Annotated in this window: 51 protein-coding genes (2 of these 51 running past the window's edge); 18 read left to right on the top strand and 33 right to left on the bottom strand. The window is 40.2% G+C overall.

What is annotated here, in order from left to right; all coding sequences use genetic code 11:
* The 3 genes in view from R3O62_RS14420 to R3O62_RS14410 are tightly spaced (at most 32 nt apart) and all read right to left on the bottom strand, a layout consistent with a single transcriptional unit that may run on beyond the window.
* On the bottom strand, positions 1 to 1999 hold the 5' portion of the coding sequence (locus R3O62_RS14420; protein WP_269109742.1) for an ABC transporter permease. It extends 311 nt beyond the left edge of the window; 1999 of the gene's 2310 nt are visible here — the first part of the coding sequence; the start codon lies at positions 1997 to 1999; the stop codon falls past the left edge of the window.
* A 13-nt stretch (positions 2000 to 2012) separates the two neighbouring features.
* The gene (locus tag R3O62_RS14415; RefSeq protein WP_032536050.1) at positions 2013 to 2687 is read right to left on the bottom strand and encodes an ABC transporter ATP-binding protein; all 675 of its coding nucleotides are present in this window, start codon (positions 2685 to 2687) and stop codon (positions 2013 to 2015) included.
* A gap of 32 nt (positions 2688 to 2719) precedes the next feature.
* Positions 2720 to 5014: an ABC transporter permease gene (locus tag R3O62_RS14410; RefSeq protein ID WP_032536049.1), complete on the bottom strand. Its 2295-nt coding sequence runs from the start codon at positions 5012 to 5014 to the stop codon at positions 2720 to 2722.
* A gap of 251 nt (positions 5015 to 5265) precedes the next feature.
* Between R3O62_RS14410 and R3O62_RS14405 the strand changes: the two genes are divergently transcribed.
* From R3O62_RS14405 to hcp, 6 genes are all read left to right on the top strand, one after another.
* Complete coding sequence (locus R3O62_RS14405) at positions 5266 to 6075, top strand: metallophosphoesterase family protein (protein WP_005805687.1); 810 nt, start codon at positions 5266 to 5268, stop codon at positions 6073 to 6075.
* Positions 6050 to 6760 (top strand): hypothetical protein, encoded by a 711-nt coding sequence (locus R3O62_RS14400; RefSeq protein WP_005805685.1) that lies wholly within the window; start codon positions 6050 to 6052, stop codon positions 6758 to 6760. Before R3O62_RS14405 ends, R3O62_RS14400 begins: the two co-directional genes overlap by 26 nt.
* Before the next feature lie 153 nt (positions 6761 to 6913).
* The gene (locus R3O62_RS14395; protein ID WP_005805683.1) at positions 6914 to 8245 is read left to right on the top strand and encodes a sigma-54-dependent transcriptional regulator; all 1332 of its coding nucleotides are present in this window, start codon (positions 6914 to 6916) and stop codon (positions 8243 to 8245) included.
* The gene (locus R3O62_RS14390; protein WP_317472569.1) at positions 8242 to 9555 is read left to right on the top strand and encodes a sensor histidine kinase; all 1314 of its coding nucleotides are present in this window, start codon (positions 8242 to 8244) and stop codon (positions 9553 to 9555) included. The genes R3O62_RS14395 and R3O62_RS14390 overlap by 4 nt, the downstream gene beginning before the upstream one ends.
* Positions 9556 to 9673: 118 nt before the next feature.
* Positions 9674 to 10339, top strand: coding sequence for a Crp/Fnr family transcriptional regulator (locus R3O62_RS14385; RefSeq protein ID WP_005805678.1), 666 nt, complete (start codon positions 9674 to 9676; stop codon positions 10337 to 10339).
* A 106-nt stretch (positions 10340 to 10445) separates the two neighbouring features.
* Positions 10446 to 12077, top strand: a complete 1632-nt coding sequence (hcp, locus tag R3O62_RS14380) for a hydroxylamine reductase (RefSeq protein ID WP_165014692.1) — start codon at positions 10446 to 10448, stop codon at positions 12075 to 12077.
* Between the two features lie 90 nt (positions 12078 to 12167).
* On the opposite strand, the gene R3O62_RS14375 is transcribed toward hcp, so the two are convergent.
* Positions 12168 to 13352: a uracil-xanthine permease family protein gene (locus R3O62_RS14375; protein ID WP_005777463.1), complete on the bottom strand. Its 1185-nt coding sequence runs from the start codon at positions 13350 to 13352 to the stop codon at positions 12168 to 12170.
* Between the two features lie 172 nt (positions 13353 to 13524).
* On the opposite strand from R3O62_RS14375, the gene R3O62_RS14370 reads away from it, so the two are divergent.
* Entirely contained in the window at positions 13525 to 14991 is a 1467-nt protein-coding gene (locus R3O62_RS14370; protein ID WP_005805674.1) for a potassium/proton antiporter, read from the top strand.
* 211 nt (positions 14992 to 15202) lie between these two features.
* Positions 15203 to 16867 (top strand): long-chain fatty acid--CoA ligase, encoded by a 1665-nt coding sequence (locus tag R3O62_RS14365; RefSeq protein ID WP_005777459.1) that lies wholly within the window; start codon positions 15203 to 15205, stop codon positions 16865 to 16867.
* 5 nt (positions 16868 to 16872) lie between these two features.
* Here the strand turns inward: R3O62_RS14365 and R3O62_RS14360 are convergent, their stop codons facing one another.
* Both R3O62_RS14360 and R3O62_RS14355 read right to left on the bottom strand, forming a co-directional pair.
* The gene (locus R3O62_RS14360; protein ID WP_005777457.1) at positions 16873 to 17256 is read right to left on the bottom strand and encodes a DUF3037 domain-containing protein; all 384 of its coding nucleotides are present in this window, start codon (positions 17254 to 17256) and stop codon (positions 16873 to 16875) included.
* On the bottom strand, positions 17234 to 18016 hold the full coding sequence (locus tag R3O62_RS14355; RefSeq protein ID WP_005777455.1) for a HipA family kinase: 783 nt from the start codon (positions 18014 to 18016) through the stop codon (positions 17234 to 17236). Before R3O62_RS14355 ends, R3O62_RS14360 begins: the two co-directional genes overlap by 23 nt.
* A gap of 185 nt (positions 18017 to 18201) precedes the next feature.
* On the opposite strand from R3O62_RS14355, the gene R3O62_RS14350 reads away from it, so the two are divergent.
* Both R3O62_RS14350 and R3O62_RS14345 read left to right on the top strand, forming a co-directional pair.
* Entirely contained in the window at positions 18202 to 19776 is a 1575-nt protein-coding gene (locus R3O62_RS14350; protein WP_269109739.1) for an AAA family ATPase, read from the top strand.
* Positions 19751 to 21121, top strand: coding sequence for a VWA domain-containing protein (locus R3O62_RS14345; RefSeq protein ID WP_217737822.1), 1371 nt, complete (start codon positions 19751 to 19753; stop codon positions 21119 to 21121). Before R3O62_RS14350 ends, R3O62_RS14345 begins: the two co-directional genes overlap by 26 nt.
* A gap of 303 nt (positions 21122 to 21424) precedes the next feature.
* Here the strand turns inward: R3O62_RS14345 and R3O62_RS14340 are convergent, their stop codons facing one another.
* The gene (locus R3O62_RS14340) at positions 21425 to 22276 is read right to left on the bottom strand and encodes a helix-turn-helix domain-containing protein (protein ID WP_217737823.1); all 852 of its coding nucleotides are present in this window, start codon (positions 22274 to 22276) and stop codon (positions 21425 to 21427) included.
* Between the two features lie 424 nt (positions 22277 to 22700).
* On the opposite strand from R3O62_RS14340, the gene R3O62_RS14335 reads away from it, so the two are divergent.
* A complete protein-coding gene (locus tag R3O62_RS14335; RefSeq protein ID WP_005777448.1) occupies positions 22701 to 23255 on the top strand; it encodes a hypothetical protein in 555 nt (184 codons plus the stop codon).
* Positions 23256 to 23277: 22 nt separating this feature from the next.
* Positions 23278 to 23823, top strand: coding sequence for a hypothetical protein (locus R3O62_RS14330; protein WP_317472570.1), 546 nt, complete (start codon positions 23278 to 23280; stop codon positions 23821 to 23823).
* Here the strand turns inward: R3O62_RS14330 and R3O62_RS14325 are convergent.
* The 3 genes from R3O62_RS14325 to R3O62_RS14315 are packed head-to-tail and all read right to left on the bottom strand — an operon-like array spanning position 23806 to position 25382.
* Positions 23806 to 24294: a hypothetical protein gene (locus R3O62_RS14325; RefSeq protein ID WP_269109736.1), complete on the bottom strand. Its 489-nt coding sequence runs from the start codon at positions 24292 to 24294 to the stop codon at positions 23806 to 23808. The two genes, R3O62_RS14330 and R3O62_RS14325, sit on opposite strands and share 18 nt — an antisense overlap.
* 6 nt (positions 24295 to 24300) lie before the next feature.
* Positions 24301 to 24834, bottom strand: coding sequence for a hypothetical protein (locus tag R3O62_RS14320; protein ID WP_269109735.1), 534 nt, complete (start codon positions 24832 to 24834; stop codon positions 24301 to 24303).
* Between the two features lie 35 nt (positions 24835 to 24869).
* Complete coding sequence (locus R3O62_RS14315) at positions 24870 to 25382, bottom strand: hypothetical protein (RefSeq protein ID WP_269109733.1); 513 nt, start codon at positions 25380 to 25382, stop codon at positions 24870 to 24872.
* Positions 25383 to 25559: 177 nt separating this feature from the next.
* Here R3O62_RS14315 and R3O62_RS14310 point away from each other — a divergent pair, with 177 nt between their 5' ends.
* On the top strand, positions 25560 to 25772 hold the full coding sequence (locus tag R3O62_RS14310; RefSeq protein ID WP_005777430.1) for a hypothetical protein: 213 nt from the start codon (positions 25560 to 25562) through the stop codon (positions 25770 to 25772).
* A 180-nt stretch (positions 25773 to 25952) separates the two neighbouring features.
* Here the strand turns inward: R3O62_RS14310 and R3O62_RS14305 are convergent, their stop codons facing one another.
* The 18 genes from R3O62_RS14305 to R3O62_RS14220 all read right to left on the bottom strand — a co-directional run bounded on the left by R3O62_RS14305 (position 25953) and on the right by R3O62_RS14220 (position 43361).
* A complete protein-coding gene (locus tag R3O62_RS14305) occupies positions 25953 to 26384 on the bottom strand; it encodes a hypothetical protein (protein WP_269109729.1) in 432 nt (143 codons plus the stop codon).
* 61 nt (positions 26385 to 26445) lie between these two features.
* Positions 26446 to 26847 (bottom strand): hypothetical protein, encoded by a 402-nt coding sequence (locus R3O62_RS14300; protein WP_269109727.1) that lies wholly within the window; start codon positions 26845 to 26847, stop codon positions 26446 to 26448.
* Between the two features lie 303 nt (positions 26848 to 27150).
* The gene (locus R3O62_RS14295; protein ID WP_269109726.1) at positions 27151 to 27591 is read right to left on the bottom strand and encodes a hypothetical protein; all 441 of its coding nucleotides are present in this window, start codon (positions 27589 to 27591) and stop codon (positions 27151 to 27153) included.
* A 77-nt stretch (positions 27592 to 27668) separates the two neighbouring features.
* Positions 27669 to 27956: a hypothetical protein gene (locus tag R3O62_RS14290; RefSeq protein ID WP_269109724.1), complete on the bottom strand. Its 288-nt coding sequence runs from the start codon at positions 27954 to 27956 to the stop codon at positions 27669 to 27671.
* A gap of 70 nt (positions 27957 to 28026) precedes the next feature.
* The gene (locus tag R3O62_RS14285) at positions 28027 to 28494 is read right to left on the bottom strand and encodes a macro domain-containing protein (RefSeq protein ID WP_269109723.1); all 468 of its coding nucleotides are present in this window, start codon (positions 28492 to 28494) and stop codon (positions 28027 to 28029) included.
* A 75-nt stretch (positions 28495 to 28569) separates the two neighbouring features.
* Complete coding sequence (locus tag R3O62_RS14280; protein WP_269109722.1) at positions 28570 to 29178, bottom strand: hypothetical protein; 609 nt, start codon at positions 29176 to 29178, stop codon at positions 28570 to 28572.
* Between the two features lie 39 nt (positions 29179 to 29217).
* The gene (locus R3O62_RS14275) at positions 29218 to 29646 is read right to left on the bottom strand and encodes a hypothetical protein (protein WP_269109721.1); all 429 of its coding nucleotides are present in this window, start codon (positions 29644 to 29646) and stop codon (positions 29218 to 29220) included.
* Positions 29647 to 29733: 87 nt separating this feature from the next.
* Positions 29734 to 30624: a hypothetical protein gene (locus tag R3O62_RS14270; protein ID WP_269109719.1), complete on the bottom strand. Its 891-nt coding sequence runs from the start codon at positions 30622 to 30624 to the stop codon at positions 29734 to 29736.
* A 103-nt stretch (positions 30625 to 30727) separates the two neighbouring features.
* Positions 30728 to 31318, bottom strand: a complete 591-nt coding sequence (locus tag R3O62_RS14265) for a hypothetical protein (RefSeq protein WP_250709857.1) — start codon at positions 31316 to 31318, stop codon at positions 30728 to 30730.
* A gap of 51 nt (positions 31319 to 31369) precedes the next feature.
* Positions 31370 to 32086, bottom strand: coding sequence for a hypothetical protein (locus R3O62_RS14260; RefSeq protein WP_269109717.1), 717 nt, complete (start codon positions 32084 to 32086; stop codon positions 31370 to 31372).
* 34 nt (positions 32087 to 32120) lie between these two features.
* Positions 32121 to 32714, bottom strand: a complete 594-nt coding sequence (locus R3O62_RS14255; protein ID WP_269109715.1) for a DUF4304 domain-containing protein — start codon at positions 32712 to 32714, stop codon at positions 32121 to 32123.
* Between the two features lie 58 nt (positions 32715 to 32772).
* Positions 32773 to 33108, bottom strand: coding sequence for a hypothetical protein (locus tag R3O62_RS14250; RefSeq protein ID WP_269109713.1), 336 nt, complete (start codon positions 33106 to 33108; stop codon positions 32773 to 32775).
* A gap of 75 nt (positions 33109 to 33183) precedes the next feature.
* Positions 33184 to 33744 (bottom strand): hypothetical protein, encoded by a 561-nt coding sequence (locus R3O62_RS14245; protein WP_317472572.1) that lies wholly within the window; start codon positions 33742 to 33744, stop codon positions 33184 to 33186.
* 78 nt (positions 33745 to 33822) lie between these two features.
* Positions 33823 to 34155, bottom strand: a complete 333-nt coding sequence (locus tag R3O62_RS14240; RefSeq protein WP_269109711.1) for a DUF7668 domain-containing protein — start codon at positions 34153 to 34155, stop codon at positions 33823 to 33825.
* 82 nt (positions 34156 to 34237) lie between these two features.
* Positions 34238 to 35308: a tyrosine-type recombinase/integrase gene (locus tag R3O62_RS14235; protein ID WP_269109710.1), complete on the bottom strand. Its 1071-nt coding sequence runs from the start codon at positions 35306 to 35308 to the stop codon at positions 34238 to 34240.
* Positions 35309 to 35932: 624 nt separating this feature from the next.
* Complete coding sequence (locus tag R3O62_RS14230) at positions 35933 to 37264, bottom strand: RagB/SusD family nutrient uptake outer membrane protein (protein WP_269109709.1); 1332 nt, start codon at positions 37262 to 37264, stop codon at positions 35933 to 35935.
* A gap of 21 nt (positions 37265 to 37285) precedes the next feature.
* The gene (locus R3O62_RS14225; RefSeq protein WP_269109708.1) at positions 37286 to 40591 is read right to left on the bottom strand and encodes a SusC/RagA family TonB-linked outer membrane protein; all 3306 of its coding nucleotides are present in this window, start codon (positions 40589 to 40591) and stop codon (positions 37286 to 37288) included.
* Positions 40592 to 40721: 130 nt separating this feature from the next.
* The gene (locus R3O62_RS14220; RefSeq protein WP_005805606.1) at positions 40722 to 43361 is read right to left on the bottom strand and encodes a zinc-dependent metalloprotease; all 2640 of its coding nucleotides are present in this window, start codon (positions 43359 to 43361) and stop codon (positions 40722 to 40724) included.
* Positions 43362 to 43618: 257 nt separating this feature from the next.
* Between R3O62_RS14220 and R3O62_RS14215 the strand changes: the two genes are divergently transcribed.
* Genes R3O62_RS14215 through R3O62_RS14205 form a run of 3 tightly spaced genes read left to right on the top strand, consistent with a single transcriptional unit; the run spans position 43619 to position 51263 of the window.
* Positions 43619 to 45196: a beta-N-acetylhexosaminidase gene (locus R3O62_RS14215; RefSeq protein ID WP_005805604.1), complete on the top strand. Its 1578-nt coding sequence runs from the start codon at positions 43619 to 43621 to the stop codon at positions 45194 to 45196.
* 23 nt (positions 45197 to 45219) lie between these two features.
* Positions 45220 to 48393 (top strand): UvrD-helicase domain-containing protein, encoded by a 3174-nt coding sequence (locus tag R3O62_RS14210; RefSeq protein ID WP_269109707.1) that lies wholly within the window; start codon positions 45220 to 45222, stop codon positions 48391 to 48393.
* Positions 48390 to 51263: a PD-(D/E)XK nuclease family protein gene (locus R3O62_RS14205; protein WP_269109706.1), complete on the top strand. Its 2874-nt coding sequence runs from the start codon at positions 48390 to 48392 to the stop codon at positions 51261 to 51263. The genes R3O62_RS14210 and R3O62_RS14205 overlap by 4 nt, the downstream gene beginning before the upstream one ends.
* Positions 51264 to 51403: 140 nt before the next feature.
* On the opposite strand, the gene R3O62_RS14200 is transcribed toward R3O62_RS14205, so the two are convergent.
* From R3O62_RS14200 to R3O62_RS14190, 3 genes are all read right to left on the bottom strand, one after another.
* Positions 51404 to 52531, bottom strand: a complete 1128-nt coding sequence (locus tag R3O62_RS14200) for a response regulator (RefSeq protein WP_005805597.1) — start codon at positions 52529 to 52531, stop codon at positions 51404 to 51406.
* A 34-nt stretch (positions 52532 to 52565) separates the two neighbouring features.
* Positions 52566 to 53504, bottom strand: a complete 939-nt coding sequence (locus R3O62_RS14195) for a UDP-glucuronic acid decarboxylase family protein (RefSeq protein WP_005777113.1) — start codon at positions 53502 to 53504, stop codon at positions 52566 to 52568.
* Positions 53505 to 53643: 139 nt separating this feature from the next.
* Entirely contained in the window at positions 53644 to 53961 is a 318-nt protein-coding gene (locus tag R3O62_RS14190; protein ID WP_005805595.1) for a hypothetical protein, read from the bottom strand.
* A 243-nt stretch (positions 53962 to 54204) separates the two neighbouring features.
* On the opposite strand from R3O62_RS14190, the gene R3O62_RS14185 reads away from it, so the two are divergent.
* Positions 54205 to 55164 carry a hypothetical protein gene (locus R3O62_RS14185; RefSeq protein WP_317472573.1) on the top strand — a complete coding sequence of 320 codons (960 nt, stop codon included), beginning with the start codon at positions 54205 to 54207 and terminating at the stop codon, positions 55162 to 55164.
* A 248-nt stretch (positions 55165 to 55412) separates the two neighbouring features.
* The gene (locus tag R3O62_RS14180; RefSeq protein WP_032530214.1) at positions 55413 to 56372 is read left to right on the top strand and encodes a hypothetical protein; all 960 of its coding nucleotides are present in this window, start codon (positions 55413 to 55415) and stop codon (positions 56370 to 56372) included.
* Between the two features lie 114 nt (positions 56373 to 56486).
* Here R3O62_RS14180 and R3O62_RS14175 read toward each other — a convergent pair whose 3' ends face one another.
* A complete protein-coding gene (locus R3O62_RS14175; protein WP_005777106.1) occupies positions 56487 to 57467 on the bottom strand; it encodes a FimB/Mfa2 family fimbrial subunit in 981 nt (326 codons plus the stop codon).
* Positions 57468 to 57500: 33 nt separating this feature from the next.
* On the bottom strand, positions 57501 to 57671 hold the final stretch of the coding sequence (locus tag R3O62_RS14170; protein ID WP_005805588.1) for an Mfa1 family fimbria major subunit. The gene runs 1389 nt beyond the window's last position; 171 of the gene's 1560 nt are visible here — the last part of the coding sequence; its start codon lies off the right edge, out of view; it ends in the stop codon at positions 57501 to 57503.

Here is a 57671-nt window from a genome sequence, read left to right as displayed (position 1 = left end):
CCACAAACCCCAATAACCCCATCAATACGATCACTAAAATCGCAACAGAAGCCACAACCACGGTATTACGAAAACGGCGCACTTCCTGATATTGATTATCGACCTCTTGACGGGCAGATCGGAATTGAATATCTTCCGTAGGAAATGTTTCCTTCATCAAAGCAGTGATTTTCGAAAGATTCTCTGTAAATGGTTCTTTCAAAATCAGATTCCGTTTATTAGCTTCCCATCTCCTTTCCAAATTGTTTACCAATGCCACAGGAACTTGTGGCTGATATGCGCTTTGCGCCACATAATTTTTAAGTACCCCAACCACAGTACCCCACTCATAGTTAGCTTCCATCAATTTCTGACCTATAGGCGAATCAACCCATCCAATTTGCCGTACCAATTCTTCATTTACCAATACTTCACCATCCTGACGGACATTACGTCCCTGCAAAATCTGTAATCCTAAATTCGGAACATAATGCTCGTCTATAAATTCGACACGCCCCATGAAACGTTTTCCATTAATATCAGTAAAAGATTGCCTCATATGCCCATCATAAATAAATGAAGCACTATTACAAGATGTCTCAATAAAAGGTAATCCTCGGAGAATGCCATCTATTTTATCCATCGAATCAAATGGTCCCCACCCTATAACTAAATTATCTACTCTATAGCCCATATTCCGACTCATAACCTGATTATACTGTAAAAGGATAATCATTAATAATCCCAATATGAAAGCAACTCCTGCAAATTGCACAAACAACAATGGGTATTTCCAAGAAACACGGTATCCAGTAAAACGATGAAAAACTTGTGTCACAGGAATTGAAGAGAAAAGTTTTCCCGGTAACAAACCAATCAGTAAAAACAATAAAATGATTACTAATGCAGGTACCCATAGAGTACGCCATGCAAATAGTGTCGCCAATGAAGCACCAAACAAGTCTTCTATTTCCAGTTTAAAACAAAGTAAAAGGACTATGACAAATAAAAGAGAAATTAAAATCAATAATGCCGATTCCCATAAAAACATACAATATATATGTCCAGTTGATGCTCCACTGCATTTATGTACTCCTACTGATTTGGCCCGCTGTGGCAAAGAAGAAATTGAAATAAGTACATTATTCATTCCAGCAATCAGCAAAATAATAAATCCGAGAATCGATAGGATATTCACAATCTTACGTGATTCTTTTTTTTGCAAATGAAATTGAGAAGGAGTTATAAACGAAAATTCTTCAGACCAGTCTTTAGTATACTGCATATATTTTTTCATCATTTCAGGCATACGTGCCGTCACCTTCTCTACATCTTCCGAATGGCGAAAACGAACCATACATATATAGCTGATATCACCCCGCCATCCACCACGTTCATCTCTAAATCTTTTTGCACGAGTCACAAATGAATAGACCCCATCAAAACGAAATTCAGCGTTCTCAGGAATATCTTCAAAAACGCCCCGAACTGTTAATGGATAATCAATGTTAATCATTACTGTCTTTCCAATGGGGTTAGCATCAGCAAAAAGACTTCGGGCAAGAGAACGAGACACAAACAATGCATCCACATTGTCCAACTCAGACACATTGCCGGAAAGTACTTTAATGCCCAAAGTGGAAAAGACATGGCTTCGAGAAGTAGCCAGTATTACATCTTTTTTTTTCTCGCCTTCATGATAAAGTGAACTACGACTAAACAAATCAATCAAAGTTGCATCTTCCACTTCATCAGGAAAATTTTCACGAATTGCCACCGGAAGTTTTCCGTAATTATCATAAACGGGCTCTTTCTTCTCACCCTGCGAAACAACTGTGCGTAAAGTCAGAAAAAGTTTTTCCGACTCTTGATAATAGCTATCGTAGTTTAACTCAAATGCTACGCGGGAAAAAAGCAATATTCCAACAAATAGTCCCAAAGTCAGTGAAACAATCTTGATGATATTGTTTCCCCGTCCTCGCAGTAATGTCTGAATGGTATAATATATATGTCTTAGCATATTGTGATCTTTATTAAGCCTTTACACTTGCCACCACGCTACCGTCAAACAGATGCACCGTGCGATGGGCAAACGAAGCATCATGTTGGGAGTGGGTCACCATAATAATTGTTGTTCCCTCTTTATTCAATTCGGTCAACAAATTCATTACCTCCGAACCATTCTTAGAATCGAGATTTCCCGTAGGTTCGTCAGCAAGGATCAATTTCGGATTAGTTACTACCGCACGGGCAATGGCTACACGCTGTTGCTGTCCTCCGGAAAGTTGCTGCGGGAAATGCTTGGCACGATGACTAATATTCATCCGGCGCAGCATATTCTCTACCATCTGACGCCGTTCAGAAGATTTTATACCCAAATAAGTGAGAGGAAGTTCCACATTTTCGTAAACATTCAGTTCATCTATCAAATTGAAACTCTGGAAAACAAAGCCCAGTTTACCCTTACGTACCCGTGTACGCTCCTTCTCCTGAAGACCGGCTACCTCCTGCCCCATCAGCTGATAAGAACCTTCTGTCGGGTTATCAAGTAATCCCAAAATATTGAGTAACGTAGACTTGCCGCAACCGGAAGGTCCCATAATGGCAACAAACTCGCCCTCCTCTATATCCAGGCTCACATGGTTTAACGCTACGGTTTCTACTTCAGAAGTACGAAAAACTTTACTAAGATCATTAATTTGTATCATAATCCTTTTTATTTTAATCGGTTTATTTTTGTTTATTCATTCTTTATACTCTTTACAGGATTCTCGTTGGCTATGTGCCAGGATTTTATCATCACACTAATCACAATTACAGCCATTATAGCCAAAGCAATCAGTACAAACCAATACACCTTCAAATGAATCTGTTCGGTAAATTGTCCCAACCAATGAATACCCATAAAATAGGCTCCTGTAGCACCTAACAATACGGCTGGCAGAGCTACCCAAATGACCTCCTTGGAAAGTAATTTTAATATATTGGAAGCTTCGGCACCATTCACCTTACGAATAGCTATTTCTTTGCTATGACGACGTACTTCATCATTAGTATATCCTATCAGTCCCATCAGTGAAATCAGCAAGATAACAATAAAAGCCAATATCACGGCATTGCGAAAGCGAAGTACGCTTAAATATTGGTTATCAATGGTTTTCTGTAATGATATAAATACAATATCTTCAGTAGGATACATTTCTCTTATTGTTTTATTAAGCAGACGAAGATTTTCCTCGTAAGGTGCCTTGAGCCGGACGTGATAACAATCATTCACATCCTGTTGCCCCATAAATACCACCGGTTTTAATTCATTATAATAACTGCTTACCGGAAAGTCTTCCATCACTCCCACAACTGTAAAATCCTCATATCTCATGCCCACAGCCCCATCAGTCCAATGGATAGACTTTACAAACTTTTCATTTACCAGAACCTGATTGGGACCATCCAAATTCTTCCCTTCTTTAATACGAATCCCCATAAACGGAGCATAATTATATGAACAAACATTCAGACGGGCTGTGAATACAATCGTTCCGTTATCATCAGCAACAGGCTGACCGCTATAACCGGAAGTTATGTTTGACCAACAGACTGCAACATCTTTTACCATTGATAAACGACGGAGATTATCCAAAGCAGATTCCGGATCATCAAAGCTGTGATAAGTGAAAGCCACTCCGTCAGCATTATACCCTAAAGGTTTGGTTGTAATCCGATTGTACTGTATAAGAACCACGCACAATACACCAAAAATAAAAGTCATCCCGGTAAACTGTACAAAAAGCAGAGACCGTTTCCAACCTCTCCTCCCTTCAGTATAACGTCGGAACACCTGAGTGACAGGAATAGAGGAAAATAGATATCCGGGAATGATACCGGCAAATAAAAACAGAACCAGAATAACACAAACAGGTACCCAGAGAGTTCTCCATGCAAAAAGAGAACTTAAAGAAGCGGAAGCAATATCCTCTATTTGCTCATCAAAATTTAAAACCAAGCTACCGACCAATATCAAAGATACCAAAATGATAATGCTTGTCTCCCAAAGAAACATCGAAAAGATGTTTTTGCTACTGGCTCCACTGCATTTATGTACACCTATCGCTTTGGCACGACTTGCGAGTGACGAAACAGAAATCAAAACATAATTCATTGCAGCTATAAAAAGGATAACAAATCCCAATAAGGACATAATCATTATCATTTTATGTACAACGGGAGTCTCTGCGTAAACTTCACGGATCGGTTGAAGTGAATAGCGCATTCCAAAGCCGTCATTTTCAAGATCGAACGGCAAGTACTTTTCAATCACCTTATCTATCCGAGAGTTCACTTTCTCCAAACTTCCGGTCTCTTTCAGGCGAATATACCCTTCGAAACTATCGCCACAAGTCCAGCTGACACATTCCCACTCATATTTTATGATGGTAGCAAAAGATATTACCACATCATGGCGTAAAGAACTATTCTCCGGAATATCCGCATAGACACCTTTAACAGTCATGGGAAAGGAACGCTTATAAAGTAGTACTTTCCCTATCGGATCTTCATTGCCAAATGCTTTTCGTGCAAAACTCTCGGAAATGAACATGGTTTCCGGATTACCCAGCTCATGCGGGTTACCTTTTAGGACCTCAATACCCATCGTCCGAAAAAAAAGAGAATCGGCAAGAATGACCTTAGGCTCCAAACGAGTATTTCCATTGAACAAAGTATTACTACGACTTTGCACACGCACCACTGTAGCCGACTCAATATCTTCGGGAAAGTTTTCACTAATAGCAGCCGGAACAGGAGCCATCACTGTCGGGTAAGGACCTTTCTTTTCACCATCCTTATAATGCACTGTAACATTGACGGCACATAATTTATCAGCCTCGTAATAATGGTTGTCAAAACTCAATTCAAAAGTAACACGTGCAAAAAGCAGTATCCCCATAAATAATCCCAAGGTCAACGAAATAATTTTAGCCAAATTTAAGCCCCGCCTATTAAGAAGAGTCCGGAAAGTATAGTAAAGTTGTCTCATATCTCTGTCTGTATATTATTATTTTAGAAAAACAGAAGTAACTCAATAATTATAAAGTTATTTATCTATTATAAAGCAGAAAGCGTGCCAAGAGGATTTATCTATTGACAATCAAACCATTGCATTTCACCATCTTCATTCTACCTGTCTAATTCTTAGACACTGCTGTCTATTTATTAGACAACAATATTTGCTTATCAAGAAGAAAACTCTATCTTTGCATCGAGTTTTCAATTCAAAAAAAATAGTTTATGGATAAGAAAAAAGGAATAATCGGAATCTTTCTCTCTTGCCTGTTACTTACCGGTTGCGACATGATAGACTACCATCCCTACGATGTCAAAATCAAAGGCGAAAGAGATATTAATAACAAAAATATCGAGAAGATAGAAGCCAAATGTCTGAATAAGACCACTATCCGCTTTATAGCTATGGGTGACTCGCAACGATGGTATGACGAGACAGTAGACTTCGTAAATGCCGTAAATAAACGAAACGACATCGACTTTGTAGTGCATGGAGGAGATCTGAGCGATTTCGGACTAACAGACGAATTTCTATGGCAAAGAGATATCATGAACAAACTAAATGTGCCGTATGTCGCTTTGATTGGTAATCATGACTGTTTGGGAACAGGAGAAGAAGCATTCAGGAAGATATTTGGAGATACTAATTTTTCATTTATCGCAGGAAGAGTAAAGTTTGTATGCCTCAATACGAATGCAATGGAATATGATTACTCGGATCCGATTCCGGATTTCAATTTTATCGAAGCGGAATTGACAGAACGTTCGGACGAGTTTGACAAGACGGTATTTTGCATGCATGCCCGCCCTTTGTGCGATCAGTTTAATAACAATGTAGCCAAGATCTTTCAAATGTATATACGTCAATTTCCAGCCCTGCAATTCTGTACTGTAGCCCATGAGCATCGTATCAGTGCTTCGGATGTATTTGAGGACGGAGTAATGTATTACGGCAGCAATTGTATGAAAAACCGCAGTTATTTAGTATTCACCATAAAACCTGAAGGATATGATTATGAAGTGGTTGAATTTTAAATCTACTCTTTATACTGTATTGGCACTGTTCTTGTTTTGTCCGGAAGACGCTTTGGCACAGGCAGACAAAAGTGATGAAGAAGAAACCAAAGATACTGTTCTGGTCTCCAAATCGGAGCCCAGCAAATATGATAAACGCATCCACCGTTTCCGGAAAGGATGGAACTCTTTGATACCGACTCACAATAAAATACAGTTTGCCGGAAATATGGGCATGTTCTCTTTCGGAACCGGATGGGATTACGGACGGAGGGATCAGTGGGAAACCGACCTTTTTCTGGGATTTATTCCCAAACATGACTCACATCGCACGAAACTGACTATGACCCTCAAGCAAAACTATATGCCTTGGAGTCTTGAGTTGGGGAAAGGCTTTTCTACGGAACCTCTGTCATGCGGGCTCTACTTTAATACGGTATTTGGACACGAGTTCTGGGTAAAAGAACCCAGCCGCTATCCGGAAGGGTACTATGGCTTCTCTTCCAAAATCCGTACCCACATCTTTTTGGGACAACGGTTAACCTATAACATAGATAAAGACCGTCGTTTCTTTACCAAGTCTGTCACACTCTTTTATGAATTGAGTACTTGCGACTTGCTGCTGATAAGCCGTGCCACAAACCGTTACTTACGGGCACGTGACTATTTAAGCCTATCTTTCGGATTAAAATTCCAGTGGCTATAACGACATAAACAAAAGATGAAATTTTATCTCCCCTCTTTCTCCTGTCAGGAGGGGAGATAATAAGATATTTCCCGGATTTAGATTCATTTTGATCCTCTGTAATAGAGAATTGTTATTAACTTTGCCGCTAACAATTAAATTTCAATCTTCTAAATGGGAACCATTATCATTGTCGACGATAACAAAGGAGTACTGACAGCAGTGCAGCTATTACTGAAAAATCATTTTTCGAAAGCCATCACCCTCTCTTCACCAGTCAGCTTGTCATCTGTTCTGAGAGAAGAAAATCCGGAAGTCGTCTTATTGGACATGAATTTCACTTCCGGCATCAACAACGGCAACGAGGGCCTATTCTGGTTGCACGAAATCAAACGCCAATACCCCAATCTCCCGGTAGTACTTTTCACCGCATACGCCGATATTGATTTAGCTGTACGAGGTATCAAAGAAGGCGCTACCGACTTTATCGTAAAGCCATGGGATAACCAAAAGTTAGTCGAGACTCTGCTAAACGCTGCTTCACAGGCCAAAGAAGGCAAAAAGAAGAATCGAAAGAAAGAAAATCCTTCTATAGCTGCCATGTACTGGGGTGAAAGCAGTGCTATGCAACAACTTCGCATGCTGGTAGAAAAAGTAGCTACAACCAATGCCAACATATTGATTACGGGAGAAAACGGCACCGGAAAAGAAATGCTCGCCCGGGAGATTCACGCCCTGTCATCCCGTTATAAAGAAACGATGGTCTCCGTAGACATGGGGGCAATTACCGAGTCTTTATTCGAAAGCGAGCTTTTCGGACATGTGAAAGGTTCTTTTACCGATGCACATGCCGACCGCACGGGTAAATTTGAAGCAGCCAACCATAGTTCTCTCTTTCTTGACGAAATCGGGAACCTCCCCTACCACCTGCAAGCCAAACTGTTGACAGCCATCCAACAAAGAAGTATCGTACGGGTAGGTAGTAACGAACCTGTTCCTGTAGATATCCGGCTGATTTGTGCTACCAACCGGAATCTACAGGGAATGGTTGATAAAGGAGAGTTCCGCGAAGACTTACTTTACCGTATCAACACCATTCATGTAGAGATTCCGCCTTTGCGTAATCGCAGGGAAGATATTGTCCCACTGGCCGAACGCTTCATTACACGTTTCTGTAAACAATACGACAAAGCTCCCATCAGCCTGACTGCATCTGCTTGTGAAAAGCTGACCGCACACTCCTGGTACGGTAACATCCGGGAACTGGAACATGCCATCGAAAAAGCAGTCATCATCTGTGACGGCAATTCGATACCTGCCGAAATGTTTCAATTGGTACAAAAAACAGAAATACAGCAAACCGAAGCTTCCACACTTGAGGAGATGGAAAAAGCCATGATCCGGAAGGCATTGGATAAATGCGGAGGCAACCTTTCGGCAGTAGCTTCCCAATTGGGAATCACCCGCCAGACACTATACAATAAGATGAAAAAGTTCGGCTTATGAAGACTCACATCAGACTACTTACCGAACGATATTGGTTCCGCCTCGGAGTGAGCCTCTGTTTTGCCATAACAGCGGCTCTGTTTTACTCAAACAGAGACTTCGTTTGGATGATATTGAGCCTCTGTTTTTTAATCTTCAGCATCTGGTGGCAATTATCTCTATACCGCATCCATACCAAGCGGGTTCTTTTCATGATCGATGCGCTTGAGAACAACGACAATGCCATTCACTTCCCGGAAGAAAAAACCACACCCGAAACCCGGGACATCAATCGTGCACTGAACCGGGTGGGACACATATTATATAATGTAAAATCGGAAACGGCACAACAAGAGAAGTACTATGAACTTATTCTTGACTGTATAAACACAGGAGTATTAGTGCTCAACGATAATGGAGCCATCTATCAAAAAAATAACGAAGCACTCCGTCTGTTAGGATTGAATGTACTTACTCACATCCGCCAACTGAGTAAAGTAGATGTGACATTGATGCAAAAGGTGGAATTCTGCCGTACCGGAGAAAAACTACAGATTACTTTTAATAATGAACGGGGCACAGTCAATCTTTCCATTCGCGTATCGGATATTACAATACGCAAAGAACATTTACGCATCCTCGCCCTCAGCGACATCAACAGCGAATTGGACGAAAAGGAAATTGATTCGTGGATACGCCTGACGCGTGTATTGACTCACGAAATAATGAATTCGGTAACTCCCATCACTTCACTGAGCGATACCCTGCTCTCACTTTCCGATACCCATGACGAAGAAATACGCAGTGGTCTCCAGACCATCAGCACTACAGGGAAAGGGTTATTAGCTTTTGTAGAGTCTTATCGACGTTTTACCCGTATCCCCACTCCCGAACCATCTTTGTTTTATGTAAAAGCCTTCATCGATCGCATGGTAGAACTGGCACGGCATCAGAACACTTGCAAAAACATCACGTTTCATACAGATATTTCTCCTGCCAACTTAATTGTTTATGCCGATGAAAATCTAATCTCGCAGGTTGTCATCAATCTGCTCAAAAATGCAATTCAAGCTATTGGTACACAAGCTGACGGAAAAATAGAAATCAGTGCCCGCTGTAACGATTCGGAAGAGGTACTGATAGAAATCAAGAACAATGGTCCCGTCATTCCCCCGGAAATAGCAGACCATATCTTCATCCCATTCTTTACGACCAAAGAGGGAGGTAGCGGCATCGGACTTAGTATCTCTCGCCAGATCATGCGTCTGTCCGGAGGAAGCATCACTTTATTACCGGGTAAAGAAACTAAATTTGTGCTGAAATTTAAGTAAAACCATTGTTTCCAAAATGCGATATCAGTATTATTAGCAACGCAATAGCAACAGTTACCGGCAAACAATGAGAAAAGATTCCTGTTATTAATAATATATCAATTCAATCTTTAAAGCCATGACCTATCTTGCTAACAACCCTTTATTCCACGGAATTTCGCCCGAAACGCTATCCCGTGATTTTGACGGAATCGTTTCTCACCTCCGTATGTTCCGCAAAGGTGACATTCTTGCCAGACAAGGTGACGTATGCAACCGGCTGATGATATTGCTAAAGGGCAGTGTCCGGGGAGAAATGATCGATTATTCGGGCAGACTGATTAAAGTAGAGGATATTACTGCCCCTCGTGCGATAGCCCCACTTTTCTTGTTTGGTGCCGACAATCGTTACCCGGTAGAGGTCACAGCAAACGAAGCTACTGAGATTTTTGAAATTCCTAAAGAAAGTGTACTGAAGCTATTCCGGAGAAATGAGAGATTCTTAGAAAACTATATGAACCTTTCGGCCAATTATGCCCGGACACTTGCCGACAAACTATTTTTTATGTCTTTCAAGACGATCCGGCAAAAACTGGCCTCGTACCTGCTCCGGATTTCAAAACAGCAGGAGGGAAATCCTATACTACTCGATCGCTCACAGCAAGAATTGGCCGATTATTTCGGAGTGTCACGCCCCTCACTGGCACGCGAACTGGCACACATGCAGGATGATGGCCTGATCAGAACAGACCGGAAATTAGTGCACATCCTGAGAAAAGAAGATTTAATGCAGTTGATACAATAAAATCTCCAATCTTTTTTCTATTGTTTGTAACATTGGTTACAGAACTACCTCAAATCCTCCACCTATCTTTGCCTTCAATTAAGAAACCAATTAATACGTAAGAATTATGAGTATGTTCTGTTATCAGTGTCAGGAAACCGCAAAAGGTACAGGCTGTATCCTCAGCGGAGTATGCGGGAAAACTCCCGAAGTAGCCAATATGCAAGACCTCTTGCTTTTTGTTGTACGCGGAATCGCAGTCTACAACGAGGCATTACGCAAAGAAGGACGTTCTTCTGCCCAGGCAGATAAGTTCATCTTCGATGCCTTGTTTGTCACTATTACAAACGCCAATTTTGACAAACGGGCCATTATTGAAAAAATAAAGAAGGGCCTCGAACTTAAAAAAGATTTAGGTAGTCAGGTTACTATCGAGTCCGTCCCCGATGAATGTACCTGGTATGGCGATGAATCAGAGTTTGAAGAAAAAGCCCAAACTGTAGGCGTACTTCGCACTCCGAACGAAGACATCCGTTCACTGAAAGAACTGGTTCACTATGGCATTAAAGGTATGGCGGCATATGTAGAACATGCCTATAACTTAGGATACGAAAACCCGGAAATATTTGCTTTTATGCAACACGCACTGGCAGAACTGACCCGCGAAGATATTACGGTAGATGAACTGATAGCCCTCACACTCACTACCGGAAATTATGGGGTACAGGCAATGGCCCAGCTTGATACTGCCAACACCAATCATTACGGAAATCCGGAAATATCTGAAGTGAATATTGGCGTCCGGAACAATCCGGGTATCCTTGTCAGCGGGCATGACCTGAAAGATATAGAAGAATTGCTACAGCAAACAGAAGGTACCGGTATAGACATTTATACCCACAGTGAAATGCTGCCGGCACATTATTATCCCCGGCTGAAGCAATACAAGCATTTAGTAGGAAATTACGGCAATGCCTGGTGGAAGCAAAAAGAGGAATTTGAGAGTTTCAACGGTCCCATCCTCTTCACTACCAATTGCATCGTTCCACCACGCCCGAATGCCACTTATAAAGATCGGATTTACACAACGGGAGCCACCGGTTTGGAAGGTGCTATCCACATCCCCGAACGTAAAAACGGAAAGCCCAAAGACTTCTCTATCATCATTGAACATGCACGACGTTGCCAACCACCGGTAGCAATAGAAAACGGTACGATTGTAGGCGGATTCGCCCATGCCCAAGTAATCGCATTGGCCGATAAGGTGGTAGAAGCAGTAAAAAGCGGTGCTATCCGTAAGTTCTTCGTCATGGCCGGATGTGACGGCCGAATGAAAAGTCGCAGTTATTACACAGAGTTTGCAGAGAAACTTCCGGCAGATACAGTGATCCTGACAGCAGGATGTGCCAAGTATCGATATAATAAGCTGCCTTTAGGAGACATCAACGGCATTCCCCGAGTACTGGATGCCGGACAGTGTAATGACAGTTATTCGCTCGCTATCATCGCCATGAAATTGCAGGAAGTATTCGGACTAAAAGATATCAATGATCTGCCAATCGTTTATAACATTGCGTGGTATGAACAAAAAGCCGTTATTGTTCTGCTGGCTTTGTTAGCACTTGGAGTGAAAAAGATTCATTTGGGACCGACACTTCCTGCATTCTTATCACCTAACGTAAAACAGGTACTGATCGATAACTTCGGAATCGGAGGTATCAGCACAGCGGATGAAGATATTGCAAGGTTCCTGGCATGATATGAACGGTAAATGATGAACAGTAAACGATAAACGGAGGACTCTTGCCTATGGCACACAACCGGTTTATCGTTTACCCTTCATCGTTTATCACTCTTCTCTCGGGAGCACCAGGTTCAACCCTACTCCTACCAATGCAGCGAGACCGATTCCTGACAATGAAAACTCACCCCATGTCAACACGGCTCCACCTATGCCTATTGTCAAGGTCAGAGAAACAATTATGATATTGCGCGTCCGGCTCAAGTCAATGCAATTATTGACAAGATTGGCAATTCCCGCACAAGCAATCGTACCGAAAAGAAGCAGCATGATTCCTCCCAATACAGCCGAAGGGATAGACTTTAGCAAAGCACTGACTTTGCCGATCACTGAAAACAGAATTGCCGTGACCGCCGCAATTCGTATTACCTGAGGATTTGTCACCTTGGTAAGTGACATCGCTCCGGTTACTTCCGAATATGTAGTCACAGGAGGACCTCCCAACAAGCCTGCACAAAGACAGGCCAAACCATCTCCCAAGAGCGTTCGATGCAATCCGGGATCTTTCACATAGTCCTTTCCGGTTACAGTATTTACTACATACACATCACCGATATGTTCTATCACCGGAGCAATCGCTACCGGCATCATAAACAAAATAGGCTCCCAGGAGAACTTAGGAAATACAAACTGCGGAAAGCCCAACCATGCTGCATCTCTCACTCCCGACAGGTCGACATCATAAAAGACCAATGCGGCAACATACCCCACGATAATTCCGCAAAAGATAGGTATTAGCTTCAATAGTCCTTTAGCACGGATAGATACAACCACGGCAGTCAGTAATGAAAGTAATGCAAGAGTCCAGTTTTCTTTTGCCATATTGACTCCGGTTCCGGCAAGTGAAAGCCCGATCAAGATAATTACCGGACCAATAACTACCGGAGGGAACAGGCGTTCAATCAGTCTGATTCCTTGCCATTTGACCAAAGCACTCATGACAAAGTATACCAATGCAACCCCCACCATTCCAGAAAGCGTGCCGGCGAGTCCGTATAATTCGGTTGCTTTAATAATGGGAGCAATAAACGCAAAGCTGCTGCCCAGGAAGATAGGAACTTTCCCCTTTGTTACCAAATGAAAAAGAAGTGTACCGATACCGGCCGTAAATAAGGCTGTAGAGGGGTCAAGTCCGACCAATAAAGGTACGAGAACAGTAGCGCCAAAAGCCACAAAAAGAAACTGTACTCCTACCACGCCCTTACGTAAAGGAGAAAGATGATTTGAATCCATATAGATATAGAATGATATTATTTGGGCTGCAAAAATAACATTTTTAAACTATTTTACGGCAATTTGGGACATAAATACATCCAAAGAGCATTTCTATTTGTTACATAATTTAAGTAACTTCGCACAGTGAAATGTAAAATAACAAATTAATAACCTTCAGCACTCATTGCTTATGATATTTACCGCAGAAAACATTCTACTCATTGGTTCTATCTTACTATTCGTTAGCATTGTTGTCGGAAAAACCGGCTATCGTTTCGGAGTACCCGCTTTATTATTATTTCTTCTCGTAGGCATGTTTTTCGGAAGCGACGGTCTGGGACTGCAGTTCCACAACGCCAAAGTCGCTCAATTTATAGGTATGGTAGCCCTTAGCGTCATCTTGTTTTCCGGTGGTATGGATACTAAGTTCAAAGAAATCCGTCCCATCCTGTCACCGGGAATTGTACTCTCTACTGTAGGAGTACTCCTCACAGCTCTTTTCACCGGTTTGTTCATTTGGTATCTTTCCGGAATGGGTTGGACGAATATCCATTTCCCGCTGATTACTTCCCTACTGCTTGCATCGACCATGTCGTCCACCGATTCTGCCTCCGTGTTCGCTATCCTCCGTTCACAGAAGATGAATCTGAAACATAATCTGCGTCCCATGCTTGAACTGGAAAGCGGAAGCAACGACCCGATGGCTTATATGCTGACCATTGTCCTGATACAGTTCATCCAATCGGATGGTATGGGTACAGGCACCATTATCGGCTCATTCATCATCCAGTTCCTGGTAGGCGCAGCCGCCGGATATATACTGGGAAAGCTGGCAATACTGATCCTTAATAAAATAAATATCGATAACCAGTCACTTTATCCCATTCTGTTATTGTCATTTGTATTCTTTACTTTTGCCATCACCGACCTACTCCGCGGTAACGGATATTTGGCTGTATACATTGCCGGTATGATGGTAGGTAACCATAAAATAACCTTTCGGAAAGAAATTGCAACGTTTATGGACGGACTTACATGGTTATTCCAAATCATTATGTTCCTCATGCTGGGACTACTTGTCAATCCGCACGAAATGCTTGAAGTTGCTGTTGTAGCATTACTTATCGGAGTATTCATGATCGTTATCGGGCGTCCTTTAAGTGTATTTCTTTGTCTGTTGCCTTTCCGAAAAATCACTTTGAAATCGCGTTTATTCGTTTCGTGGGTAGGTCTGCGGGGAGCTGTGCCTATCATTTTTGCAACCTATCCGGTAGTAGCCAATGTAGAAGGATCGAATATGATTTTCAATATTGTATTTTTCATCACAATTGTTTCGCTGATTGTGCAAGGAACAAGCGTATCGTTTGTAGCACGCTTATTGCATCTGTCTACTCCTCTTGAAAAGACCGGAAATGAATTTGGTGTCGAACTTCCCGAAGAAATAGATACCGACCTCTCGGACATGACCATCACTTCGGAAATATTGAGTGAAGCCGATACGCTGAAAGATATGAACCTGCCTAAAGGAACTTTGGTAATGATCGTAAAACGCGGAGATGAATTCCTGATTCCTAATGGCACACTAAAACTGCATGTAGGGGACAAATTATTGCTGATCTCAGAAAAAAATAAAAAGGAAATGGCTGAGAGTGAATAAAAGCTCATAACGAAGTACACAGAGAACACGGAGTATATATCACCCTGATATCATAAGACGTGTCTCTGTGACTTTTATCGGCTTAATAATAGACAAATAAAGCTCTCCCATTCTCCGTTAATTTAACGTAAAACTTTACGAAAGAATTCGGTTTCCGTTAATAGAATATTAATTTTGCGCAGTTTTAAACTGAATGTGCAAAAATTACAAAATGGAACAAGAACAACGGTTCATTGGTTATATTGAACAGAGCATCATAAACAACTGGGATGCAAACGCCCTGACAGACTACAAAGGAATCACCCTTCAATATAAGGATGTAGCCCGGAAAATAGCCAAATTTCACATCATATTAGAAATGGCCGGCATTCAGCCGGGAGATAAAATAGCTGTCTGTGGACGTAATAGTGCCCACTGGGCTGTAACCTTTTTGGCTACTGTGACCTATGGTGCAGTAATTGTTCCTATCTTACACGAATTTAAGGCTGACAATATTCACAATATCGTCAATCACTCCGAAGCAAAATTGCTTTTTGTAGGTGAGCAGGTGTGGGAAAACCTTAATGAGGACCGGATGCCGCTACTTGAAGGCATATCTTCTTTAACTGATTTTGCCCCACTTGTGTCGCGCAACAATAAACTGACGTATGCACATGAACACCGTAATGAAATATACGGGCAACGATATCCCAGAAATTTCCGCCCGGAACATATCTCCTACCGTAAAGAAATGCCGGAAGAACTGGCTGTCATAAATTATACGTCGGGAACAACCGGCTATTCCAAAGGAGTCATGCTTCCATACCGGAGTTTGTGGTCAAACATCGCCTATTGTCATGAGATGCTTCCGGTAAAACCGGGAGATCATATCGTCTCCATGCTCCCTATGGGACATGTGTTCGGCATGGTCTACGACTTCCTTTACGGATTCTCTGCCGGCGCCCATCTCTACTTTCTGACGCGTATGCCGTCTCCCAAGATCATTGCACAGTCATTTGCGGAAATCAAGCCGAGAGTGATCTCTTGTGTGCCGTTGATTGTTGAAAAGATTATTAAAAAAGATATTCTCCCCAAACTGGACAATAAAATAGGTAAATTGCTGTTGAAGGTCCCCATTGTTAATGATAAAATAAAAGCCGCTGCCCGACAGGCCGCTATGGAGATCTTCGGGGGAAATTTCGATGAGATTATTATCGGAGGAGCTCCATTCAATGCAGAAGTGGAAGCCTTCCTTAAACAAATAGGATTTCCATACACCATTGCTTATGGCATGACAGAATGTGGGCCCATTATCTGTTCAAGTCGCTGGGAAACCTTGAAACAGGCTTCGTGCGGAAAAGCAACCAGCCGTATGGAAGTGAAAATCGACTCCCCTGATCCGAAAAGCATTGCCGGAGAGATCATTTGTAAGGGTATGAACCTAATGTTGGGATATTACAAAAATCCGGAAGCGACTTCACAAATCATCGATGTAAACGGATGGCTCCATACCGGCGACTTAGCTACAATGGATTCGGAGGGGTATGTCACAGTACGTGGACGAAGTAAAAACATGTTACTAACTTCAAGCGGACAGAACATTTATCCGGAAGAAATAGAAAGTAAATTCAACAACATGCCTTATGTATCCGAATCATTAGTCCTGCTCCAGAAAGATAAACTTGTGGCATTAATCTACCCTGATTTCGATGATGCCTTTGCACATGGACTGTCACAAACAGATATTGAAAGGATGATGGAAACCAACCGGATTGAACTCAATCAGCAATTACCCTCTTATTGCCAGATTACTAAAATAAAGATTCACTTCGAAGAATTTGAGAAAACTGCGAAGAAGAGCATCAAACGATTTATGTATCAGGAGGCAAAAGGATAAAAGCATTAAAGTACCAATTCCCGGAACAATCGCTCCAATGTCTCCTCCAGATCATCGGAGTAACCCACATGAGGTCTTGAAGTTTGAATACACGAACTCCGGTGTGCAGTCAACCATCGAAAACGTTCCGGGATTTCCAATTGGGCAATAGCTCCTCCTGTACGGCAACCGGCACAAATTTTGCTAAAAGCCTCCAGATGTTCACGGAAAGAATCAATATCAAGTTCCGGTGCAAATAGCCTCAGCCTTTTTTCATTGATATCATAACGCATCCTGATAAAGCATGCTTGTTTGGAAAACAGGATAACTCCAACATTGATAAACTCCTCACGTTCCACTTTCGGAACAATCCGGATAACGGCGTATTCATAAATATGCTTCTCTGGCATGTTTTGCTTCTTTTACAAACGTTTCAGAATGTTCTATCCTTTCTATAAGAAATTGGTAATAGATATCACGGATATCTTGGGGAGTTTCATTTTTGTCACGCCACTCCACCCAGTCATCCGGAATCAAATTTACGATCTCACGAATCTTCTCCGATGTCAGTAATACCCGAAATTCGGCATCCACCTCCTCCAACTTATCGGCTTGCGGCAATAGAGCATGATCTTTAATCTGAGTAAAAGGACTCATTGCATGTTTGTGCCAATTGACCCATGAATGCTGAAAAAAGAGAGAGGCACCATGATCTATCAGCCACAACTCTTTATGCCACATAAGCATATTGGTATTTTTCGTGGTACGGTCCACATTAGTCAATAACGCATCCAGCCATACAACCTGTGACGCCAGTTTGCCGTCGATCTCAGTAACAACCGGATCGAATGGTAAAGCGCCTGAAAGAAAATGCAAACCCAGATTCAATCCCCGGCTTCCCTGCAATAAGTCCTGTATCTCTTCGTCGCCTTCCGAACGTCCGAAAGCTTCATCTAAATTCAAAAAGACCAACTCCGGCAGACGAAAACCCAACATCCGTGCAATCTCACCACCAATCAATTCTGCTATCAGTGCTTTAGTTCCGTGCCCTGCACCCCGAAACTTAACAACATATTTAAAACCATCATCAGCTTCGGCCAGCGCCGGTAGAGAACCACCCTCACGCAGCGGCATGATGTAACGAGTGACATCGACTGTACGCAACTCCATAATTCAAACTCCTTCCTGTATACTGTTACAGGTGATAAAGATACAATAATGTTTCCATTTCACCAACTTCTGTTTATAACACTCCATACGAATATATGTTTATACAAGCCGTTGACATACAAAAATACAACTATGCCTCAATTTGGCAGAAAAATCCCTTATTTTTGCACAAAATTCAGAAGTACATGAAAACAGTAAAATCACATATTACCCAATTATTGTATGCCATGAACGAGGGAATCTTTGAGAAAGGACATCCCATCGCATTATCACTTTTATCAGCCATTTCCGGAGAAAGCATTTTCTTCCTCGGACCTCCGGGAGTCGCCAAAAGCCTTATCGCAAGACGATTGAAACTGGCATTCGACAGAAGCACTTCCTTTGAATACCTGATGTCCCGTTTCAGTACCCCCGATGAAATATTCGGTCCGGTATCCATCTCTAAGCTGAAAGACGAGGATAAATATGAACGTATTATCGAAGGCTACCTTCCATCGGCAACGATCGTATTTCTGGATGAAATATGGAAAGCCGGACCAAGCATACAAAACTCATTGCTGACAGTCATCAACGAGAAAATATACCGCAACGGACAATATACGATCCGGTTGCCATTGAAAGGATTAATAGCAGCTTCTAACGAACTGCCCGCTCAGGGAGAAGGTTTAGAAGCTCTGTGGGATCGTTTCCTAATACGCTGTTTCGTAGGGAACATCGAACAGGAATTCGCTTTCGACCGGATGATAGCCTCAGTAAATGATGCTGAACCGGTAATTCCATCCGGACTTTCCATTACAGAAGAGCAATACAGGGACTGGCGAACTCAAATCAACCAAGTCAATATACATTATACCATCTTTGAATTAATTCACTCCATCAAACGGCAGATAGAAAAATATAACATACAGAAAGAAGAAATCCCCCACTCTGTTCTTTATGTTTCTGACCGCCGATGGAAAAAAATCGTATCCTTACTCAGAACTTCTGCTTTTCTGAACGGAGCAGATACCATTCGCTTCTCCGACTGTACGCTATTACTACATTGCCTGTGGAACGAGGTGGAACAAATCCCGGTTGTCGAACAAATAGTTTCGGCCGCACTCCGCGAGTGCATCGACCACTATCTTTGTGGTGAACGAATTTTAGAACAGAAATTGAACAGTATCCGGGAAAACATGAAATCAGAACACAGCCTGAGAGAAATAAAAGATCCTGCATTACAGATTGTAGATACTTTCTATCATCAGATTGAAGGATATCCTGTAGCAGGCAATTTATTGATTTTTGCTTCCGACTACCAAGGTTTAAGGAAAGATACTCAAAAATTGTTTTATATCCAGAGAGATAAGTATCGTCCTGTAAATTGGATATTAAAGGTATATGACTATGTCCGCAATCGCAATGTATCCCAATCAGCCGTCGTCTCACTTAAAAAAGGCACTCGCTCTGTATTCATCAATAACCAAGAGCACCCATTAACCTGTAATACAGGATATGACATTGATATTCCGGAAGAGACATATCAACCTTTTGAATTTCGGTTTCAGGAGTTGATTGACCTATGCCATAACCGCGAAAATGACTTAAAGCGCATAACTGACATCGAATTACAATATTGCAAGGAACATTTATTTATGGACGATAAACAACGCAGTATGATTAAACGAGTATTAAACAGCCAGAAAGAAATGCTGGACATCTGCCAGAATGAAATCCGGGAAATAGCTTATACACATGGATTGGAAAATAAGGAATATTAGGCTGCAAGAACTTAGAGACATCTATCTGGAAAAGCTGGAAAAGGTAACTTACCAACTATACGAGTCACATCTTCGGAATGATATTATCAAGCAAGAGGAACTTGATGAAGAAATCAAGTCTTATTATCAACACACTCAACCCTCCCTGCAGGAATTTTATTCACATTATGCTGCGCAATGGGAACATTTTTACGAAAGTCGTGAACTTACGGACACCGCTTTTTTGCATTTTCTTGAGAATTCAGCCTATCCGTTACAAATGAAATACAACCGCGGTGACTTAAATATTCAATACTATATCAGCCGATTTCATACACTTAAAAAACGGTCGAAAGAGTGGAAAAACCTTCGAAATCTTTTTTTTGGCAAATGGCATCACCTGTTAGCTAATAATGAATATAATTATCAGACAGAACGTATCGACGGACTTTGTGAGAACTTCTACCAACTACAGAAAAGCATAGCCGATCAGCTGCCCCAACGTGGTAGCATCCGCTTAATGTGGTTATTAAGGGGTCACAAAGAACTGGCTAAACAACTTTTCCACTACGACGAAATAGCAAAAACTCACCCGGCTATTCGGGAACTGGCAGAAATTCTCGGAAAACAACATCAAGGTAAGGAGAAAAAATTCCGTATGATTGCAGGCATACACCAAGAACAGATCATTACGCATGCTGCCCAAAGCGATATAAGAGGAATATGTGAAGGCAATGATTTAAACAGCCTCTTACCCATAGAGTATTGTTATCTTTCAGATCCAGTCTTACAATCTCTTTTCTTCGAACGATTCAGCAAGAAGAAGTTACAGATGATAGACTATGAATCAAAGGAACAACACCGCATAAAAGATGTAAAGGTACAGGGAAAAGATATTGCAGAAGAACAATCAGGACCATTTATTATCTGTGTGGATACTTCAGGATCTATGAGTGGAGAAAGAGAAGAGTTTGTCAAATCGGCCATTCTTGCCATTGCCGAACTCACAGAACAACAAGATCGAAAATGCTATCTTATCAGCTTTTCCGACGACATAGCCTGCATTGAGATAGAACGTTTAAGCCAAAATATACAGGAATTAGCAGATTTTCTTTGTCAAAGTTTTCATGGAGGCACTGATTTAACCCCTGCACTTCTTCACGCTATACATATTTTAAGAACTAAATCTTATCGGAATGCTGATCTGGTAATGATGTCCGACTTCGAAATGTCTCCTTTAAATGACGAGCTTTCGGAAGAAATAAAGAAAATCAAGCAAAACAATACCTACATATATGCTCTTTCTGTACAAAAACAATGTGAAAAAACTTATTTAGATATCTGCGATAGATTCTGGTTTATTTAAATTATGTTATAAAGCATGCTTTTTTTCTTGGATAGTTTGCAGATTAATTTATCGTGCGTATATTTGCAATGTGTTTTTCATAGTATTAGATTTTAAGGTTAACAAAGGTTGGAGTACGGCGGTACTCCTTTTTTTATTTATATATTCTCAAAGCACAAATCCTATTAAATATCCAATCAAACAGGTCAGCATCTTACTCACAAAACGGTAAAACAGTTTTTGAGTAAAAAGTCCCTAAAGTAAGGTTATAACCCCATTGTTCAGGTACCAAGCCGTTCCTATATCCACGACATCCCACTATCTTTAATCAACGGACTTCTGTTCATCCATGAATCCTTCCCTTATTTGGGTGGGTGTAGCGTTCAGGTTACGCCTGCAAAAGTCCCAGAAATAGTTATTCGACTCGAACCCGCACTCACCTGCAATCTCTTTCATGGGAAGGTTGGTATGGGTGAGCAGCGTTACTACACGCTTTGCTTTTTGCTCCATCATCCATTTGCGGGGAGCAGCCCCGAACTCCTCTTTGAAACGACGTTCAAAAGTATTCACCGCACATCCGCATTTCTCCGCCAATTCCGTAACGGTCTTTGCTGTAGGGAAGGCAGCCATCACTTTGTCACGAAAAGAATATTCTTTCAAGTGTGGCAAGTACTTTTCCGCCACTTGCAGATCCGCTTCGCTGAATACGGGAATATTCCCTTTTCGGTACTCCTTTACCCTATCACGGCGACAAGATAGCAGGTAGCCCGTTAGTTCGTTGTACAATCCGTTCAGGTGCGGATAATCCTCATTATCATTGATGGCAGCCTGCATCCGGCATAAGAACAATATCCCGTCATGGTCTTTCTTTTTGATATATACTTTCATTGTATCCAATAAATATCCCAAAGAATCGTTGTCGTTATGATAAGCAGCCAATATCAGGTAAGCCGGTTCTTCCTGTGTTTTTAATGAAGGGCAAGGGCAATGTTCCTTCAACAGTTTCACCAGACAGGGCATATTATCCTCGTCCCGGGACAATCTTTCCAATGCCATCCACGTTACCGGATTCTTCACATCCGTCTGCCGCACAGCGACCTGTACCTTTTTCATCCACTCCTGTAACCCTGTTTGTCGAGCTTCATCCATCAAAATCTGACCCAAAGTTTTTCCCATACTTTCTATTTTAAATGGAAAAGTTATATGAACTTTATTTCATTCTGTTTAGCTGATCTTTTCCAACCGCATCCCATGTACTGGTTCTTATCGCCCTTTTTCTCATCTATATAACAGGGACAGCGGTTCCGGGCTACACATCTTATACGTCCAATAAACTGATTCCCCAAAATGAAACATGTCGTACTGCATTTTATTCAGTTGCTTTCATATTACTTTACTCTGCTTGTTATAAATGCCGTGCAGCCTGCTGTTTATTATTATCAAATATATGCGAAAGGTGTATAATACCAGTGCCCATCCTGTTTATTAACGTCAGTTTAACACGTTAAAGGTAAAAACAAGCTCCGGTCATAATCTTTTCCCGATTGAAATTTGCCCTTTCCCTGCCATATCCGTAACTTTGTAAATCAAAGAATCCGATATGAATCAGGAATTATTAAAGCGCACGCTAAAGAACCGCCGCATAGAGCTGACGAATCAGGAGAAAAAGGATTACTATCCTAAAGAACCTCTTTTTATGCTTCTGTTTACTTCTGTCGCTTTACTGTTTTGCCTTCTGATGGCAAAGATTAAGGGTGAAACGATAGAACCGGAATCTGTATGGTTTGTCGTATTGTTTCCGGTTGTTTTCGCTGCGGTTGGTTACATTACCTATCGGAATAAGAAGAACACGCTCAAACTGCATTACATCAGTACGGCACTCACCCCCCAAGAGCAGCAAAAAGTCCTGATACGGCTGGCTAAGGAAAATCAGTGGAAAATAATATTGTGCAACAAACAGCAATTCGTAGCCGATGACATTTGTATGCGCTGGCGTGTGCGTATAACCGTCATTTTCGGGAATCCGCATATGGCTTACAATAGCCGATGCAATCCCACTCGCCGTTGGCACGCTTCCGGTGGCAGGAATTGTGATAACCGGGAAGCAATCCGTCAAGCTATCGAAAGAGAATGGACAACCAAAAACAAGAACTAAAAGGTACGGTATAAACAACAATATGATAGAGTACATGAACATTCCGGCTTTGGTCTGTGTCTCCCTGTTAGGTGCGGGAGCCCTTGCCATGATAGTAGGCTCGCTATTGAAAATGCAATGGGCTACGGAGGGGAAAAAGACTTCGCTATTCACTTATCTTTTATGCCTGATTGCAATGGCAGGTTCCGGCTGGACATGGTATGATAGCATACACAAAGCCCGTGCGTTGGCACAAAGCAACCGATACACTTTAGCCACTTATGAAAAAATGTCGGGTGTCATTAAAGGGGGGCACAAGGTACGCCAGTTCGGTTTTTATGTGGATGGGGTGAAATATAATACAACGACGACATACCCCAAATTCTTGGGTGTCAGCAATCCTTTGCGCATCATAGTGAGGTATGCCGTCAGCAACCCTGAATACAATAAGGCTTTCGGGGACGAGTTTGTCCCCACATGGGTACTGTCCCCACCGGAAAAAGGTTGGAAACAATACCCGCCTGCTATTCATTGGGAAGGTGCTGTGCTGGATTCTGTTTATATGCAATCATTACAGGGTAATAATTAATCCGATGACGGTAAGTGCCGTATATACGCAGTTGATATAAAATGCAGCCATCAACAGCCGGGGGATATATTCCGACTTCCTGAATAGAGAGGCAGGCTGGATGATTAGCAAAGTAAGAAAAAGAACAATGCTAAAACCGACCTGACTCATCAGCAACCATTGCGGATATTCCGTAATGACAGCCGCAGACCATGCTTGGAGCAAAGGAGTTATATTTTGCAGAAATACGTGAGCCGCAAAATATCCCAAAGAAGAAATGGCTTCTTTCCTCTGCCGTAGAAGCACATTGATAGTATAAACGCCTATTCCGGCTTGTCCCAGCAGTATGGATAACTGGAAAAAGTCGAAAATCCAATAGATGGGATTGCTGGTAGTGTCATCGTTGGCAAAATAATCATAGAAACAGAGTGAGGACACGCAACTTGTTGCAACCAACCCCGCACAGATAAATGAAATGATTCTTTTATTCATTGTCTTTCATTTTTTCAGATACTTTTCCAATGCAATATACACTTCTTTCCGGTAACTGACAAAAATAGTTTTATCTGTTTGGGACGAATCTTTCTTTTTCCCGTCATAATGCGGAATATTGGATAAAAACAGGCTATACGAGAAAATCATGTTCTCCTCTATTTTACGGGAAGGTTTGAATGACTTGGCAGGTATGTAAGAATAAATACCCTCTTTACAACGGTAGGGCTTATACATTTGCACAACTCCCCACGAGTTTATCTCATCCACCCGGATGCTTCTTTTCCCGAACAGGCTTCGTGCTTCTATTCTATCCTCACAAAGCAAAATCTTACTGGGTAGTGCCCAACAGATTAACAGGATAGACAAAGATATGGGCAACAAGAAAATAAGTAAGACTTTATTATCACTTAAATTGGCTACACATAAAAAGTAGATCATAAATGCACTAAATATACTGCATATTACAACTCCTGCCCAAACAAACTTATTTGTAGGGTAAATCCAGAATACATTCTTTCCCAAACTCTTATCTTTCATTTTATCATTATTCTTTTATATTCTCCTTATGCCCTCTAAGGCACTATATCGTAAATGGTCTGATCGTTATTCTTGAAAATGGTTTGTTCAATCAATTTTCCGACATGAACGATGCTGTCAATATCCGCATTGACTTTCAGGCTTAGAACCGGAGCATATTTCACATGATCGTAATCAATGGGCATGTTGTTATAGGTCGTTTCGATAATTGGGTAATTATGCTCTTTGGCAAACTGCTTCAATATATCCAGATAGGGAAGCTGGTCTTTGCTCATGGCTTCAAAATCAATGTAGAACTTTCCGTTATCCTGCATGAAATAAATACAATCCACACCATGGGCACAGATACCCGTAAAATCATATTCCGTTCGTCCTGCCTGTACGTTTTTCAGCACGTCTGGCAACTTATCTATTGTAATCTGTGCGGCTACCGGAATATAAGGATTTATACTCTCACTCTGCATAGCTTGCTTGTTTCCATATCCACATCCCAGTAAACCCAGCATAAAGGCAAATATCCCCATCCTTATTATTTTTAAATGTTTCATATTCAAATTACTTTTATGATTTCATCCATTTCATTGAAATAGACTGCAAATATACGTTATGTGTTTCAATCTTATACTCTGATTTTTATCATATATATTCTGATAATGTCTGGTGGCTAATCGACTATCAGAGCAATTCATCCGCTTGTTTTCTGTATTATTTTATTTCTAAACAATATGTATGACACCAATAAACAAAGTAAAAATGGTATTGTAGTATCATACAAGCACATTGTACCAGAAAATAAAATCATCAAAATAGGAATAAGAAAAAATGATAGGGAACTATACAGTATGCTGTTTCTAACTCTTGCAAAGCAGTTCAAGAACAAAGTGATTGCTCCGGTAGATAATGCCAAAATTGACCAAGCCAATGCCATGCCTCTATAAGAAGTATCCATATCTGGTACAGGTTTTATATTTTAAGTCTTTAGCCAAAGAATACCCGTGATACACAATAGACTAATACATAATATTCCAAACCATATTTTCAATAAGAGTTTGATTATATAGTATTTCTGTTTCATTTTTCGTTTATTTATTATCAAGTTAATGTCTGGTGGCAGCATTTTAATTCGAGCTATCTTTCATCATTATTCGTAGTTGTTTTTGTGTAGGTAATGTTTTCCATCCTTTATCCGGTGCTTTTAGAGTAAACCAAGATGGTACGCTGTCTAATATAAGATGTCGGTCGGGGGCTTTGGCTAAGAATGTCACAAAGTAACGGGTTCCGATTGGAGTATTTTTACTCTCGGCAAATGATATAAAAAAACTTCCTTCATATAAAGTCTTATTGTATATAAATTCATATTTTGCACTTTGCCCTCTATAAGCAGAACCGTATTTGACAAGAGTTACTATAGAATATATGCCATCCTTTCTTATATTGTTGTTTCTAATTGTTGAGACAGCATACAATAGAATGAATACTACAATAGGGATTATGAATTTTAAAATCTTGGTTTGCTTAATCATATTTATTGCTATTCTATATACTTTCATTTTTTTACTCTGTTGGTAATGGTTGTCAGCGTGCCGTATTAAGCGGTGTTGCTGTATGTTATCATTTTGTTTCCTCTTTATTTATTTCCCATTCTTGAATTTCTGTTTTGGCAAAGTCATAATCAGTATAGACATCCACTTCAACTTTAAGTATTCCTTTGTCTTCGTCCACTTCTAAAATCCGCCTTGCATACCCTTTTTCATACTCAATATCTGCGGCGTGACGTATGCTTATCAGATGTTCAACAAGCGATGCTTTTCTATACAGATAAAACCTTTCATTATTGTCGGTATAATTTACATCCTCCCATTTGCGAATAACATAAGTAGTGTTCTCGCACTCTATCGGTTTGGATATCAGAGCTTGCACAAAACAATCCTCTACCACCCACAAACGCCACCCTTCGGGTACAAATGCAGCCATTATAAACAAGATAACTATTGCCAATGGATATAATGCCATAAAGCATGTATTAAAAAGATAAACCCCAAAATACCGTTTAATCCACTTTCGCAAAGATATTGTTTGAGGTACACAGAAAAAGGCAAGAACAGCAGTTATAACGATTATCCAACATACTGTATGTCCGATACCATATCGTAAATGGTTTTCGAATGGGACGAAGCATAATCTCAATATGGCTAATGCCATCCCTATCAAATGTATTGTTGCCAATATTCTAAATTTCATTAGTATTAGTGTTTATGATAATGTTTGGCGGATAATCGACCTTTGGGGGAGATTAATCCGTATGTTATCGTTCGGTTATCTTGTTTCTATCAATTGTCCTATTTCTCCAGTTTTTATGTTAATGGAAAAGCGAAAATCACAATTTGATATATTGATGAAAAAATATAAACTTCCATTTTCAATTCTCACATCAACGAAATGTATCTTTACGCCACCATAATATTTACTCCCATAGATAGCAATAAACAAATCAGACACATTCCAAATTATTTGATTTGTTCCGCTTAAAACATAAGCTGAATTGTATCCTGCAGTATATGGATTTTCAACAACACCGATTACATTATCATGTTCTGATAAAATAGCGCACAAACCACCTTTTTCTTGTTTCCGATTATACATACTTCCGTTACATTCCCATGTAATTTCAATAGGAAGAAAATCGCCAATGGAGTTACGTGATGTTGTACTCAGAGAAATAGGGCGAATATATTTAAATGACTCTATTTTATTCATTTCATTTATTTGTTTGAACGATAATGGTTTGTGAATAACTGACCGTTAAGGCAGTTCATTCTCTTGTTACCAATATTTCAATCTCCACTTACCCAAATTGTGTTTTTATCTATTATCATAGGACGCAAATTCTTAATAAGCTCTATTATAATTTTCATTGATTGTTTATCCGACGTCTTTATATAATCATTTGCCAAATTAATAAGTAATTCAAGATTTTGAGGTATCAATCTTGTATCTCCATATTCATCAATACTCAATCCTGTCTTTACATGAAACTGCAAGAAGACGGGTTGTAATATTCTCAATTCAACATCATTCAAAGCGAAGTGATGATTATTCATTGTATTGCTAAAATCTAACATTTCAATTATTTGTTTATTGGTAATGGTTTGCAGCTTGCCGCCGTTAGGTGGCACAGGTGCTTGTTATAAGCTAATTTTCGTATTCAATCTTGTAATCTTCATATACATTGAATACAGTTTCACAATCAGATAAAATACTTTCAAGCAAAGGTTTGACCTCACTATTCCAATCCAACTTACCCAAACCTGCACCTATTTTCGGGAGCGACACAGTTTTAACACCTCTGCTTTCGCATACTTTCTTCAAGCGTTTCAAGCCTTTATTCAGATATGTAAGTTCTGCATGGTACATATCCGGTTGTGTAGCGATGTAGATTATACCTGGAGAGAAACCTTTGATTTCTCCTATAAACATATCACCAGCTTGAAACTTGGTGTTTCGTGTGTACTTCTTAAAGAGTTTTTGGATTTCGGGGAATTGACTTGATAGCTTAAAGGCAAGCCCAGTTCCTAATCCTTCTTGTGAGCCAACAGCCACACCTTGCGCTATGTACTCATCTTTGCTTTGCAATATATCTCCCGAAATGTATTTTATCATATTGTTTCCGTTTTTCTGTTGCTTATAATGGGATGCAGCTTGCCGCCGTTAGGTGGCACAGGTGCTTGTTATCAACTATATTACATCTCCAATTTCTAAAAAAATGATATTGGAATATTTCTGTTCTTGTACATAGAACTTTACTTCTTCTGTACATAGCAGAAAAGGATATGCGATTGGTTTAAAAAAATTATAGCCACCTATATCTTCTGCTTTGAAGAATATACCCTTACCTGCTTCACGAGGTATTATATTATCTCCTTTTAAAGTTTCAGCTCCAATAATTTCTTTTATACATTCTTTTCCTGTCAGTCCGCTAACACCAAATCGTAAAGTACTTTGCGGTAATGCTGGAATTTCTATATCTGTATCAATTCCAGTTAACTCTACATTTTCTTTAGGCAGCCATTTTAGCCTATTAAGATTTTTTACAATCAACTCTTTAGGATTCTTTTCAAAGTTGAGTTCTACTAACTTCAGACCCACAAAATGTTTCTGCAAATTATCCGCTATTTCTTTTTTGCAAATAGTATATGTGCTATATACAAAAACAGGTATTACGTTCCCTTTGGCTATCCAATCATCCCACATCACTTTAATACCTTTTGAAAGGTTTTGCCCCATTTGTGCGTGAATGTGGGCATATTGGGGATTTATATTTATCGCTATTCTATATACTTTCATTTTTTTACAATGTTGATAATGGGATTCAGCTAACAGCGTTTAGCTGTTAAGGTGATTGTTACCAATGTCTTGTTTGGGGAAATAATATAAGCTATCAACTTTATTTTCTGAGAAGTACAGTTTTATATTGCCTATTCTTATAGAACCATTCTTTGAAATATTATTCTTGAATTTATCTTTTATACCATCTGTATGTTGTCTTAAAATGAATATATCGTCAATAAATTCAATATTGATATTTTGCTTTTCTCTATTAATTTCATTTTCTTCAACCATAATATATTGACATACATTATTTGCTTTATCAAAAGAGAACTCAATTTTGTATTCGAGTGAGTAAGCCACCATAAGATAATGATGTTTAGTTTCAAACAAATCATCAGATATGTTTTTGACAACTTTAATACTTGTCAATTCTTCGGCTATATTTTTTCCAGAAAGTATTTCTGATGTCACTATTTTATACATAGCTTATTATATTTTTGTTATTCTCAATTGGTAATGTCTGGCGGATAATCGACTTTGGGGAGATTGATCCGTTTGTTATCTGTATTGTTACATAATATCTCCAAATAATTCATTGAGCCGTTCCTCATTTATGGGATTACTCCCACGCCATCCGGAAAGCGGCAAGATTATATCAGACCTGAAATTGGTCGTAGCTTTATCACTAACATGACATCTTTCTTCAAACGGTGTAAAGCCTTCAAATAGAGGCTTTATATAAGAATTTGGCATAATTCCAAGTTCTGCAAGTACCATAAGTTGACCTCGAAAACGATATTTTTCATAACCGGGAACAATCTTTGCCGCTCTTATTCTCTGTTCCAACTTACCCGATGTTTCTTCTGCTGGAGCATTGCGAATGTAATCAATAACAGTGCGGAAAACCGTAATGTCATTTTCAGTCGGTTCACAAGGTGGCAATTGGGAAAATTCTTCCAAGTCTATTACATAAGCGTCCCAACCTTCATTCCACGCATAGCCATAATATAACCTAAAAATTTCTTCTCCACTTTGCAACCAGTTATTTACCTTAATTGAGCAAATCGGACAGCACCCATCTCCAACAAAATTGTGGATAGGAACGGCTCTTGCAAACAAATAACTTAGAATCGGCTGTCTGCCCCTTGGGAAACTTCCAAATCCACAAACAAAGGTAGACAAACAACTTCTTAGGCTTATATTTTCGTTCTGCAAAACGAACTTGTATTTTTCAACACATTGGTCGTGTGTTAAATGGACAACCTCATTTACAGGATAACTAGACTCTATAAGATAAGCATATTCGGCAGGAGTTAAGTTATTTGTTGCATAATGAATTGTCTTTGTATCACAATCAAACTTATCTCCGCAATCAATTTCACGGAGATAGCCTTTTTCATCTTTGATGTATTTCTTTTTGAAATACACTTTCTTTAATATTTTGAATAACCTATCATTCATATTTTGTTTTTTTATACAGATAATGGCTTGATGGGGAACGGCGTTAGTCCGTTATCCCGGCTTGTTAGCAACCTATTTGAAATAATTAATCAATTTATCGTTATTAGGAATATTCCCAATATGCCACAAATGAATTTATAACTTTATTGCCTTCAATTTTTCCATAAACATATATACAGCCAGCCATGAAAACGGAAATATCTTTCATGCAAATTTCGTTGATTTGAAAAATGAAGCTATTTCCATCTTTAGCCACTTTACCATCATTATCTAATCCCCATTGAATAGGCATTACGTTACCCCCAAATTTGATTGCACAATTTTTTTCAGGCATATCTTTTTCTATACTCATCTCGTATATTGAGTAAATTTCATCTATTTCGGGGTGTTTATATCTATCACTTTTGCTTTGACTACTTAATTCATGTTCAACCAACAACAATTTACAATCGGGATATGTGTTATATTCCAATGCAACATCAAATTCCGGAGTGAAAATAGATATTTGCTTGTTGGGATTTAAAGGGTTTTGAAATGTTAGATAAAAATAGAGATTATCTTTGTTCGATAAATTCTTATCATCAAAGCAAGTCGGAGCATTTCCACCAACCCAACTAAAACATTCTTTTTGGTATTCACCAATGCCGTAGTATATTGCATTTTCTCTTGTTTTAAGTATTCTTTCTATATCCATAATAACGATAATGATTTGATTGTTGCTAATGTCTGGCAGCGTTCCGCTTATTCAGTCGGTTTGCTGTTTGTTAGTCATGTCCGACAATTCAACTATATTTAAATTATTATTCAATTTTCTCGTTTTGTTGATAAACAACTTTTCTTTTATTGCTTGTTCTAACTGTTTATTATTCCATATATTTATCTCATAAATCTGCGGGATAACACCTTGTTTAACTTGTAACAAGACCTCCCTTCTTCGCTTAGTTGCTTCAATTTGCACCGAAGTGACTCGTCCTGTAACAGAAAATAAAGAAGTGATAAAAGATTTCTTATCTATTACTTCAGAAAACAAATCTTGATTCTTCTTTAGATTAAAACAATATCCATAATCAAAATGACAAAAATCATAAATATTTTTTATCAATGAATATAAATTTTCCATATTCTGATTGTTTGTTTCAATTATCAGTTCTATCAATCCACAGCACTCCTGTTTGATTTGATTAAGCAATTCATTAGTATAAAACAAAGAAGTGCTTTCGTTTTTAGAAGCTGCGGATAAATAAACAATCTCCTTATTGTGTTGTGATAAATAATGGAAGAAACTATTTATTGTTTTCCACGCTCTACCCGAATAATTGATTTCGATATGACTTACGGATTCATTTAACCATGTAGCTGAAACATAATTATCGTAGGTAGTTAATAGTTTTCTAATGAAATCCATATCAAATAATATGACTTCATCAGAACTAATCACCTTATATAGTTTTATTATCTTCATTTCTGTTTTATAGTACATGACTAATGGGTTGCAACTAATTGTTTTCAGCACTTAGTTGTTTGTTAGTCATTCTCATTATTACTTCTTGTGCCTTCTTCTCCCATACTTGATTATTGATTTTCTCTAATCGTATTAAAGCATCATTTTTTTTATTCATTACATATTCAATACAAGCAATATATATCTGATGCAATTCTTGTTGAATAGCCTTTTCTTCGTAGAAAAGCATTATTCTATATAGCTTTTCAAATGATTTTATTTTATTAAAGAAAGGAATAATATCCTTTCCAATTAAGAAATTTATTCTTTCTTGTAATTCCTTTACTTCTACACCTTCATAAAATTCAATGTCGCCATTTTCTTGAAAGAAATCAGAAATTCTACCTCTCAAACAACAATCTGTATTTTTTACACTTTTACCCTCTGGCACTTTACCCCAACACAAACCAAAAACATCTGAAGAATAGATTCCTATCTCCAAGGTATAATATTGCCAATTTTTATCACAATATTTGCCGGGATCAATTCTGAACATATAAACAAAAGGATCACATTGGCATAACCAAGTTAAGCCATTCTTTTTAAAACCTTTTATTTTTATTCCTTTCGATAGTTCTTTGATATACATATTGTTTTATAATGACTAATGTTCGTCAGCGTTCCGTTTTAAGCGGTGTAGCTGTTTGTTAGTCGCTAATTTTATGTTCAAACAAAACATTTTTAATGCTTTTACAAAAGTTATGTAGATTATTCGGCGTTTCAAATGGAAATAGTTGATTTTCAAACTCATTTACCCCTAATTCAATCTCACCACTTTCCAACTTTACTAAAAGAGTATTCAAATCTTCTTTCTGAGTCAAAGAAAAATTAGCTTCATAAAATGGTATGATTTCATGTTGAAGAAATTTGCACAACGAATTATCATTATTCAAATCTAAATTTAGATAGTTCATTGACATTTCATCATCATCAGCTCCACCAATAAAGTTATTGAATAGGTAAAAAAACAAATCGTTATTCATATTATTCATTATTTAGCGACTAATGGGATGCAGCTTGCCGCCATTAGAGGCGGCACAGGTGCTTGTTATGTGCATTTACTTCCAAAAATTGTCCTGCAAGTGCTTTTCCAAATACCTGCTTACCACTCCCCAACCTTCATTGTCAGGGCAGCCATAATACCATAGTTTCTCTGCAATATCATCCAGCTTGTTGATAGTATCAAAGTATTGTTCACTCATTTTTTCTTGTTCCGATTCACTATACTTTTTTAGCTCTTCTAAGTCTGTTTTATGCCCTTTCATAAAGTTTACAACCTCACAAAACTCATCTTCTCCAAGAACCGATATATCCAGAGGGAAGATATTGCGTATATTTTGGGTTGCTTCACCTATCTTATCTAATCCGATTTCATACATTGCAGAAGATATGTAAGGCAACAAGTCTGCATGATATTCTACAATAGACATCCAGCCATCGCATTTGCAATTTCCTATCACATTAGTTACAACATGAAAGGTAAAAGTTACAGCGGATACTTGTTGCCTAATTTCATCAATGTTGCCTATCTCCCAAATCTTATCTGACAGGGTTACAATCGCATCTTCTGTATTGACATCCATACCTTGCAGGACATCACTAATTCTTTCTATTTTCATAATTTACATTGTTTTTTCAGTTGCACATAATGGGTTGCAGCGTGCCGCTTTTAGGCGGTATGCTGTTTGTTAGCCGCTTTATAAAACTTCTAAATCGTTTATTTTTATTTTATTCTCCTCTTTAAAACATGACAAACATAAAGTTAAATCACTTCTGCCTTCTTCTTTACTCCAAAGAGGGAGAAATATATCTATTTGCTTATCTGTTACTTGATATACTTGTGCCAAGTCAAAAGCATTGGTCGGTAGTGGAATGATTTCATTCCCGTATTCTTCTATTCTGCGTTGTATATCTTGAATAGGTACACTATCAGACAGAGTAAGTTCTTGTGTAGCTTGATAGTCTTTATTGGCTAAATAAGCCACATAATTTTGTATTTGTTCTATGTAATCATCTATGTTTACCATCATTATTTTGATTTTTTGTTAGTGGCTAACGTTATGCTAACAGCGGTCATTTAATGTTTCGCTGTTATTTTCTCTAAGTATTTTATTAAATCTCTTCTTCTAAAATATCGTCCAACGGACTTTTAATTTTGCTTTTGTAAGTGTCTGCAATATGGACGTACATCTCGTGTGTAGCGAACGAATGGCGGAACAAGTGGGGATATACTCTTTTTGTTATTCCTGCTTCATGGGCTATCTCTTTCAGTTTTTTGGAAACGATACTTTCAGAGAATTGTACTGCGGCCTCACGTTCAAAAAGCCACTTTTCCGGCTGATACGTTATCCTATATTCTTCCAGTTTATTGATAAACGGTTTGGATAGCAGCGTATATCGGTCTTTCTTCCCTTTTCCCTGTCGCACATGTATCAGTGAACGGGAAATGTTTATATCATCCGGTTTTAAATTCAGCAATTCGCTGATACGAAGCCCTGCCGAGTACAGTAGCGAATACATGCAATAAAACCGCAAATCTTCTTTAGCTACTGTTAGAAAGTCTTTCACTTCTTCCTTGCTCAATACATCCGGCAGTGCCTTCTCACGCTTTGCACGGTTTACCCTGTAGCAGTGACGTTCGTTGCCCAGCACCTTTTCATAATAGAACTTGATTGCGTTGATACGTTGGTTCTGTTGGCAGGAAGAGATATTTTTCTTGTCTATCAGATGAAGCAGGTAAGCATTTATTTCGTCCGGCGAAATCCTTTTCAGGTTGCTTCCGGCAAAATACAGTTGAAAATCTCCGATATAGGTAGTATATATCCGTATTGTATGATCGCTGTAACGCATCTGTTTCAGCTTTTCCAAAAAGCCCGCAGGCAGTTCCGGGCGGATGGTCTTTTCTTTCTCCGGTTTATTTGTAGTGTCTGTTACTTTGGAATAGTCAATAAATGCAAGATTCACATAACGGTCGAAGAACTCTGCCAAAACAAAGTCTTCTGCCGGCAGGTATGCCTTGTTGCTTGCAAACAGCACACCCTTCTCCTTTGACAACAATAGCCTTGCAGCATCGTTATTTCCGAAAGCTACCTCAATATATCTTCTCCTTCTCCGTATGGAGCGGGAGAGAATCATACGTTCTTTTTTCCGGTATGTTTTTATATTCTTTATTTTGTCAGGCATAATGTCTGTGTTATATGGCTTCTTATCTACTAAATGACGATATTGGGCAAATTTATGCTATTTCCTTCTATTCTCTATTCTGATTTTTATCACATACATTCTGATAATTCATCAATATAGGTATTATGCCTTTAAAAATACGGTTTTGTCCAATCACCCACAAAGGAATCTGTTAGTTTTTTCCTATATCCTATAAAATAGAACAATACGGCTCCTCGTTTCGGAAGAATTCCCAATTAACAATGTTAATGCTATTCTTAAAGTATTCCATTCTTGAATAGAAAGAATAAATCTTTTGCACTTAAAAGACTTCTTCTTTATCATCAAAAGCCTTGCTTTAACACTGTGTTAAAACAAGGCTTTGGCCGACAAGCAGCAAAGCGTCATAATCATCTAATTTGCAAACACATATATAAAACATTCAATTCATATCCCCTGAATTCCGTTCATACATTCTGAAAGGAGATAATTACTTTTCTGACAAGTAAAGTTTCATTCTAAATCAATACTAACGTAAGCTATTTATTAGGGCACAGCGATAAATTACAAATAAAAAAAGCCGCAAAATCTTTTTATAGACTCTGCGGCTTGGGTTGTGTGTGCTTTTTTAGATCTTCATGTGTATTAGTTGGCTAATCCCGGATTGGCAGCAATAGCATCTTTCGGAATAGGAATCGTATAGCGTGGATCATCCTGTTCCAGTATATAGGTTTCGCCTTGGAGGACTTTCACAATCCGTGGACGCGTAGTACGACGAAGGTCAAACCAGCGATGTCCCTCAAAAGCAAGTTCACGGGCACGTTCATTCAATATTTCACCAATCAAAGCATCTTTATCCATTGTATTCACAGCATTCTTTTTCTCAACATAAGCTACGGGAGTGTAACGTTTCTGCATCAGTTCCAAAAGATGCGTACGTGCCTGCGGCAATTTGTCCAGACGCGCAGCAGCCTCGGCTGCATTGAGATAAAGTTCACCTACACGGAAAGTACAGGAGTAATCTCTTTTCCCTCCTTTAGAACTCTTTCGATTTCCATTTTCATCGGGAGCAGCAAAATAGGCAGCCAATCTCCTGTCACCTTCCTGATAAATAGTAAGAAAAGAAGCAGGAGCCCATGCGGCGTTATTGACTACTGAACTCATAACTTGCTCCAATGCTGTTATGGTTTCAACTGATTCAAAATGATTAGGCAGAACAAAGGAGGCTTCGTTCATATCAACAAGAACAGATTTTTTTGCTAATACTGCTTCGGCAGATTCCAGACATTTCTGCCACTCACCCATATATAGGCTGACACGGGACTGCAATGCATCTACTGCCAAAACGCTGAACCGATAAGAGAAAACTGTTTCCCATTCTTCTTTGTTTATCAGTTCACGAGCCCGTTCGATATCTGACAAAATAGAAATATAAACTTCTTCTACAGTATTGCGTCCTAATGTCTTTTCAATATCCGTATCCAACTTCAAAGGTACTGACTTTGAACTTAAGGCTCCGGGCTTAGTATATGGCTGACCATGTAAGTTTACCAAAACAAAATGCATATAAGCACGAAGTAGATAGGCCTCCCCTACCAACTGGTTCACTACTTCAGGAGTGCCCTCTGTAATTTCTTTTTCATTCTCGATCAACTGGTTAGCTATAAAAAGTACATTATAGAAATTGGACCAGGTAAACTGACTCGTTCCCGGAAACGGAGAAACATCATTCCAACGTTCGATGTCTCCGAATGAATTCCGGTCGTATTCATTATCATTCACCATCATCTCGTCCGAACGGAAACAAGCTTGTCCGCGGTCCTTCGGTACATTCAGATAAGCACGCGCCAATAAAGCGCGATACTCTTCAGCAGTTTGGGGGATCACGCTTCCCACCGGTTTTATGTCCAGATAACTATCACAGGCAGATAGCATCAACAGACAACTCAACAAAGTCAAAACATATATTTTTTTCATCTTCTTTTTTCTGCTTAATGATTAAAAATTTAAATTCAAGCTAAACGTAACTGATTTAGGAATGGGCGGTGCATACGGATTGTACATTGATTCCGGATCGAGGAAATTCTTGTAGCTTGAACCAAATACAAGTAGATTACGTCCTTCAATAGCTACCGAAGCTGACCCCATTCCCAAAGCTTTGGTCATTTTCTCCGGTAAACGATAACCTAAACGCAGATTCTGCAAACGGAAATAATTCAGCTTCTTCACCCAAATATCCAGATTCCGATATATATCACTCTTTTGATCATACCAATAATACTCATCAGCACGTTTTTCACTGGTAATCAATGCCGGTAAATGTCCGTCGGTGTTTTCCGGAGTCCAACGATCCAAAATGTCACGATTCACATTCTGTCCCCGATCAAAATTGATAGAGTTATAGGAAGGGGTCGTACGTACATATCCTCCTAAATTAAAGGATAAATTCGCTGTCAATTCCCAGTTCTTATAGCTGAACGTATTGATCAGACCGCCGGTATAAGGAGTATCTCCCGAACCCATATATGAATAAAATCCACGTTCTTCTGCCGGAGTTACATCTGAACTAACCGTAAAACCTAATCCATAAGGATCCTGTAAGCGATACAGTTCTTTCAAAGTAACCTTCTTCCCTTCTTTATCATAGAACAGAGGATAACCATCCGCATCCAATCCGGCAGTCTTTATCGCAAAAATAGCACTGACCGGATATCCTTCACGCCCCGGAGTAGTCTGAGCCTCCGGAATAGCTTCCTGCAATACCTTGTTGTTATTGTAGGCAAAGTTGAAGTTCGTATACCATGAGAAATTTTTGGTAGCAACGTTTCGTGTGGAAAGAGATACTTCCACACCTTTATTGGTCATACTCGCCCAATTGACACTGGTCGAAACAAAGCCGGTTTCAAGTGGCAACATTTGTCTTCCGATCAGATCTGTACCTTTACGATAGTAATAATCCACACTCAGGTTAATTGCCTGATTGAGTACCGAGAAATCAAACCCAACATTCACGGATTGAGTTTTCTCCCAACGAAGCTTCTTGTTCGGAGCCGAGTTTATATCGATCATATGTTCGGATCCACCCGGTAAAATATTGTCTACCACATATTTGCCCAACAAGAAAGGAGAAGTGTTTTTATCTATATTTCCCTGAATACCATATGAAGCACGGAATGCAAGATTATCCATCCACTTTCTGGCTCCCTGCATAAAAGGTTCATTCGATAACCGCCATAATCCACTTATTGAATACAGAGGGAGATAACGGTACTTCTTATCGACACCAAATAAATCCGAACCGTCAAAACGGATGCTTCCTCCGAATGTATAACGGTTCATCAACGAATAGGAAGCTGTGGAGAAGAAAGAAACATAAGCATTCTCTTTATACGTTTTCTTATGGAGTGGAAATTGTTTGGCACGATCTTCGTCCGGAAAGATAACCGGCTTCGTAGTCAACGTCTGTCTGTCGAAGCCATATCCCGCGGAAAAGAGTGTCTCATACCAGGTTTTACGCAATTCAGTACCCACCATTATTTCCAGTTCATGAATATCATTGAAGCTATCCCGATATTCTCCCATTGCCTTCCAGGTAATCTGAGAATTCGTGTTTTCATATGCTTTGTGCACGCCTCCGTCCGGTATGAAGTATTTGTTGCTTTGAGAAGCAGAATCCCAATATTTACTGTTCTTACGGGTTAAACGCATTGAGAAACTTTCCTGGTCGGCAATCTGTTCTTTTGAGGCCTTATCTAATTGCAACCCAAGCTGGGTAGTAAACTTCAGCTTATCATTGAATCTCAGTTCAGCATCGAAAATAGATGAAATCGCATTGATCGTCTCTTCGTTCGATGTATTTTTACGTTCCTCAAAAATATTAAAACCTAAATCTGTATCAGAAGTATTTTGTACATCGAAATCGTACACGTAATTTCCATTTGCGTCGAAAGGCTGATAATATGGATTAGCCTTGCGTGAATAGTAAACCGGATTCACTAATCCGTACGTATCTGTCAGGTAAGTTTTGTTATTACGACGGTTGGCAAACAAAGAAGCACCGAACTTTAACATGCGGTTGACTTTATACGAAGTCTTCGCTACAATATTCAAACGATCCAACCCAACACCTTTTACGTTACCGTTTTCTTTATAATATCCGATAGAGGTATAATAGGTTACACGTTCGTTACCTCCCGAAAGGCTCAAACTATACTCCTGATTAAAAGCATCACGAAAGAGAATATCATTCCAATCGGTTTCAGTATCCCGTAACCGGTTGATATCGGCTTGCGCTTCAGAAGTCAATGCTCCCCAGCCCCCGTTTTTGTATGCATCGGTCAGACCGTAGCCGGAAATGATTTTAGAGACTCCACCCTTATTATTCCCATAGGCAAAATTAGAACGGAGCAGTTCAAGTTCCAGATCTACTTTCTCCTGAGAGTTCAACAGATTCAAACGCTTGGAACTCAGTGTAGGCATATAAGTAAACTTTGAAGAAAAGTTAATCACCGGCTTCCCTACTTTTCCTTTTTTAGTAGTTATCACAATCACACCATTTGCAGCGCGAGCCCCGTAAATGGCAGTAGCAGCCGCATCCTTCAGTACGGTAATATTTTCAATATCCGCAGGATTCAATCCGGCAATAGACGACTGTTGTATATTAGAAATATCATTCAAGATCTCTGGCTGAGGTACATCCGTACCTTCCAATGGAATACCATCCAGAACCCACAACGGATCCTGAGTTCCATTTAATGACGAAGTTCCACGAATACGTATTTTTGCCGGTGCACCGGGTGCACCGGAAGTAGAGGTTACGGAAAGTCCGGCAATTTGTCCGGCCAATGCCTGATCGATACTTTTTACAGCACCAATAGTTTCATCCGAAATGTTCAGCTTCCCAACGGCAGCTGTCAGTTTACGACGTTCTACAGTTTGATAACCGGTCACTACTACTGCATCAAGCATTTGTGCCGATGGAGAAAGAGTTATTTCATATTGATTCTTCCCGGGAACAAGCTTAATTTCCTGCACATCATATCCTACATAACTACAGAATAGACGAGTTACTCCCTCGGGTACTGAAATATTGAATTTACCATTTATGTCGGTAATCACTCCTGTCATTGTCGGAGAGTTGCCGTCTTTTGACAGATCCTCTGCCTTTATATAGACAGAAGCACCTATCAACGGCATATTATCTTCCGATGAGATCACCACTCCTTGAACTTGCCTGTCGGCGGCAAATGCAGAAGTCAATGCTCCGACAAAAGACAATAAAAGAATAAAAACGTGTCTTTTCATTTGTTACATCCTATAAAATTAATACTCATTTTGAAAACTGTCTTTTATTTATATAAATACACAAAGCCCCTCGCTCAGCAAATAAAATCGTTGAGTGTTTGTCAGAGGGAACTTTGTGTTTTTGGTGTATTTACTTAGAAATGCCTAACGCAGTGTTGATACGCAAAATCAAATCTTTATAATGATATTTGGTGGCTACATCCGATGTACCCAAACGGCTCTGGAGCAAATCTTTAATGCGGAGCAGCTCTCCCCGTTTCACTGAAATGGCATCGGAAATACGATTTATCTGAGAACCATAAAAATTCAGTTCACGGCGTGCCCCCATACGGTCGGCGTATGCCGAACGATGTGCATGATCGTCACAACTGCAAAGCGGTGCCTGATGATCGAACAAGAAATGGTTATCGGTCAACTTTTTGTTCACCTTCACTCCTTCGCTTTCGGCAGCAGCAGTAATCAATGCATCTACAAAGCCTTTTTGCAAATTGCGGGTCATCACATCGGGTAAGCCGCCACGCTCGGTTACGGCAAAAATCCCCTTATGCAGACCATCCATCATTTCCACGGCTGTGAAAGCCTTTCTGCCGTTTACAGACTCATTCTCAAGCATACGCATCAGGCGATTATTTGATAGCAAGTCCCAAAAGATATAGGACTGTGCATTTTTCAACACTTGAGTCGGTGCATTCTCCACTACTCCTAAAGGTGTATTTCTGAGCAGATAAGTATATTGTGCAACCTCCGGATCGAACAACCACTTAGGATAACACAATACTTCATCGAGCAAAAACTTCAAAGCAGCCTGCTGCTTCTCTTTTTCCACAAACGTATAAGTCTTCTCGCCATCACCTACGGTTGTATTCTCAATATAGATACCCCCGATATTTGCCATCACATGATAGAGATAATTATTCCATTGATTGATAACTGCGTAATACAAACGTGACGCCTCTTCGTATGTCTGCCCTTTCTCCCCGGTAGTGGTCCACTGGATTATTTGAGGAACAATACGCTTCAAATTGGCAATACCATACTGCGAAGAACGGATGGGGTCATCACCAAGATCCTCGTTCTGCGCACGAGGGTCAACGGCATCCCGGGGATCCTGTGCCTCGCTATACTTGTAAAGCCGATCGGTATGTTTTGCCAGAAAATCCTGCAACAATCCTTTTTCTTCTTCCGGAGTCTGTTTGCCATACCAACGGTAACCATATTCTATGGCAAAAATATCATAAGGTCCGATATGAGGTGACAAAGCTTTCACACCGTCACCGGGCTGTGCCACATAATTAAAGCGGGCATAGTCCATTATGGATGATGAAGTAGAATTCATCCGGTCGGTAAATGCTTTCGAACGAAGAGAGTCGGTAGGAAAAGCCCAAGAACCCATCATATTATGACGTAACCCGAGTGAATGCCCTACTTCATGGCAAGCGACAAAACGCATAGCATCCCCCATCAGACTATCCGGCAGTGTTACGCCGCGAGCTTCGGGACGAACCACACCGGTTTGTACCGTAATCCACTCCTGAAGCATTGAAAGCACATTATGCCACCACATTATATCAGCCTCAAGTATTTCCCCCGAACGCGGATCAAGAATAGAGGGTCCCATCGCATTTGCCTTGGTAGATGCGGCATATGTCAATACAGAGTAGTTTACATCATCCATATCCACCTCCATATCATCGGTAATATCTTTGGCTATAATGGCATTCTTAAATCCGGCACGCTCAAAAGCTACCTGCCAGTCTTCAATTCCCTGTTTGATATACTTCCTCCACCGATAAGGCGTAGAGTTTTCTATATAAAATACAATGGGCTTATGGGGCTCTACCAGTTCACCGCGCAGATATGCTTCCCTGTCCTCAGGCTTTGGTTCAAGACGCCAGCGGGTAATGAATTGTTTTTTATTCACCCGTTGTTGACCATCACTGAAGTTAGTCAGAGGATTAGTAAAATACCCCACGCGAGGATTATCCAGACGTCCGGTCATCGGCACTTCGGGAAGCAACAGGATAGACGAACTTACCTCCACTGTCACGTAGATAGTAGTAGTCCCTTCTGTGACACGTGTAGTGAGTTCTGAAGTTGCCACTACATTATTATCGAAAGACTTAATGGATAAAATTCTCGATAAGTTCTTTATAGCCGATGTTCCCAGATTAATATTGGTAAATACGTTATTAATACTTGTCTCCGTACCATCATATATATCGTTTACCTTAATCAACATGCTGGTAGAGTCATTATTATATGCCTCTATCTTGAAACCGGCTATTAACGGAGATATATAGTTGTCCTTCACCGATTGGCTGATAGCATCTTCGGATGGAGAAAGAGGCAAAGGCCGACTTTGACGGATTAATAATTTATTAGCCGGCTTGTCCAGTTCCAAACGGATCATTTGGTTCTCATAGTTAGTTCCGCGGTTCACTCCGGCCTCATTCAGTTCCGAAGGTACTCGTTGCAGTTTATTTACTACCAGCATGTCACGTCCCAACAAAGTGGCGGGAATCTCAAAGTAGTAATCATTCTTCTTCCGGAACACATTGAACATACCGCGATGAGCGACACTATCGCTTCCCGTCAGTTTCTCATACTCATTCTCAACTTTGACGCTGTCTTGGGGATTACTCTTCTTTTTCTTTTTCGAGAACCATCCCATTTCAGAAATAGCGGGAGGTTCAACACGCATAGCAGCGACAGGCTCGCACAAAAATGAACCGGTGGCCACAGTGGTCAGTAGGATTGTTTTTAGTCTCATGTTAAATCTAATTAGCACTTAACCTTATTCTACGCTATGGAATAAGGGGGCGCAAAGGTAACAAAATAGCCCATAATACCTAATAAGAATGATACATTTTGACTTTTTTTCTCTATTTCATGAGTAAATATCACATTTTTATGCAAGTTTTCGATTAAAAAGAAAGTTCAGTTCTCCCCTCTTTCTGTGCTGAAGTGTCCGTTTTCTCGTACAATAATCGTATATTTGCCGCGAAACTAATTAAATAAATTAATCCCATGAAAAACTATTTAGGACTGATTTTCCTTCTTTTTGCCTTTACGGCAATTGCACAAAACAATCGTTCGGCCCTGTTGCCTATGCCCAATCACATAGAGCAACTGCAAAGTAAACCTTTTAGCCTGACAGGCAAAAATATCTCTATTCATCCAGAGCAACCGGAACTTAAGTTTGCGGCTACCACCCTGCAAGCCATCCTGAAAGATCGGATGCAAATAAATATCCCTCTTTCCGGCTCACGGCAATCAGCCATCCGGTTAACTATTGATCCGCAACTAAACGGGAAAGAACATTATAAACTCAAAATAGATCAGAAAGGAATTACCATTAGCGGAGCCAGTGCAGCAGCTGTCTTCTATGGGGTAATGACGGTTGATCAAATACTTTTAGGAGATGTATGTACCACCAATCGGAAAGAAATGGCTGCAGTCAGCATTGATGACGCTCCACGCTTTGAATATCGGGCTTTAATGCTCGATCCTGCCCGGCATTTTTTGCCGGTAGAAGATGTAAAATTCTACATTGACCAAATGGTACGATACAAATACAATGTGCTTCAACTCCACCTGACAGATGATCAGGGATGGAGAATGGAGATCAAAAAGCACCCGAAGCTTACAGCCGGACAACCTTTTTATACTCAGGAAGAACTAACCGATCTGATTCATTATGCAGCTGAACGCCATATTGAAATAATCCCGGAACTGGACATTCCCGGGCATACGGTCGCTGTATTAGCCGCTTATCCGGAATTGGGATGTACACATACCGATACCATTGAAAAGAATGTGGGTAAAACAGTAGATTTAATGCTTTGCGCCAATAATGAAAAGGTATACACGGTATACAAAGACATTATTGACGAAGTAAGTGCTCTCTTCCCTTCACGCTATATCCATTTGGGAGGCGACGAGGCAGTAATAGAAAAAAACTGGACCAAATGCGAACGCTGCCAAAAGATGATGAAAGAACTGAAATATGAAAAAGCATCTCAGTTAATGATTCCTTTCTTCGACCGAATGCTCAGTTTTGTACGGGCAGATGGAAAACAGCCGATCCTTTGGTGCGAACTGGATAATATTCGTATGCCTGCCAATGACTATCTGTTTCCTTACCCCAAAGATGTGACACTCGTAAGCTGGAGATACGGATTGACACCTACTTGCCAGGAGCTGACCCGACAGCACGGCAACCCTCTGATCATGGCACCGGGAGAATTTGCATATCTCGATTATCCCCAGTTTAAAGGTGATCTTCCGGAATTCAACAATTGGGGAATGCCTGTCACAACGCTCGAAACTTGTTATCAATTTGACCCGGGATACGGAAGACCTGCATCCGAACAAGCACATATTCTGGGCGTAATGGGAACGCTTTGGGGAGAAGCAATAAAAGATATCAACCGGGTAACGTACATGACCTATCCTCGCGGACTGGCATTGGCAGAAGCCGGATGGACCCAAATGGAACATCGCAGCTGGGACTCTTTCAAAGAACGGTTATATCCGAACCTGACCAATTTAATGAAAAACGGTGTTTCAGTGCGCGTGCCGTTTGAAATAGTAAAAAGAAAATAATTATTATCCAACATAAACTGTGAATGAGCGAACTTATTGTCTATAAAGCCTCTGCCGGTTCCGGGAAAACATTCACCCTGGCCGCTGAGTATATCAAGTTGCTAATACAAAACCCGCGTGCCTACCGCCAGATATTGGCAGTGACTTTCACCAATAAAGCTACTGCCGAAATGAAGGAACGTATTCTCAGTCAGCTATATGGAATACATATAGCTGACCCGGACTCGGATGCGTACCTAAAACGCATCATCGCTGAGACAGGCCGTTCGGAAGATGAAATACGAAAAACAGCTGGCATAGCTTTGAGCTACATGCTCCATGATTACAGCCGGTTTCGTGTCGAAACCATCGATTCCTTTTTCCAATCCGTCATGCGTAATCTGGCCCGCGAACTTGAGCTGAGTCCCAACCTGAATATCGAGCTGAATAATATTGAAGTATTAAGTGATGCCGTAGACAGTATGATTGAAAAATTGGGCCCTAATTCACCGGTATTGGCATGGCTACTTGACTACATAAACGAACGCATTGCTGATGACAAACGCTGGAATGTTTCGGATGAGATTAAAAATTTCGGACGCAATATTTTTGATGAAGGGTATATTGAAAAAGGTGACGGTCTCCGTCAACGTCTTCGCGACCCGAATGTAATCCGCGAGTATCGCAAGACATTAAAAGAGATGGAAACAGCCGCTCTTGAACAAATGAAAGATTTCGCTCAGCAGTTTGAAAATGTACTTTCCAGCCAATCGCTAAAGCCAACTGATTTAAAAAACGGTGCTAAAGGGATAGGAAGCTACTTTAATAAGCTCAGGAATGGCATATTGGGGGACGAAATAGCGAATGCAACCGTAGTAAAATGTCTGGAGGACGAAACAAACTGGGCTGCCAAAACTTCCAGATACTATACTGACATTATCGTATTAGCCTCCTCCATCTTAATGCCGCTTCTGCAAGATGCTGAGCAACATCGCTCACGCAATAACCGGATTGTAAACAGTTGCCGGCTCTCAATGCAACATTTAAACAAAGTACAACTATTGGCTAATATTGATGAAGAGGTACGTCAACTAAATCGTGAAAACAATCGCTTTCTCCTTTCAGACACCAATGCTCTGCTCCATCAACTGGTAAAAGACGGAGACTCTTCTTTTGTGTTTGAGAAAATCGGAACAAACATCCGTAATGTGATGATTGACGAATTTCAGGATACCAGCCGGATGCAATGGGATAACTTTAAACTGTTGCTTCTTGAAGGCCTCTCACAAGGAGCGGACAGCTTGATCGTTGGTGACGTCAAGCAATCTATATATCGCTGGCGAAACGGTGATTGGGGCATCCTGAACGGATTGAACAAACGCCTTGGATACTTTTCCATCCGTACAGAAACACTGAAGACCAACCGACGAAGTGAAACCAATATCATACGGTTCAACAACAGTATCTTTACGGCTGCTGTAGATTATCTGAACGAAATACACAATAAGCAATTGGGAAGCATTTGTGAGCCTTTAATTAATGCATATGCTGATGTAGAGCAAGAATCCCCCCGGAACGAACAAAAAGGATACGTTAAAATCGAGTTTCTCGAATCAGATGAAAAACACGATTATACCGAACAAACCCTTATCAGCCTCGGAACGGAAGTAGAACATCTGATACAATCGGGTATAAAGCTGAACGATATCGCCATTTTGGTAAGAAAGAATAAAAGTATCCCCCGCATTGCCGATTACTTTGACAAACAACTGCATTATAAGGTTGTGTCTGACGAAGCCTTCCGGCTTGACGCTTCACTTGCCATCTGCATGATGCTGGATGCCCTGCGCTATCTTTCCGATCCGGAAAATCGGATTGTAAAAGCTCAACTTGCAACTAACTATCAGTTACAAGTACTTCATACCGAAAACAATCTTAATTCACTGCTCTTCCATAAGGCTGAAGAACTATTGCCTTCTGTTTTTCTGGAAAGGATGACAGAACTCCGTCTGATGCCTCTCTACGAACTACTGGAAGAACTTTTCAACCTCTTTGAGTTGCACCGCATCGAGAAGCAGGATGCTTATTTATTTGCTTTCTTTGATGCAGTGACCGATTATCTTCAAAGCCATTCTTCAGATACGGACAGCTTTATCCGATACTGGGACGAAACTTTATCTGGTAAAACAATACCAAGCGGTGAAGTAGAAGGCATACGTATCTTCTCCATCCATAAGTCCAAAGGGTTGGAATTTCATACAGTACTTCTCCCCTTCTGCGACTGGAAAATGGAAAATGAAACAAATAATCAACTCGTTTGGTGCGTACCCCAAGAGTCTCCTTTCAACGAGTTAGATATTGTACCGGTAAACTATTCTTCTGCGATGGCAGAATCGGTATACCGGAATGACTACTTGCACGAGCGCTTGCAACTTTGGGTAGACAACCTGAACCTGCTCTATGTAGCATTTACCCGTGCGGGCAAGAACCTGATTATCTGGAGTCGGAAAGGACAAAGAAACACAATGTCTGAGTTATTGGCCGGAGCATTACCGCAAGCAGCCTGTAAGTTGGAGCAAGAATGGGACGAGGAGCAAGTATATGAGTTTGGTGACCTCTGCCCGTCCGAAGATGAAAAAATGGTCGATTCAGGCAACAAGCTTACACGCAAACCCGAGAAACTTCCGGTTAGCATGGAATCCATGCATCCGGATATTGAGTTCCGGCAATCAAACCGTTCAGCCGATTTCATAAAAGGACTTTCCGAAGAAGAATCGGATGATCGCTTCATAAATCATGGACAATTATTGCATACACTGTTTTCTGCCATTGAAACGAAAGAAGATATAGAATCTGCCATCCAAAAACTGGTATTCGAAGGTGTTATCGGCAGCAAAGAGACAGAAGAGGAAATACGTACTTTGACCATGAAAGCCTTTTCTATGCCTGAAGTACAGAAATGGTATTCCGGCGAGTGGAAATTGTTTAACGAATGCGCCATCATCTACAAAGATAAAGGAGTATTGCAAACCAGGCGCCCTGACCGAGTGATGATGAAAGACGGGCAAGTCGTCGTAGTGGATTTTAAGTTTGGTAAAGAAAATAAGAAGTACAACAAACAGGTGAAAGGATACATGCAACTCCTCTCCCGAATGGGATATAAAAACATCACAGGCTATCTGTGGTATGTGGAAGAAGAAATAATTGAAAAAGTATGAAAACATTTCTCCAGTTGGTCGCACAGGACCTCTATAGCAAGATAGGGAACGATCTGTCACGTACAGCTATCGTTTTCCCAAATAAACGTGCCAGCCTGTTCTTTAACGAGCATTTAGCCAACCAATCCGATCAACCACTTTGGTCACCTGCTTATGTGAGCATCAGCGAACTGTTCCAACAGCTTTCAGTCTTGAAGTTAGGAGATCCGATTCGTCTGGTATGTGAACTCTACAAGGTATTCCGTGAAGAAACGAAAAGCGAAGAATCACTTGACGATTTCTACTTCTGGGGTGAGCTACTGATAAGCGACTTCGATGACGTGGACAAAAATATAGTTGATGCCGACAAGCTATTTACCAATCTTCAGGACCTGAAAAACGTCATGGACGATTACAACTTTCTCGACGAAGAGCAAGAACAAGCGATCCAACAGTTTTTCCTGAATTTCTCTATTGAAAAGCGAACACTGTTAAAGGAGAAATTTATCTCACTTTGGGATAAATTGGGTAATATATATCGTCAGTACCGAAGGAATCTGGAAGAATCAGGACTTGCATATGAAGGTATGCTCTACCGGAACGTCATTGAACACCTTGAGCCTGAATCATTGAAGTACGATCGTTACGTATTTGTCGGCTTCAATGTACTGAACAAAGTAGAGACCCACTTCTTCCGGCAATTGCAGAGTACGGGAAAGGCCCTGTTCTATTGGGACTACGATGTATTTTATACTCAACTTCCTTCACAACACAAACAACGCCACGAAGCCGGAGAATTTATAAATCGTAATCTCAAACTGTTCCCCAACGAGCTTCCGGCCGAATTGTTTGATGAATTGAGAAAACCCAAGAAGGTCCGTTTTATCTCTTCACCCACCGAAAACGCTCAGGCCCGTTATCTGCCCGAATGGATCAGAGAGAACCTGAGTAGTGAAGAAAAAGAAAATGCTGTCGTTCTATGTAATGAAGCCTTACTCCTTCCTGTCTTGCATTCCATCCCGGAAGAAGTAAGGAACGTTAATATCACCATGGGATTTCCACTGGCACAAACGCCGGTATATAGCTTTATCAATGCCATACTCGAACTGCAAACCAGCGGATACCGTACAGAATCAGGAAGATACACTTATGAGGTCGTACAAACTATATTAAAACATCCGTATACCCGTCGTCTTTCGGACAATGCCGAACCATTGCAACGGGAACTCACTAAAACCAACCGCTTTTATCCTTTTCCTTCCGAATTAAAGAAAGACAGGTTTTTGGATTTATTATTCACTCCCCGTAATGGCATTCGGGAGCTCTGTATTTATATCACGGAATTACTGAAAGAGGTATCTATTCTATACCGTCATGAGCAGGAGAATGATGATATTTTCAACCAACTGTACCGTGAATCTCTTTTTAAGAGTTTCACTCTGGTAAACAGGTTACTCAACTTGATTGACAACGGTGAATTGCAAGTGCGTATAGATACTCTGAAACGCCTGCTGAACAAAATATTAAATGCCGCCAATATCCCCTTCCATGGTGAACCGGCCATAGGAATGCAGATAATGGGAGTTTTGGAAACACGCAATCTTGATTTTCGTAATCTGCTCCTCCTCTCGCTTAATGAAGGACAGTTACCTAAATCGGGAGGCGAATCATCGTTTATTCCATATAACCTACGTAAGGCTTTCGGCATGACTACCATTGAACACAAGAATGCAGTTTATGCCTATTATTTCTATCGCCTGATTCAGCGGGCAGAAAATATCACCCTGATGTATAACACTTCATCGGATGGACTAAACCGGGGAGAATGGTCACGCTTTATGCTACAGTTCCTGATCGAATGGCCACATGAAATCAGCCGTGAATATCTGGAAGCAGGCCAATCACCACAAAACAGCCGGGACATCCGTATCACAAAAACACCGGAAATCATTGATCGTTTATACCAGACCTACGATTTCTCACATAACGCCGATGCCTTGATGCTTTCTCCATCGGCACTGAATACATATCTCGACTGTCGACTGAAGTTTTATTTCCGTTACGTGGCACGTCTCAAAGCCCCCGATGAGGTCAGTGCAGAGATTGATTCCGCTCTGTTCGGAACTATCTTCCACCGTTCGGCTCAATTAGCCTATCTGGACCTGACAGCCCACAAGCAAGAAATACACAAAGAAGATATTGAACGTTTGTTGCGCGATAATGTCCGTCTGCAAAATTATGTCGATACAGCTTTCAAAGAAGAATTTTTTCACGTTCCTCTTGACGAAAAGCCCGAGTATAACGGAGTACAGTTAATAAACTCAAAGGTTATCACTTCCTATCTCCGCCAGTTGTTACGTAACGATCTGCAATATGCTCCTTTCCGAATGATAGGTATGGAACAGAAAGTAACGGAAGATATCCAGATAGAAGGCCCCAAAGGAATGTTATCATTAAAGATCGGAGGTACGATTGACCGTATGGACAGTAAAGAAGGTACACTTCGGATTGTGGACTACAAAACCGGAGGAAGCCCCAAAGTGCCGGCGAATGTGGAGCAACTATTCACACCTGCCGAAGGGCGTCCCAACTATATTTTCCAAACCTTTCTTTATGCCGCCATCATGGCACGCCAACAAACATTAAAGGTGGCTCCTTCTCTATTATATATCCATCGGGCAGCTTCCGAAAGCTACTCTCCTGTAATTGAAATGGGAGAAGCACGCAAACCCAAACTACCTGTCGATGATTTTTCTGTTTATGAAAAAGAGTTCCGCGAACGACTATTGGCACTACTTGAGGAAATATACAACGACCAAGAGGAGTTCACCCAAACTGAGGATCTAAAGAAATGCGAATATTGCGATTTTAAAGCTATGTGTAAACGATAAAAAGCTCCCACTGGTATAATCACACGAATGAATCAGACAAAATAAAATGGTGCAGACTTATTTTTAGAAATATAGTCTGCACCATTTTTATCTACTTGAATAGTCTGATTCTCAAACGATCTACCCAAACTGCTGAAGCCTTATTTTTTCAGTGGAATAGAAAAATAGAAAGTTGAGCCTTCACCCTTAACAGAAGTAAACCACAACTTACCTCCATTCTTCACTACGAAATCCTGACACAACAGCAATCCAAGTCCCGAACCTTCTTCATTATTAGTCCCGAAAGTACTGAAGTGCGTATCGGTGTGCAATAGTTTCTTCTGACTTTCTTCATCAATACCACATCCGCTATCCTTCACACTAACGATTGACATTCCATCCATATCTTCTACTTTTATGAGGATCTCAGAACCTTCATTACTGAATTTGATAGCATTGCTTATTAAATTGCGTATAACTGTTTTTATCATATCAATATCAGCATATACAGCCTGATGTTCCGGTGCTTCAATACGTAAATGAATATTCTTCAAACCGGCCACCATTGAGAAGATCTCTCCAACTCCCTCCACAACTTCAACCATGTCAATATCCTGATATACAACTTTAAGTTTACCTATCTGACTTTTCGTCCACTTCAACAAGTTGTCCAACAGAGAAAATACATCTTCAGTAGTCTGATTAGCCATGGTCAGCAGTTCGTACATGTCTTCACCTATTTTTTCTTTGGGCAAACTCAAGATCAGCATATTAAGTACCATCTTAATAGATCCCATAGGCGAACGAAGATCATGAGCTATAACCGAATAGAGCTTATCACGCCCGATAATAGTCTTTTTAAGCTCCTCCGTTTTAGCTTCAATAATACGTTTGGCTGCTACTAAAGAAATTTGGTGTGTGACACGGATTATCAACTCTTCCTTATTAAAAGGTTTAGATATAAAGTCATTGCCACCTACCTGAAAACCTTTCACTATATCGGCAGTGCTATTCAGTGCTGTCAAAAAGATAATTGGAATATGAGCTGCTTCGGGATCAGCCTTTAATTTCTGAGAGACTTCAAAACCGCTCATGTCCGGCATCATCACATCCAACAATATCAAATCCGGATTCTCTTTTTTCACTTGATCCAGTGCCTGGGTTCCATTACAGGCTGTCACTATGTTAAACTTCTCATTGGTCAACAATACTTTCAGCAAAAGGACATTTGACATTACATCGTCTACAATGAGAATTTTATATTCCGAGGGATTAATTTCCATATTCATCTTTATGTAGCTTTAATCTTGAGTTCTTATTTTATTATAACGTGTACTTCTTTTTAAAATAATCAATCATACGATCCAGACCTTCATCCAACAAAATTGTAGGCTGCCATCCCAGCTTTTCCTGTGCCAAACTGATATCAGGCTTACGCTGTTGAGGATCGTCATGAGGCAAAGGTTTGAAAGTTATCTTTGACTTCGACCCGGTTTTCCGGATAATCATCTCTGCCAACTGAAGCATGGAAAATTCATTGGGATTACCAAGATTTATAGGTCCCGTAAAATCATCATCCGTATTCATCATCCGAATCATACCTTCAACCAAGTCATCTATATACTGAAAGCTACGGGTTTGCTCACCGGTCCCATAGATAGTTATATCATCGTTCTTCAACGCCTGAATGACGAAATTAGAAACCACTCTCCCATCATGGGGCAGCATCCGTGGACCGTATGTATTGAAAATACGAACAATTTTAATACGTACGTTATTCTGGCGGTGATAATCCATAAAAAGGGTCTCAGAGCAGCGTTTCCCTTCATCATAACAAGAACGGATACCTATCGGATTGACATTTCCCCAATAAGATTCCGGTTGCGGATGTACCTCCGGATCACCATAAACTTCACTGGTCGAAGCCTGCAGAATTTTAGCATTAAGCCTTCTGGCTAATCCTAACATATTGATAGCTCCCATCACCGATGTTTTAATGGTCTGAATAGCGTCGTACTGATAATGTATGGGAGAAGCCGGACAGGCAAGATTGTATATTTCGTCTACTTCAGCACTATATGGGAATGTTATATCATGACGTACCACTTCAAAATGGTGATTATCCATTAAATGGATAATATTTTCTTTTGATCCGGTAAAAAAATTATCCAGACAAATGACGTCGTGTCCCTCGTTGATTAGCCGAGTACAGAGATGTGAGCCAATAAACCCGGCACCTCCGCTAACTAAGATTCTTTTCATGTAATTATTTTATAATGACAGAGGGCAAACGTGCGCCCTCTATCATTTAGATCTGCACAAATGTAAACGATTTGATTAAAATATGCAAGTTTTCCGAACACATATTTTTAATAAAAAGCCACCAATTCTAAAAATTCATTTATACTCCGAACGTGCTGCGCCAGCTTTCAAATTCCGCTTTTTTTTCTTCCGGAATGCTGATTTCCATTTCATCTGCTCGCCCCGTCTGTACCAATGTGTGTTCAACAAACTTCTCAATCATGGCATTACTCAGCATAACACACTTCAGTACAATCTCATATGCATGATAAATACGATCAAAAGCATTGAACTGCGAATACAAAAAACAAAGATGACGCGCCGAATTATCGTGTGCACTCCAACAATCTCCTTCCTTATACAAAAAAATACGGCTTTTATTGTCTATTTCTCTAAATAATACTTTTTCTAAATCCATAATAATCATTTTTAGGGGTTTAACATAAAAACGGAACTTCCGACTCGGTGTATACAAAGCTACACCAGGATCAGAAGATATTCGTGACCGATAGAATGTTTCTGTTTCAGAAATGCTTTCTCTCTATCTACATTAAGCGGTATCAACTCACTTATTATGCAAATAGAGGCTGCAAATGAAAAAATAGTTGCGAATACCGAAACAAGCCAGGGTGCAAATATGTTAAACAAAGAAACAAAGGCTATGATAATAAACGAATTAAATACAGGCTTAATAGAAGCCGCAAAAGAAAAAGTTCCGGCCGGAGCCAATCTGGCAAATACATTGATGGATATCTTATATATAGGTAAAGAAGCTATCTATCGCCGCCTGCGTGGAGAAGTACCATTTACACTGGCAGAAGCTGCTGTCATTTCAAGAAAATTAGGAATATCGCTCGACAAAATGATTGGTGTGAGTTTCAGCAATAACGCAGTATTCGATCTTAATGTAGTACACCATAGTAACACATTCGAGACTTACCATGACATCCTCACAAGATATGTCCATGCATTCGACAGTATCCGTGAAGACCCTACAACAGAAATGGCAACGTCATCGAATATTTTGCCTCAGGCACTATATCTCAAGCATGATATTCTTTCGAAATTCCGTTTGTTTAAGTGGATGTATCAGAACGAAAATATCAGATGTAAACACTTTGACGAACTGGAGATTCCACACAAAATATATGATGCCCAAAAAGACTTCGTCAACATGACACAGCAGATGAGAACTACAGATTACATCTGGGATAATACCGTTTTTGAACATGTTGTGAGAGACATACAGTTCTTCTCGGAAATCCATCTGATATCTGAAGAAGATAAAGAAATGATAAAAGATGATTTACTACTTCTGACGGAAGAATTGGAGGAACTCGCCGGGAAAGGTAAATACGAAACCGGCAATGATGTACGCATCTATATTTCGAATATTAAGTTTGACGCCACTTACAGTTATGTGGCAACCAGCAACAGCCACATCAGCATGATACGTATATATTCTATCAATGCCATTACTACCCAGGATGACGGCATGTTCCGCAGTTTGAAAGAATGGGTGCAATCACTCAAGAAATTCTCAACACAAATATCCGAAAGCGGAGAGATGCAACGTATACGCTTCTTTAAAGAACAGCGTGAAATAATAAACACCCTGTAACTTTCTTAAAACGAAAAACGAAACAATTGGGGAGAATAGTGACAATTATCGAAAACAGGTGGCATTGCCATCTGTTTTTTTTCATTCCCAACCTGTCTTTCCGACAATTATTTCCCAATCAGAAATACCCTCTTTTTTCCACACATGATATGCCACACAAAAGTTCGGGTTACTTACTCTATATTTGTATATGCCACAAGCTATTACAATTATTACAATATTATTAATCAATAACCCAAATGGCAGTTATGAAAAATTATATCGTTAACGAGCTTATTGCAGCAATGAAAGAGCGGATTCCCCGGGGAATAAATCTGGCTAACTATCTGACAGATGCACTATGCATGGGAAAAGAAGCTGTATACCGAAGATTACGGGGAGAAGTAGCCTTCACTTTCGACGAGGTTGCACTGGTTTCATGTAAACTGGGGATATCAATCGACCAGATTATTGGGAACCACCAGTCAAACCGGGTGACTTTCGACCTGAACTTACTGCATTCACCCGATCCCCTGGAGAGTTATTATGAAATTATAGAGCGTTATCTTCGCATCTTCAATTATGTAAAGGACGACAGTAGTACGAAGATATATACGGCTTCCAATGTGATCCCTTTTACTCTTTATTCTTCGTATGAATACCTATCGAAGTTCCGTTTATGCAGATGGATTTATCAGAACGGGAAAATACGTACTCCTAACAACTTGTCGGGTATGCAAATACCCGTCAAAGCGGTAAATGCCCACAAGTTATTGAGTGAAGCAGTTAAGGCGTGCAGAAAGACTTGTTTCATATGGGATAGTAACGTATTCTACTCGTTCGTGAAAGAAATGAAATACTTTGCCGGATTAAATCTGATCTCGGAAACAGACCTGATGCATTTAAAAAACGAACTGGTACTGTTGCTGCATGAATTGGAACAAATATCCGCAAAAGGAGAATTCGGTAACGGAAACAAAGTGGCCATTTACTTATCGAATATCGACTTTGAGGCAACCTATAGCTATATAGAAAAGAAAGATTTCCAGATCAGTCTCCTCCGGGTATATTCCATTAATTCGATGGATTCTCAGAGCCCACGAATTTGCGGGATACAAAAAGATTGGATACAATCGTTAAAAAGACACTCTACACTGATCTCAGAGAGCGGAGAGGCACAAAGAATCAGCTTTCTTGAACAGCAAAAAAGTTTTATCGACACATTATAAGCTTACCCGACGAAGATATGCATAAAAAAGATGGCTACGCCCTTTAGTATATAGGGTGTAGCCATCCCGACGTTTGGGTGTAGCCATCCGCCCCAGATGGCTACACCCTCCCACCTAAACTCCATCGACCTCTTGTTTCCGAATCAACCAACCGTTGATCTGCACGTCCACACTAATATAGTTTCCATTGCTATCCATGCCCTTAAAGAACAAAATGATACCATGCTTATCAGCACGATCCAGATATTCCTGCAGAGGTAAATCAGAATATTGCTGAAGCCTCAACGCGTTGAGATACTTATTCAGAGAGATGTCAAGAATCACATTGCCCGATGGCTTATGTGTAATAACCAATCTGTTTTCTTTGTCAGTCATCAGTCGCAATGTGTTCAGTTCGGCTATAGCTCCGGTTTCAGAATCGTTTTCGGTATGGTAAGTAGTATATTCTACTTTCTCGTCCGTTTCATCTCCCAAAAGCCCGTTTTCATGATCGTACCTTCCATTGGGTGAAACGATCCGAAAATCATAATCATCCACATCAATGTTGCTATCATCAAGCATTTGCATGATAATGCGAAATTTTTTCGTATTTTTCAGCAACGAGACAGTAGTGACATCATTATTATATTGCGGAGACACTTCTGCCTGCTTGCCATGCCATAGCAGATGGAGTTCCCTGTCGACCACTCCCCCACCACTCCGGGTTTTCAAGTTATTGACGCTGACCTCCAGATCCGCCAGTGTAGATACTCCGGGAGTGAGTGCAACCTTATCATACGACTCGCCGTACAATCCGGACCAAGCAACAAAAATATACTTCTTGCCTGCCATGGATTGAGGTAAAGTCATCAGATAATCCGGTGCAAAAGCACCGGATTTTTCTTCAAGTTCTGTCACAAATACACCTTTTTCATCGAATACATACAAGTTCATCTTGGTTGCCTGCTTATGAAACAGGTCTATGTATTCCAGGTTGTAGTCGTATACAAAGCGGACATAAGAGTTGCAATCTTCATCCATCCCGTCTCTGACGCAGGAAGCACATAGCAGAAGGCAGCAACATGCAACCTGTATGTATCCGATAAATCTGTTCATAGCTACTTCAGTTTAGTTTAAATAAGAAAGAATTTATAAAAGTTCCTCTACATTCTGATTACGGATATACCACCGCATAATGTTGACATCTGCCGAGATCCAAGAGGTATCTTCATCATCCGGATCTGTTCCCGGAGGATTGATCACCGGCTGTCCCGGACCAATAATCTTATTGATGCTAAGTTGGTAAACGTTATTACGCAC

It is taken from the genome of Bacteroides hominis (assembly GCF_033042785.2).
Classification (GTDB): Bacteria; Bacteroidota; Bacteroidia; order Bacteroidales; family Bacteroidaceae; genus Bacteroides; species Bacteroides hominis.
The sequence above is the reverse complement of the archived record's forward strand: the minus strand, read 5'-3'. Positions and strand labels throughout refer to the sequence as shown.

Bases quoted from the DNA above. Each gene is read 5' to 3' on its own strand.
- R3O62_RS14415 (WP_032536050.1), bottom strand. From the start codon at position 2,687: ATGATACAAATTAATGATCTTAGTAAAGTTTTTCGTACTTCTGAAGTA.
- R3O62_RS14410 (WP_032536049.1), bottom strand. From the start codon at position 5,014: ATGAGACAACTTTACTATACTTTCCGGACTCTTCTTAATAGGCGGGGC.
- R3O62_RS14405 (WP_005805687.1), top strand. From the start codon at position 5,266: ATGGATAAGAAAAAAGGAATAATCGGAATCTTTCTCTCTTGCCTGTTA.
- R3O62_RS14400 (WP_005805685.1), top strand. From the start codon at position 6,050: ATGATTATGAAGTGGTTGAATTTTAAATCTACTCTTTATACTGTATTG.
- R3O62_RS14395 (WP_005805683.1), top strand. From the start codon at position 6,914: ATGGGAACCATTATCATTGTCGACGATAACAAAGGAGTACTGACAGCA.
- R3O62_RS14390 (WP_317472569.1), top strand. From the start codon at position 8,242: ATGAAGACTCACATCAGACTACTTACCGAACGATATTGGTTCCGCCTC.
- R3O62_RS14385 (WP_005805678.1), top strand. From the start codon at position 9,674: ATGACCTATCTTGCTAACAACCCTTTATTCCACGGAATTTCGCCCGAA.
- hcp (WP_165014692.1), top strand. From the start codon at position 10,446: ATGAGTATGTTCTGTTATCAGTGTCAGGAAACCGCAAAAGGTACAGGC.
- R3O62_RS14375 (WP_005777463.1), bottom strand. From the start codon at position 13,352: ATGGATTCAAATCATCTTTCTCCTTTACGTAAGGGCGTGGTAGGAGTA.
- R3O62_RS14370 (WP_005805674.1), top strand. From the start codon at position 13,525: ATGATATTTACCGCAGAAAACATTCTACTCATTGGTTCTATCTTACTA.
- R3O62_RS14365 (WP_005777459.1), top strand. From the start codon at position 15,203: ATGGAACAAGAACAACGGTTCATTGGTTATATTGAACAGAGCATCATA.
- R3O62_RS14360 (WP_005777457.1), bottom strand. From the start codon at position 17,256: ATGCCAGAGAAGCATATTTATGAATACGCCGTTATCCGGATTGTTCCG.
- R3O62_RS14355 (WP_005777455.1), bottom strand. From the start codon at position 18,016: ATGGAGTTGCGTACAGTCGATGTCACTCGTTACATCATGCCGCTGCGT.
- R3O62_RS14350 (WP_269109739.1), top strand. From the start codon at position 18,202: ATGAAAACAGTAAAATCACATATTACCCAATTATTGTATGCCATGAAC.
- R3O62_RS14345 (WP_217737822.1), top strand. From the start codon at position 19,751: ATGGATTGGAAAATAAGGAATATTAGGCTGCAAGAACTTAGAGACATC.
- R3O62_RS14340 (WP_217737823.1), bottom strand. From the start codon at position 22,276: ATGGGAAAAACTTTGGGTCAGATTTTGATGGATGAAGCTCGACAAACA.
- R3O62_RS14335 (WP_005777448.1), top strand. From the start codon at position 22,701: ATGAATCAGGAATTATTAAAGCGCACGCTAAAGAACCGCCGCATAGAG.
- R3O62_RS14330 (WP_317472570.1), top strand. From the start codon at position 23,278: ATGATAGAGTACATGAACATTCCGGCTTTGGTCTGTGTCTCCCTGTTA.
- R3O62_RS14325 (WP_269109736.1), bottom strand. From the start codon at position 24,294: ATGAATAAAAGAATCATTTCATTTATCTGTGCGGGGTTGGTTGCAACA.
- R3O62_RS14320 (WP_269109735.1), bottom strand. From the start codon at position 24,834: ATGAAAGATAAGAGTTTGGGAAAGAATGTATTCTGGATTTACCCTACA.
- R3O62_RS14315 (WP_269109733.1), bottom strand. From the start codon at position 25,382: ATGAAACATTTAAAAATAATAAGGATGGGGATATTTGCCTTTATGCTG.
- R3O62_RS14310 (WP_005777430.1), top strand. From the start codon at position 25,560: ATGTATGACACCAATAAACAAAGTAAAAATGGTATTGTAGTATCATAC.
- R3O62_RS14305 (WP_269109729.1), bottom strand. From the start codon at position 26,384: ATGAAAGTATATAGAATAGCAATAAATATGATTAAGCAAACCAAGATT.
- R3O62_RS14300 (WP_269109727.1), bottom strand. From the start codon at position 26,847: ATGGCATTATATCCATTGGCAATAGTTATCTTGTTTATAATGGCTGCA.
- R3O62_RS14295 (WP_269109726.1), bottom strand. From the start codon at position 27,591: ATGAATAAAATAGAGTCATTTAAATATATTCGCCCTATTTCTCTGAGT.
- R3O62_RS14290 (WP_269109724.1), bottom strand. From the start codon at position 27,956: ATGTTAGATTTTAGCAATACAATGAATAATCATCACTTCGCTTTGAAT.
- R3O62_RS14285 (WP_269109723.1), bottom strand. From the start codon at position 28,494: ATGATAAAATACATTTCGGGAGATATATTGCAAAGCAAAGATGAGTAC.
- R3O62_RS14280 (WP_269109722.1), bottom strand. From the start codon at position 29,178: ATGAAAGTATATAGAATAGCGATAAATATAAATCCCCAATATGCCCAC.
- R3O62_RS14275 (WP_269109721.1), bottom strand. From the start codon at position 29,646: ATGTATAAAATAGTGACATCAGAAATACTTTCTGGAAAAAATATAGCC.
- R3O62_RS14270 (WP_269109719.1), bottom strand. From the start codon at position 30,624: ATGAATGATAGGTTATTCAAAATATTAAAGAAAGTGTATTTCAAAAAG.
- R3O62_RS14265 (WP_250709857.1), bottom strand. From the start codon at position 31,318: ATGGATATAGAAAGAATACTTAAAACAAGAGAAAATGCAATATACTAC.
- R3O62_RS14260 (WP_269109717.1), bottom strand. From the start codon at position 32,086: ATGAAGATAATAAAACTATATAAGGTGATTAGTTCTGATGAAGTCATA.
- R3O62_RS14255 (WP_269109715.1), bottom strand. From the start codon at position 32,714: ATGTATATCAAAGAACTATCGAAAGGAATAAAAATAAAAGGTTTTAAA.
- R3O62_RS14250 (WP_269109713.1), bottom strand. From the start codon at position 33,108: ATGAATAACGATTTGTTTTTTTACCTATTCAATAACTTTATTGGTGGA.
- R3O62_RS14245 (WP_317472572.1), bottom strand. From the start codon at position 33,744: ATGAAAATAGAAAGAATTAGTGATGTCCTGCAAGGTATGGATGTCAAT.
- R3O62_RS14240 (WP_269109711.1), bottom strand. From the start codon at position 34,155: ATGATGGTAAACATAGATGATTACATAGAACAAATACAAAATTATGTG.
- R3O62_RS14235 (WP_269109710.1), bottom strand. From the start codon at position 35,308: ATGCCTGACAAAATAAAGAATATAAAAACATACCGGAAAAAAGAACGT.
- R3O62_RS14230 (WP_269109709.1), bottom strand. From the start codon at position 37,264: ATGAAAAAAATATATGTTTTGACTTTGTTGAGTTGTCTGTTGATGCTA.
- R3O62_RS14225 (WP_269109708.1), bottom strand. From the start codon at position 40,591: ATGAAAAGACACGTTTTTATTCTTTTATTGTCTTTTGTCGGAGCATTG.
- R3O62_RS14220 (WP_005805606.1), bottom strand. From the start codon at position 43,361: ATGAGACTAAAAACAATCCTACTGACCACTGTGGCCACCGGTTCATTT.
- R3O62_RS14215 (WP_005805604.1), top strand. From the start codon at position 43,619: ATGAAAAACTATTTAGGACTGATTTTCCTTCTTTTTGCCTTTACGGCA.
- R3O62_RS14210 (WP_269109707.1), top strand. From the start codon at position 45,220: ATGAGCGAACTTATTGTCTATAAAGCCTCTGCCGGTTCCGGGAAAACA.
- R3O62_RS14205 (WP_269109706.1), top strand. From the start codon at position 48,390: ATGAAAACATTTCTCCAGTTGGTCGCACAGGACCTCTATAGCAAGATA.
- R3O62_RS14200 (WP_005805597.1), bottom strand. From the start codon at position 52,531: ATGAATATGGAAATTAATCCCTCGGAATATAAAATTCTCATTGTAGAC.
- R3O62_RS14195 (WP_005777113.1), bottom strand. From the start codon at position 53,504: ATGAAAAGAATCTTAGTTAGCGGAGGTGCCGGGTTTATTGGCTCACAT.
- R3O62_RS14190 (WP_005805595.1), bottom strand. From the start codon at position 53,961: ATGGATTTAGAAAAAGTATTATTTAGAGAAATAGACAATAAAAGCCGT.
- R3O62_RS14185 (WP_317472573.1), top strand. From the start codon at position 54,205: ATGATAATAAACGAATTAAATACAGGCTTAATAGAAGCCGCAAAAGAA.
- R3O62_RS14180 (WP_032530214.1), top strand. From the start codon at position 55,413: ATGAAAAATTATATCGTTAACGAGCTTATTGCAGCAATGAAAGAGCGG.
- R3O62_RS14175 (WP_005777106.1), bottom strand. From the start codon at position 57,467: ATGAACAGATTTATCGGATACATACAGGTTGCATGTTGCTGCCTTCTG.